Below are 57671 nucleotides of genomic sequence, written 5' to 3'. Positions count from 1 at the left end.
ATGGTCCAATAACGAACGGCATCGGCTGGCTAATCGCCTTGCTTCCGTCGAAGACCTGCAGCGTTCCGGTTGGTTGCGTCGGGCCTGATACCCCGAGATAAGCAGTAAGGCCATTTCCCGTCTGTACAGACGTTGCACTCAATCCTTTGGCGACAATGACCGATACAGGGCTGGAGGTGCCAGGGTTGAAGCTGTTATCGCCAAGATATTGCAACGTGATGGCGTGAGTACCCACCGGCACAGCCCCTGACGAGAGATAAACGCCCGCATCGGGCGTCAGCGTGGTCGATTCAAGGTTCGTGCTTCCGTCCAGCAGCACATTGACGGTTCCCGTCGGCGTACCTTGCCCCGAAAGTCCGGCAACAGAGCCCTTGAAGAACAAAGTACTGCCAAAAAAGTTCGAGGTGGGAGTAGTGGGTACAATAGCCCCCGTATTGGGATCAGTGATGTCGACCGCGAGCACGGTCGTGCTGGCTTCGGGGGTGATGTTCAGGCTCGTGCCAGCCGATGTGCTGGAAGCATACGCACCGTCTCCGGCATAGCGAGCAGTGAGAGTATAAGAGCCACCGGGAAGATCTTTCACCTGTCCAGTCCACGTTCCATCCGAGCCCAGGGTGTATTGGTCGTTCGCACCATACTTGTCGGTGAGCAGCACGAAATCTCCGCTCGGGGTGCCCGAGCCAGAGGTCACGGCCACAGCCAGAGGGACAGCCGTGCCATGCTTGGCTGTAGTCGTCGTTGCGGTCAACTGGGTAGTCGTAGCTGTCCCGCCTGCACCGGCCTTCCATCCCGCCACCAGGTTCGCGATATTGACACTGCCCAACCCCGTTGCCAGATCGTAGCCCACACCCGCGGTAAAGTCCGCCGTATCGGTGCCATATCCCGGCAACCCCGGCGCGCCGTTATTGCCCCCGGTGATGTCGTTGAAGATGCAGGTTGCGGGTGCCGTCGGGTCGGTGCGGGCGCTGGAGGAACAGGAAGCCTTCTGCTGTGCGCCAAGGTTGTACAAAGTAGGGTTCACTAGACCCTGGAATGCGCCATTCTGCTGCTCGACCAGGGCCAGGATCGACGCCATCACCGGAGAAGAAGCAGACGTTCCGCCCACCAGGGACTCTCCCGTGATCGAAGTGCTTGTACCGGTCTGCGTATACGTACAGCTTCCCAGAAAGCAGATAATATAGGGATCATCGACGTCGGAAGCATTGAGCGCAACGTCCGGAATATCGCGAACACCATCCGCAGGAACTCCCGTACCGGACTGCCAGGAAGGCTTCGGATACCCGGCCGTGCACGTCACATTGCCGTCATTGTCGACCGTACCGGTTGCGCAGCTACTGCGGCCACCTCCACCAGCCGTGCTTTCGTAGGACGTCTGTCCATAGGCACAGTTCCCCGAGCCGATGCCAACAGGCAACGTAGGATCGCAACTCTGGTTCCACGCCGCCTCGGGAATGTATCCGAGTGCCGACACGAATCCCGTACCGTTGTTCGAGTCCCAGTACTGGAAGGAAAGATCGCCCTCGGCGAACTGCGTTCCACCCACAGCCAGGTCGTACGGCGTGGACGCGATTCCACTGACCGAATCCCCATAAATGTCAGGCGAGTTTTGGGCGTCGGAATCGCACATTCCAGCACCACCATCCCCCGAAGATGCGAGAGCCGTGATGCCCTCAGCCGCTGCCTGCTCCCAGAGCGTGCTCCAGAACAAGTTGCCATACGGCCCCTCATCCATCTCGCATTCACCATAGCTGACGGTCATAATCGGAGACACCACATTTTCGACGGCATAGGCTGCGGCAAGCACGACGCCATCCGTCGTATCCGTGGTGCTGGCGATCACAAAATTAATGGTCGCCTTGGGAGCAATGGCACCAGCCCATTCCAGGTCCAGGCTCGATTCGAATTCGTCGCCTAGATTGGCCAATCCAGGATCAGGTCCGCTCACAATCATGTTGGGGTCGTTGACCGGCAGAGCAAAGAGCTGGCGGAAGGTCTGGAGATCGCTCAGCACGATGTCCGAACGCCCAATCACGGCAATCGACACCCCGGTGCCGTCGACTCCGGCCGGCAGCGTCGTCGCGCCATAGATCTTGCTTACGTCGCTAGGCGACAAGGCGTACTCATAGTCACCAAGGTTATCGGTAAAGGTCGTGTCCCCTTTTGCCTTTACAAACTTCCCGGCAGCGTTCTTGACGACGTTTTGCGGGGTAGTGTGCAGCGACTTCGAGGTGAAGTTATTGAGCGAGAGAATGCCGGACACAACTGGCGCAAGTGCTGCCGGAATCGAGATCGTCGTCGCATTCGCGATGTGATTTTCGGTACCGGTTGCAGTCTTGACTTGATACTGGTGCATCGAAGTACCGAAGGTCGACTCGACGCTGGAGACACCGCCGGAAAATTCAATCCGTTGGCCGCTGCGGCTCACCGCAACCTGCGAGAACCCATGCCCCTGCAGCCACGCTGTCACCTTGGCCACATCGCTTGGGGCAGGAGCAAAGCGCGCCGAGAAGGCTTCAGGAGTCAGCCATTGGTGATATTGAGGCAATCCCTTCTTCTGCTGGGCTGCTACCAAAGTGTCCAGGTCCTTTTGCTGGGCCTCGGAATGCTTCAGCACAAGGACCATGCGGCTCATCTGCTGGGACGGGGACAACACCCCCAGGTCGCTCGCTCGCTTCACTGCCGGGATTACGGAGTTGGGTAAGGTAACGCGTTGCGAATCGTCAATCCGCTGCGTAAGCACCGCGGGAACAGGTGCAATGACCGAAGCAGCGGGTGCCACCGGTTGTTGAGCCACAGAGGAGGTTCCCAGCAGAAGACAGAGAGCAGCACTCCAGGCAATACGAGGAAGTCGAACGAACATAAAGCCTCCAGAAGATAGTGAAGCGGCAAAATTCAAATAGCTAGATCGAGACAACGAGCGGCGAACACGGCCTCAGTGCATCGGACAGCAGATAGACCGACACCCGCCAACCCCACCCCATCGACGACACGGTCATGCGCTGACGACGACTCCGAGAGACACCGGAGCACCGTGGCGGCAACAGAGGAGACACCTGCCTGCGCTTTGAAGAGAGCGAATTTATCGCCTCTCCAAACCCAAATGTGAAGGACATATGAAGAATGTAAGGGGAGTCGTGAAAACTCGTTTATCGGAGAAATATACTTTTAACATCACGCTGTAAGCCGCTCCTTATGAACTACTTGAGAAACAACAGGCCAAGCCGAGACATCTTTTTTAGCCCACTGGTGTAGAGTTTCGACATGGGGGGACAGTCTGATGGGAAGTTTATTTTCAGCTCGTTTGAGTTTCGAGTTTCGACTGGAGAACTCTTTCGGCGAGGCCACAAGCTCCGGCTACCCGATCAAAATGCCCGCCTGCTGACAGTTCTGCTGAAACACCCCGGCACAGTCCTGGGACGACATGATCTGCGCTCGGTCATGTGGCCGGACGGCGAGCACCTCAATCACGATCACGCCATCACCAACAGCATTAATCAGCTTCGAGCGATCCTGCGCGACAACTCCCGCTCCCCTTCTTACATAGAGACCATCCCAAAACGCGGCTATCGCTTCATCGCCGAAGTGCGCTTTGAACCGACGAGCCAGCCGGCGGCTCCCCTTGAAGAGCCAGGCTCAGCCGTCACGCCCGCTCAGTTTCAGCCAGCCTCGTCGCCCGAAGCTCTTCCTCTTCTCACTGTCGAGGTACCAGACCTGCCCCCAGACTTGGTTGACACCCAAGCCATACAGGACTCTCAGGGAAGGCGGCCGTTTCTCTGGTACGGAGTCATCGCCATTCTTGTGGCCGGTATGCTCTTCGGCGCAGAGCGTCTATGGGTATCCCAGGCTCACCCCCCGCCCCAGCTAAAGCAGATCACCCTGGGCATCGCACCAATCGAGGCCTCGGGTGACGAAGCTCAGTCGATCGCCGAACCGTTTCGCCTGGAACTGGTGGATGCCGCTTCGCAGTTGCCGGGCGTGGTGGTGCGAGCCGCTCACTCCTTTGGGTCTACGGCCATCAACCACGCCGCCATTCCGTCCCTCACGCAGGGACTTCAGTTGGACACCCTGCTACTCGGCAGGATCGCCACCAGCGCTCCCAATCACTTCGACTTCACCTTCGAATTGGTGCGAGGAAGTGATGCGGTCCATCTCGCGACCTTTCACTACAGCGGCACGAAGGAGCAGCTCGGCACCATTCGCAGCCAGATTCAGCGGGATCTCTTCCTGCGGCTCAGCGACTCCCCCCATAGCCGTCTGAATCCCATCCACAGTACAGAGAACACCCAGGCCTACAGCGAGTACCTGCAAGGACGCCAGGAACTACTCCATCCAACAGATGAAGCCATCGGAAGAGCGATTCAGAACTTTCGCCACGCTACAAACCAGGACGCCTCCTTCGTGCAGGCCTTCTCAGGACTCGGAAGCGCCTATCTGCTGCGGGCCGAACACAGCAGCCTTGACCGCGATGCGAGTTACGCAGCGGCCCGTGCCGCTTCCCTGACCGCCATCCATCTGGACCCTCGCACGGCGGAAGCTCATGCCACCCTGGGATTCCTGTATTTTCGACACGACTGGAACGCTGTAGCGGCAGAAACCGAACTCAAGCAGGCTATCGATCAGGAATCAGGGCAGGCCTTGCATCGGATTATGTATGCCCTGGTGTTGGGCAATACGGGCCGATTCCGCGAGGCTCTTGAAGAGCTGGATAAAGCCCAGGCCGCCGACCCGCTCTGGCCACCGATTTACCTTACCGAGATCTATCTCTACAGCGCTGCCCGGGACAACGCACGTGCTCTGGAGGCTGCCCAGAGGCTGCAAAAGCTCATGCCGGACTGGCCTCTGGCCTGCGACCAAAACGCCTGGGCCTTCTGGTACGCCGGGCGTCATGAAGAGGCCATTCGTGAGTGGATTCACATGGCGACCCTGGAGCACGATGCGCTGCGCCTCAAACTCGAACAGGATGGTCTGAAGGCCCTTTCAGACGGTGGAACCATCGCCTATGCCCGCTTGAAGCTTGCCTCCCTCCAAAGCGAGCAATCTTCGGCCCATCCCAATGACTTTCAACCCGCTGAGTGGCAACTCAACGCCGGAGAGCCGCAGCAAGCTCTTAAGTCGATGGAGAGCATGGTCCACGCCCACGATCCGGAAGCGCTTCAGTTTGCGGCCAGTCCTGCCTACTTTTCGCTGCACGGCGATCCGGCCTTCAATGCTCTGTTGACCCAGATCGGTCTCCCCTTACCCGCTAAGACTTCTACGCCATAGAAGCATAGCGTGCCCCTTCATTTACTCCCTCCAACTAAGACTAAGCACTCCAGGAAGAGTTCGCAGCCTCTCGATAGCTGGCGGCGTTTCGGGAACTCGTGAAGCCTTGGCTACCCACTTCAGCTCACAGTTCAGGACCACCATTGCGGTAGCAGGCTCATAGAGCGGGCTCCAATGAACGATGCCGAAATCGGTCAATAATTGACTCCGAAGGGCCGTCTCACTCGGAGCCTCTCCGGACAAGGTGAGGCTTAGCGACCCGTGATACTCATGGGCAATATTCTTCTCGATCCGCTTCAACGCCCAGAGAACCAGGAACGTGACCAGCGATCCCGCGATGCCAAGATAGAGATTGCCTCCACCAAAGAGCAGACCGAGGACCGTAACCAGCCAGATGGTCGCTGCCGTAGTCACTCCACTGACATTCCCCTCGTGCTTGATGATCACACCTGCACCGATAAAGCCGATACCGGAAAGAATGCCCAGCGGAAGCCGCATGAGATCCATAACGACGAAAGAGCTTGATGGTTTCCCCGCAAGAGGAAGCAGCAGGTTTACCTGCAACATGGCCAGGGTGGCGGCCAGACACACGATCATCGTGGTTCGAATTCCGGCAGGATGACCATTCTCATCGCGATTTAGACCGATCACAAAACTGGCAAGCAACGCCAGAACAAGGCGAAGAGCGATCTGTTCCCATGTGAGATGAAGTGGCATATCGGTCTCCTAAAAAACAGGCGAACTAACATGTTCGTTCGATCGAATCTGCTGGCTCTTCAGTTCCCTGCCTAACGATTCCAGGTCGCGCTCCGCATGGGATTGCCGCAGATACAAATCGAGCTCCTGGTAGCGGCGGGAGATCTCTTCATCGAAGGCGAGCGGGTGCGGGCCATAGGCCCGCGGCAGCCGGCGAAGGACCTCGGTGCAGGCCTGCTCCACGAGATGTCGAACGATGAGTGCCCGGCTATGAGCCTCACCGACATCGCAGGGCTTCGCGTCGATCTCTCTGCCCGCCAGATCAAGATAGGACCTAAGTCCCCAGATAGAGGCGTTCATCGCTCCCAGGTGCGCCAGAGTATGGGGGTCATCCCGTGACTGCTGCATGGCGTAGTCCACGAGCCCCGCAGCGCCTCCAGCCCAACACGCTGCAGGACCACAGGCCCCATGCCAGAATCCCGGACGAGAGAGATACCACCCATCCTTCCCAACGACTTCATCCGGCAGGATGGAGATCTCTTTGAAAGTAGCCGTCGCAGTCCCCGTTTGCTGGAAAGCATTCGACTTCCAACCCGAGGTATTGAATTCAAAGCCCTCCACCTCCCTGCGAAGATCGACATCCACGAGAAATCGCTCTGGCTTCGAAACAGTGACAAGAGCGCGATCCACCAGCCCCGCTCCACTACAAAACATCTTTGTTCCCACAAGAGAATAACGACCGCTTCGTGGAATGAGACTCAGTTCTTGCCCTGGCTTCTCGGACGCCCACACGCCATAGATCGCACCCGGCTCAGGCTTGCGTCCGGCCTCCGCCAGAATGGAGATAGCATCCCAATGGGCCTCGGCCAAACGAGCCAGGGACAGGTCCTCCCGCCCAATCTCCATCAACTGCCTGTGACGCCCAGGAGTGTCACCCGCACCCGGCAATGGCATAGCGATCTCTGTAAGGGAGCGGAGTCTTTGGAGCAGAGCCTCGCTGGTCATGCCGCCACCTCATCATGCGCTGCAAGCGCCTGGGCAAATCCATAAGGCGCGCGCCCGACCTTTCTGCCGCTGGTCAGAACTTTCATCCGGCCGACCGAAGCCCGCCTGGACCCCGCAATCCGCAGTCGATTCCACAGATCATGATCTTCGGCGGTTTCAAGATGCCGCCATCCGCCCACTCTTAGATACGCATCTGCGCGCACTCCGAGATTCGCGCCGTGAACGTGGGGATGCGTGCCATCGGAAAAGATTCGGTAGCTCGCTCGGAACAGGTCATCCACACCTGCACGATGCTCCTGGAAGGTGTCGACATCGACGGTGCCCGCAAAGGCCTCTACGTTAGCTGCCGCCAGTTCCCATTGATCCCTCAGCCACGTCTCAGGAACGCTGCAGTCAGCATCGGTATTGGCCAGCCAGCAGCAGTTTCGCGGACCGCGATAACGCTTAAGAGCTACGGCAGCGGCCAGCGCTCGGGCTTTCCCCACCGCGCCTGCATCGGTGCGGATGGCGACTCCGCGACCACGCAGCACGCATTCCGCGATCTCAAAGGTCCTATCGGTGGAGCTATCCACGGCAACGACTACATCCCAGCTCACAGACAGCGGCAACAAGGAACATGCCGCAAAGATGGATCGAAGACACCGAGGCAATAGCTCCTCTTCATTGCGCGCAGGAATCAACACACTCATATGTTGGAGAGCACTGCTCATATCCGTTTCCACCTATCCAACCGAAACCCGGCGTGATGTTCCGCATGCTCATGAACAAGCCCCTGAAGAGACCCCAGAATCTCATGCACGCGCTCACCACTTAGCAGATGATCTTCTGAGACTCCGAGCCAGTGCGTTGCGACCAGAACACCGGAGATACTCATCTGGGAAAGAATGTTCTTAGCCAGTCTCTCTAACTCTTCTTCGTCGAAGTAATAACCAATCTCGCTGAGCACTACAAGATCGAAGGAACCTATCGGAATAAGGTCCGGTAACGCTCCACACTCAATATCGACATTCAACAAGCCACGACAGCGCTCTCGTGCATATCGAACGGCTGTCGGCGAAATATCCATAGCATCGACATATTGACAGACCGATGCCAGCCGCTCTGTCAGCAGACCGATAGAACAACCCGGCTCGAAGCCATGCCGATAGCGCCGATGATTCAGCGAACGAAAGATCGCGTCATACCGGCATTGCTCGTAGCTACTGGATGCAAACGACCAGGGGTCGGCATTCTTCAGATATTTCTGCTCAAAAAAATCCCGGCTTGTTGTCTCTATATTCATCCGATGCTGAAAACCTCAAAGGAACGCCTCGCGGGAGCTAACAACGACTCAGGCAAGATAGGGTCGCCCGATTCGCGAGCTAACTGAGACCGGTGGCAGAGAAGCGCCTCGCTCTTGGCGAGCAGCGACTCATCGCTCAAGGAAAAGGAGCGGAGAGACATCTCCTGCAGTAGCTCTGTCGTTCCCCTATGCCATGTCCAGAAAAAATAGGAGGTAAGACTCGCACCGGTCCGTCTTGCCACCTCTTCGGCAGCGCGGCCACAAGCCTCATGGTCCGGGTGAAAGTCCCCTCGCCAGGGAGCAACGATAGAAGTAGAGCGAGAGACCAGTGGCATTAACTGCTCTACCAGCAGTCGCTCCTGAGAAGCGACACCGCTATCCGACAACTTGAGGCGAACGATATTGTCAGCACCAACTCCAAGTCGATTTAGAGCTTCTCTCTGCTCGCCGGAACGCAGGTCTCCCAGTCCGGGGAAATCTGGGTACGCATTTTCACCGTCAGTTACTGCGGCAACGATTACCTCAAGGCCTTTCGCACGATGCGCGGCAATCAATCCCCCAACGGCTAATGTCTCGTCATCGGGGTGAGGCGCGATAACTAAAAGAGATGCCGCAGGTGGTTGCCAGGATGCCAAGGCATCCAGACAGTTGATCCACTCATGTTCTTCTACTATCGGGACAATCATAGTGAGCCAAGCATTGAGATGCTTAATCTCTCAAAAACGTGCAAGCGCTCACCAAAAGAAGGACGAATAGTTCTCAGAAACAAGCAGAAGGGCAGGCTTTGCATTCTTTCTCAAAATATTCAGCTGCCGCACGCGCAAAAAGCATCATAGAGGTACAGGGAGAACATTTATGCTCATCATTTTGCTCATCTTGCTTTTGGTTTTTGGTTTTGGCGGCTATCGCATGGGACCTGGTCTGGGTTACTACGGAGGTGGTGGCATCAGTTTGATTCTGTTGATTGTCATCATTCTGCTCCTGCTAAAAGTTTTCTAGGAAGACACGTAGGAGGCAACGCAAAATGCCGTCCTATCAGCGGGCGGCATTTTTGCGTTGGAACATCTTTAGTTAGTCGACGTGGCTGTTATTACGATATTTGCCACGACATTGTGGGTAATGACTCCGTCCGTTGCAGTGATCACGGCCTTGTAGGCCCCGGCCGGAACAAGAGTTGGGCTGGGTGGAGCAGTAGTAACCGGCGGGCTGCTGCCGCCGCTGCAACCACCCATCACGCCCAGGAGTGTCACCGATAGAACAAAGCCAAGCGCCACCGTCCATTTGCGCTTCCGTGATGGAACCCCAAACAGGAGAAGGCAGGCAAAGGCTGCGATTCCACTACCTCCAGCGAACCATCTTCTCGTTGCTGGTTGTGCCAATTGAGACGTAGTCGCAGGAGGAATCGAGGTTACCAATTGAACAGAGGCTGTGGCTTGTCCCGTGGTAGCAACGGCCACCGTACCCGGCACAGTGCAGAGCGGTACAACCGTGCCACTGCCGGTAACAGCACAGGTCAGAGTTACTTTCCCACTGAACTGATTATTGGAACTCAGCGTTAGATTTACGGATGCAGGAGAACCAGCAGCTACCGTAACCGTTGGATTGTTATTGAGGATCGAAAAGTCCCCCTGCAGGTTATTGAACATCAGCACAGGACTGCTTGAAGTGTTGTAGACCTTATCGCCGAGATAGATCACATAGAGCTGATTCGAGCCGGCGGAAGAGTTCGCAGCGGTAAAGGTGATGGTCGCCGTCGAGGTGCCACCACTCCCCGGAACAAGCGTCACTTGAGGGCTGTTGCCGGAGCTGAAGAGCTGGCCATCTGAGACGAAGTACACTCCGCCGGTAGGCGCGACAGAAGAACCGGTTACCTTCGCTGTCAGCGTAATCAAGGTCCCAGGGACGATGGTTGTAAGGTCTACAGGATCGCTGGTGACCACCGTGGTTGTGGGCAACAAGGTGGAGGCGCCGGTGACCGTAACTGTTTGAGGAGATGCCGTCGAACTGCTCCAGTTACTGTCTCCCGCGTAACTTACTCCCAGGCTGAAGGTGCCGGCAGCCAGGTTGGTAAACGTTCCAGTAGCAAACCCTACGCCATTCGATGTCGCCGAAAGCGGCACGGTCCGGGTAAGACTTCCCAGCGTGAACGTCACGTTGCCTGTGGGAGATAACCCACTATTTTGCCCGGTTACCTGGGCCTGGACCACTAACGTACCACCAGCAGAAAAAGAGGTGGAGTTAGCAACCGTGCCAATCTGAGTAAGTCCCTTGGTTACGGTGAAGGTCAGTGGACCTTTAGGATTGCTGGTGGTCGTTGCGTTGTAACTGGGATCGCCGGAGTAGCTGAAGGTAAGACTATGCTGCCCCAGGGTCCACGTTCCCGAGGAAAGAACAGTCGCACCATTCGCGTTGAGAGGCAGTGTTGCAATCGCGGTGCCGTTGTCCTGCACTGTAACCGTCCCGGTGGCGATGCCATTCACGCTGCCGGCGCTGCCACCAATCTGCAGATCAATGCCCACGATGGTGCCATAGGTTACCGACGGTCCAAGCGGGGTCTGCGAACCATAGGGACTCGTCTGGTTCTGAAATGCACCCGCCAGAATGATGCTGCTCTCCGGCTTCACCGTAATGGAAACAGGCGCGGACTGACTGGCTGCGAAGGTCGCATCTCCGCTGTAACTAGCGTGCATGTTGTAAGTACCGCCGGGCAGGAAGCTGACGCTGGAAGCGCCGGCCCCCGTACTGTCGAGCGTCATGGCAAGCTGTCCGCGATTAGAAGGAAGGGGTGTATCTGCCACAACGGCAACGGCTCCCGTAGGAACTCCTGAACCTGAATTCGCGACGACGTTCGCGAGTAAGTTCACCGTCTGGCCGTGGGTGATGGTTGTGGGTGTCGCCTGGAACGCAACACTGGTGGAGCTCAGGCTAACGCTATTCCAGTTTGAGACCAGCGCGTTGGCATCCACACTGCCGAGCCCCGAGGCAAGATCATAGCCCACTGTCGCCGGCCACTCCTGTAGAGAAGCTCCCGTGCCGGTCTTGTCTTTTGAACATTGCAAGCCGCCCTGCACACTGCACGGTACGTTGTTGGAACCCAACGTAACATCGTGAAAAATCGACGGCATCTTCGCAGCCAGTGGATAAAGAACCGCGTCGGCCTGCCCCTGGGGTCCATACTTCTGATTGATGAGCGCCATGATGCCTGCAAAGGCAGGAGTAGAGGCCGAGGTTCCACCTACCGAGGTATAGGAGACAGAGTTCGTATTCGGGTCAGTATTGACACAATCTCCGGTAGCGGCACAGATGGCATAGAAGCTATTATTTGCGGCAAAAGCGGCAAATAGTGAGACGTCCGGAATATCGCGCACTTTGTCGTCGGGAACGCCAGGGCCTGCCTGCCACGCGGGTTTCGGATAGCCTCCGAGCCCAAGGCACAGCCCCTGCGAGGTAAGAGCATTCGTTCCGGCCAGAGGCCCGCCAGCAACCGCACAGGTACTCTGTCCACCACTACCCCCCACAATGGAAACACCAGTGGTCGGATTAATATTCAAGCCATAAGAGCTGTTATTCCAGGGCTGTTCAGGAAGCGGATGAAGGAGTGAGCCGAGGCTTGCATCGTTCGTTGCGCTCCAGTCCTGCGCGCTGCTTGCTCCGCCGGTAGCGTAATCGCTGTAGTAGAAGTCGGTGCCGCCCACCGCGATGTTCCATGGAGTAGAAGCCAGTCCATTGATCTGCAAACCGTCTGCAGCATCGAACGGATCGTTCTGATTATCGCAACCGGCGGAGCTGTTATCGCCAGAGGAGACCATCACCGTTTGCCCCTGGGCAGCAGCCTGTTCCCACAAAGAATTGATGTACGCCAGATAACCCGCACCCTCTTCGGCTTCGCATGTGCCGAAGCTCAAACTAAGGACCGTAGCCGTGTCGTCCTCCACGGCGCGCAGCATGGCAAGATCAAGGCCATCGTTGTAGTCGGTACTGGCAGCGATATACAGGTTGACGGTGGCTTGCGGGGCCACAGCTCCAGCCATCTCCACGTCCAGATAAGCTTCGGTCAGGGCAGGAGCATAAAGCCCAGGATCGTTACCATCGATGATGATGTGAGGAAGATTGGGAGCAGCGGAATTCGTATCCAGGGCAAAGAGCTTTCGATAAGCCTGGACGATTCCCAAATCGATGTTGGACTCATTGATGATGCCGATGGTCTGACCGGCACCATTCGTACCGGCGCTGTAGAGCGGAGTGACGTTGTACTGAGTCGCGAAATCCTTCGGACCAACGGCGTAATAGACTCCACCCGCGCCGTCGGGAGTCGTCCACTGTGGAATCACTTTATGCGAGGTCGCATCGTACTTGGCTCGGCCCAGCGTCTGCGCTTGCGACTTGGCGTGAAAGTCATTCAAGGACCCAACCCCCGCGATCACCGGCGCGAGCGCAGAGGGAATCTGTGGATTGGTAGCATTCGCATGATGCACTTCTCCGTTGACGCTGTAGGTATGAAGCGACGTGTGGAAGGCGTTCGCGACCTGTCCGGTAGTTCCGGAGAACTCGATGGCCGTTCGACCTGCACCAACCTTATCGATACTGAAACCATGAGACTGCAGCCAGGACTCAACCTGTGCGAGGTCTGAGTCAGCCGGCCCATACTTCTGCCCGAACTGCGCCGGGGTAAGCCACTTGTGATAGTTCGGGCTTCCCTTTGTCTGAACGTCCGCAAGGAACTGATGCAGAGCATTCTCCTGCGCGTCTGGACGCTTCAGAGTCAGGGTCAACCGGCCTGTCGGAGTAGAGTCCGGAACCGCGCCCTGATCGTAGATCGCTTTCGCGAGAGGATGGACGTTGTTCTGCAGCGCAACGACTTCAGCGTCGTTCACTCTTTGCTTGATCTGAGGAGCAGCCTGCGCACTGGCAGCATTCACTGAAAAGGCCAGCAGCGCAGCGGGCAATACGGACTTGAGAGAGGACGGCATACGGAAGTTCAGTTTCATCGGAAGCTCCTGAAAAGTGGTGCAGGACAAGGCGAGCGGCTCGGCTTAGAGACCTCGCATCCTCGTACGTTTCTGTAGCGCTTTATTGCACGACGATCGTCAGGTTGAGAGCGGCGGACTGACTGCCATCCGTCGCCGTCACGATGACTGTGCTTGTACCGGAGGGAGTCGCATCGTTTACGGGAGCGCTGGTCCCACTACCGCCGGAACAAGCCGTCATCAGCCCGCCCATACAGAACAGCACCGCCAACATCAGCATCTTGCGCCACCGGAGATATCCTTTCCTTCTGCCGAAGAGGCCTGCGACCGCAAAGAGTCCAGGCAGCGTCAGCGCATACATCAGGCGCGTGCCCATTCCATTTGCAGGCTGAACGAGGCTCGCACTGCCGCCGCCGGTCGTAGTGATCTGGAGAGCAGACGTACTCGAACTGCTCAAAGCGCCAAAGCTGCAGGCGGCTCCCTTGGGCAGACCGGAGCAGGCGAACGAGACAGAAGCGTCAGGAAAGTTGAGGACCTTCAACATCGTCGATCCATTCCCACCTGCGCTGGGGATCATCACGGTGTCGGGTGTCGCCACAATTGCCGCAAGAGTAGGAGCCGTTACGGTCAGCGTGGTTGTCGCTACGTTTCCGGCGGTGTAGTTGATGTCACCGGAGTACGTGGCAGTGATTCCATAGGAGCCGGTCGCTGTAGGCGCCTGGCCTGGCAGCGTCGCCGTGCCATTCGACAGTTGAACCGGCGCACCCAGAGCACTTCCGCTGGCAGCGAACTGCACAGTGCCCGTCGGCGTGGGCACATTGGCGAGGCCGGTTACGGTCGCCGTCAGCGATGTGCTCTTCCCCAGCACAATGCTGGAGGGGCTTGCATTGACAGCCACCGTGGGAGGCACCAGCGGAGCCGGAACGACAACGATGCTGAGAGCAGCGGTCGCCGTCAAAGGAGTGCTCTCCGAGTCCTTCACCTGCACGGTGAAAGAGCTCGTCCCGCTCTGCGTCGGAGTTCCGGAGATAACACCAGTGCTGGCCGACAGCACTAGTCCGGACGGCAGGCTGCCGGCGGTAATGCTCCAGATATAGGGCGACGTTCCTCCGAGCAAACCAATGGTCTGCGCATAGGCGGCCCTGACCATGCCGCCTGGCAGGTTGGTCGTCGTAATCTGCGGAGGAATCGTTCCGACGACGATCGTAGCCGTAGCCGTCTCACTGCCACTGCAGGTAAACGAATAGGTCAGAATGCCCAGGGCAAGCGTAGGCTTCACCGTCGCACTACCCGTCGTCGCGACTGAGCCAGTCCAGGAGTTGTCGGAGCTATAAGCGAAGCAGGCCTTAGCATTGGTGGAGAATGCGTTCGTGACCGACCACGTGAGGGTAAGAGAGTCGCCGGGATTTACATTCGCCGTGCTCGGGGTAAGGGTAATCGCAGGAGGCAGCGTGGTCAGAATCTGGTAGATGTTTCCCTGATAATGGGGTCCACCAGACGAAGCCACGCCATAGAGATTGCCGTCTGTCGATTCAAAGGGCTGCGTCTGAATATTGAAACCATCTGCCGCGTTCGAGCCAAAGTCGTACACATCGGCTTTCGTGCCGGTGGGGCTGATCTGCATCACCTGTCCGGAGCTATGAGATCCACCTTCAGAACCGGCAATGTAGAAGTTGCCGTCACCTCCAAGGAAGGGCCGTCCGTGGAGCGGATTGTTTCCGTCACCAACCTGGAAGTCATAGATGCTATGAAGCGTCGAGTTCACACCGTTCGGCACGATCTGGTAGAAGATACCGGTCCCATTTCCCTGCGTACCGCACTCGAAGGTAAAGCCGTAGAGGTTCCCATCCGGCCCCTGAACCGGAGAGCTGGTTGGCCAGCAGCCATCTTCGATGCCCTGTCCACCGTCATCGAAGTTGTGGAAGACATGGAAGTTCGAACCGTCTGGAGCGATAACGAAGGCCGTGCCATAGCCATAGCCCAAAGGGCTGCCGGAGACATAGGGACCGCCGAACTCAGCTGTGCCGTAAAGATTTCCATCGGAAGCCAGAACGAGGCCTCCAACGGGACTATTGCCATCCGCCCCGGTAAACGAGTGGAGCGTTGTAAAGGTCTGGGTCAGGTAGTTGTAGGACCAGATGCTGCCTAGATTGTTGCCCGTCGGGTCGTCGACGTTGGCTGTGCCATAGATCGTTCCCTTCCCATCGTCGACTAACTCTCCAAAACCGGCCGTCCCCCCATATTGGAAGGAGTGGACGGTACTCAGCACGCCTGTTTTGAGGTTGTACTGGTAGATCGTGCCGCCAGTCTGAAAGGTCCCGTAGGCTCCGTAGTAGTTGGTCACGCCATAGAGATTTCCATCGCTGGCTTCGATTGGGCTGTTGTAGGGGGCCTTGCCGTCGTTGCCACCGGTAAAACTGTAAAGCACCGTGTACTTGCCGGACGGGCTGAGTTGGTAGAGTGTGCCATCTCCATAAGTACCTCCTCCGTAGGTGCCGCCGTAGAAGTTGCCATCGCTGGCCTGCATGAGGGCGGTAGAGGGATCCGCAGCATCGGTGCTGCTCGCCCCGAACTGGTAGAGGATGTTGTCGCTCGCAGGCAAGGACGCGGCATTGGTCTCGGCCCTGGCGGGAGTTCCCTGTGCCTTGGCGGCGGCTTTTGTCTGCCCTGCACTCTGGGCCCGCGCCGGAGAAAAGCTCAACGCCAATAGGCACAGCACGGGAAGAATGTGAAAAGACTTGAGAGGATTCATATGTGCCACATCAACTTGTCTGGCACGAAACGGTCAAGTAAATTGATTGTTAACTATTTGCCAACAAATAATTCCGGGCTTTTGGCCCGAAACGACGCAAAGGCGGCTCTCTATCTCAGCAGGCTCGGACCCTAGCCCTCGACCTCCTATTACTGCCTACCTGTTCGATTCCTTCGAGTTGCAGGCAAATAACGGAGTCCTGCTGCAGAACGGCGAACGGGTTAAGCTGCAGGAACAGCCTCTCCAGATCCTGCTGAGGCTGCTGGAAACGCCCGGAGAGCTGGTCTCGCGCGAAAAGCTTTGGGCCCAGCTATGGCCCGAGAAGACCCCCGAAGAGTCCGATCGCAGTCTGCGGGTCGCCGCGACAAAGCTCCGGCAGGCTCTCGGAGACAACTCGACAGCGCCACGTTATATCGAAACGGTGACCCGGCGCGGCTACCAGTTCATCGGAAAGGTAACCCCCATTGGGACTCCGGCACCAGCCGAAGAGCCCTCGCAAAACCTGCCAGACGAACAGATTCAAGAGCAGACGCCGCAGCCCCGCTACCGGCCAGCCTTGCTCGTCCTCTTGCTGGGATTGATCGCGCTGGCGGCCACAGGGTTGTGGCTCTACCGCTGGCATCGAGCAAAGCCCCTGCTCTCGATCAATGATTCGGACATGATCGTTGTAGGCGGAGTCATCAACTCCACGGGCGATCACTACTTTGATGGAGTGCTTTCTTCCGCACTACAGGCCAAGCTGGAGGAATCCCCCTACCTGAACCTCGTTCCGGCAGAGAAGTTCCGCCGCCTGGTGCCCGATTCGGATGTAGCCAGCCAGCAGGACGAATTGCGAGCCTGTGTCTCGTTGCACGCCCAGGCACTCCTGCGCGGAGAGATCCTCGCCCAATCGCCGGACTATCTATTAAAGGTTACGGTCTTTCAATGCTCTAACGGACACGCCCTCGCTACCCAGACAGACCGGGCAAAGACCCGGGATGACGTTCTCCAGGCTCTAAATCTGGCCAGCGAGCAGATGCGCCGCACCCTGAATGAGCCGGAAAGCTCGCTGCAGAGGTTCAATGTCCCGCTGGTCCAGGCAACCACAGGCTCTCTGGGAGCGCTCAAGGCCTTTACGCAGGGCGAGAAAAAGCATCTCCTCGGCCTGGAGTCCGACTCCACAGAAGACTACAAGCTGGCCATCGCCCTGGACCCCGAGTTCGCGCTCGCCTATGCCCGCCTGGGCAGCGTCTACTACAACCTGGAAGAGTACAAGGTCAGCCAGCAGTTCTCGCAGAAAGCGTTCGATCTGCGCGAGCACGCCACGGAACGCGAGCGTTTCTATATTGTGTCGCGCTATTACTCAGGGACCGGCGAGATCGAGCCGGAGATCCAGACCCTGCAGTTGTGGCGCAAGATCTATCCGCGTGACCCGATTGCTGCGAATAATCTGGCGGACATGTATCTCCTTCTAGGGGAGCCCGAAAAGGCGCTTGGGCTGGCAGAAACAGCAGTCCAGCTCAATCCTGAGATGGATCATGCCTATACGAACCTTGCCTCCGCCGATCTGCGCACCGGCAAGTACGCTGCGCTCAATCAACTTTGCAACCATCCCATCCCAGGAAAGACCGATTCGGTCGAGTTCCGTGTCGCCTGTTTTCAGGGAGCCTTCGCGCAAAACGATCCCGCCGGCATGCAAGCGCAGTTGGAGAAGGCGAAGAACGACCCGGCGGAGAGCGAGATGCTCGCCAGCGCGGCGTGGGCGGCGCTGTATCGCGGCCAGATGTCGCAGGCGAACCATCTCTTTTCGGAGGCCGAACAGAATGCGCGGGCCAATCATCTCGGAGAGTTTGCCGCCGAGGTTAGCCTGGACCAGGCTGCGCTGGAAGCCGATCTCGGCTTTCCCCATCAATCTCAGGCGCTCGCTCGCAATGCCTCGCACCAGTTTCCTGAAAGTCCTACCGTGCAGGCGTATGCCGCGCTCGCCCTGGCAAGATCCGGAGATACCAGCGACGCCCTGACAGCAGCAACCCACGCAGCAGCGCAGGCTCCCTCCGACACCGTCCTCAACTTTGCGGTCCTGGCTTCCGTTCGCGCCGCCATGCAGGTACATAAAGGCGATCCGGCGGCGGCCATTCGGGAACTTGAGGAGACACGGCCCTTCGATTTCTGCAGCTTTATGGACCTAAGCCCCGCGTACTACAGAGGAGAGGCTTATCTCCAGACCAGGCAGTTCGATAAAGCCGCTGAGGAGTTCAAGCGGGTCATTGGTCAGCAAGCCAGCTTTCCCGAGTCTCCCTACCTTGTCCTGTCGCAGCTTGAACTGGGAAGAACGTTTCAGTTGCGAGAGGATCGCGTTCATGCCGATCTCGCCTATCGTGCCGTTGCGGATACATGGAAAGGGGCCGATCGAGGCTTTCCACCCTTGCAACAGTTGCACGCCTATCAGCGTGAGATGGCGAAGCAGTAGGTTGTTGCTGCTGCTTTTCTGGTTGTCCTTCCGAGCGAAGCCGAGGAACCTGCTTCCTCCCGTTTTTCGCTCGCTCCCCACAGCAGCATTGCCACAGCAAGCAGGCAGCAGGTTCCCTACGGGAATGACAACTAGAAAAGCAACAGCAACAGAAAAACAACTTACTTTGACTCTTCGATCTTGCAGGTAGCCGGAGCGTTGACAGGATTGCAGCGTGCGTCGACATCCCCCGGAAGAGTAACGACGTAGTGGCCGTCCCAGCGAGCGGGCTCATTGATGGGATAGTCGGTGCTGAGCATCTGGGCTCCGCTGGCTATCATGGCATCTCGCGTGGCGGTGTCGTTTGTTCTCGCTTCCTTCGTGTCGGAGTCGGTGCGGGCGCGAATGAGATACCCCTGGCGCACAAGAGCGGAGATATCCGCTGCAGGACCGTCGTTGCGTTCGATAAAGGCCGCGTCAGGCTGGCCGGGGTCAGCATTGGTAAAGATCACGCGACCGCGCAAAGCAGGATGCCCGGCAAGATAGACAGGCCCCACAGCTTTCTGGTCCATGAGGAAGACAATCTTCCCGCGCGCCTTCGCAAGCGTAGGCCATTTACCTGCGAGAACAGCCTCATTCAGCGTCTTGTGGTGGCCGCGGACGTCATCTGGAGTGATGAGTTCGTTGGCCGGAAACACGGAGCGGATCTCAGCATCGAGAGCGTCGAAGGTCTCCGTCGTGAAGGATTCTGGCATCGTGAGGTGCAGATTGCCCTCGGGTTTTCCCTGCTTGGTTTCGACAAGGATGAAGAGTGGAATGTGTCCCGGATGAGCATGAGACCACTCGCGAATCTCTTTCAGGCAGGCAGTGAAAGGCTGGCAGGTGCTGCGATAGTCGACATCCTGAACGTGCATGACCTTGAAGCCGGGCTTGTTCATCACTCCGTTGGGATCAAAGTCGGGATCGGCAGGAAGATGGGCAGAGGCTACCATCTTTGGGCCTGAGGGATGCGCATAGAGACCACCCTTGGTATCCGCATAGACATCGAGTTCGATCTGGCGAACGCCGCTATCGAACTGCTGCGTCAGAGGCTGGTGCTGGTAATCGAGCCCTTTGAAGGCCTCCGCATACTTGTCCTGCCAGAGCTTGCTTTCATTGGCGGCAATGCCCGCGTGATAGCTGTTGTGCGTGCCGATTACCTGAATCTGGTTGAGCTTGATCGCCTTGTCACCTGACTGAGCATGGGCAGTCCCCAGAGATGCAGCCAGCGCGACGGCGGAGAGAATACGGCAGGAGTTCGAAAGCATAGGTACATCCTTCATTCGTATCGATAGAGCTTGCATGACAAACATAAGGTTCAGTGTCGATAGGAGAGTTGCTCCTATCGACACTGAACCATGAGATAGCAGCTATGACTGTTATCAGGCAATCTTGTAGGGCTTGCTGTAATGCGTGTCCCACTCCACGAGGCTCTCATTCATAAATCGCCAGGTGCCACGCTTGGTGTCTACTTCCATCAGCATGTAGGCATTGGGATCATAGCGAGTAGCTGCCATGATGTAATGCCGTGGCCCGTACAGACGGGAGAAGTCGACCCACTTATGCTGGTGGCCGGAGACGACCAGTTGAATCGTGTCCTCGTACTTGCGCAGAAGAGGATGAAGACCGTAGTCGGCAAACTCGACCGGAACATCCTGAATCAGCGGGTAGTGAATAAAGACGAAGGTAGGCTTGTGCTGCTGAAGCTGCGCCTCAAACCAGTGGAGCTGCTCTTCCCCGAGTGATCCGACGTTGGGATTGAAGTCCGAAGACGTATGGTCCTGGGTGCTGCCAAGGAAGTTATTCAGGTGAATGAATTTGTAGCCCTTGTAGTCCAGTACGGAGTAAGGCTTCGCCTTGAACTTCGCCTCGAAGAGGCGGTGGCTCATCTCCCGCGAGACATGGCGCACATCGTAGTCGTGGTTGCCAAAGCCCAGGTGCACCGGCATCTTGAAGCCATCGGTAATCACCTTGGCATTGTCGAGGCGGGTGGTGTTCTTGAAGTAGAAGTCGTAGTCGGTAGAAGGATAGTTATGGAAGTAATCACCGATCAGGAAGACCTGCTCAATCGCTGGATTGAGCGAGTTGATCAGATCGCGTGCAGAGATCAGGCGAGGAGTCGTAACAAGAATGCTCTCGTTGTCTTCCACGCCGTTCTCGCTACCTTTGACATAGAAGTCGTCGATGATGTGGGTATCGGCAACCAGAGCGAAGTAGAACTTGTCAGGCGAAGCTCCGGCTCGGGCCTGCTCAGCCCAGAGTTTCTGGGTGAGCAGGCTGCCGAGCGATGCGGCGCCAAGGGCAGTAAATTGTCTGCGATCCATGGTGAGACGTCCCTTTGGGTTAGAAGATGATCTTGCCAGCGAATTGCAGGATGCGTGCCGGGAAGACCGTAGATGAGGTAGCGAGGCCGAAGGCGCTGTTGCCGAAGGTCTCGTTAGCCGGTCCCTCGTAGTTGACCTTGTTCAGGACGTTGAAGGCCTCGGTGCGGAAGTCGAACTTGACGTTCTCGCGGGGGAAGACATCGAACTGCTTATGCAGGCCGAGGTCGAGTTGGTAGAAGGGATCCAGGCGTGCGCTGTTGCGACCCGCGTTGCCGTAGGGCTGGTTGAAGGCCGGCAGGCTGAAGGACGCGGGATTCAATAGCGAGTACGAGGTGCTCGTCTTCACGCGCTTGCTCTTGGGAAGGACTGCCGGGCCGGTCTGGTTGGGGCGTTGAGTGAGGATCGAGCTGACCGATTGCACACCCGTTGGAGAGTAGGAGATGTTGAACGGCTGACCGCTGTTCATGTCGTTGATGGCGGTAACCTGCCAGCCGCCGAGAACCTGCTGGACGACAGCCGGAGCGTTGCCCCCGAAGGTGCGGCCCTTGCCGTAGGGCAGGTCGTAGACAATGGAGAGCGTGTCGTTGAGAGGCTGGTTGTAGCCGGAAGGACCACGATCGTTACGCGGGTTGGCGAGGTTGATGCGCGCGCTGTCACCGTTGTTGGCCTCGAGGTTTCCGCCGGAGTTATCGATCGCCTGCGAGTAGGTGAAGGAGTTCAACAGGTAGAGGCCATGCCCGGAGCGATGCTCGAGCTTGGTCTGCAGGGCGTTGTAGGTGAGGAAGCCAGCGGGGATCGTCTCCTCAATGGTGTAGAAGGACTGGATGGGACGGCGAGCGGCGAGGTTTCCGCAACCAGAGGTGATGGTGGTGGAGCAGGTGGCCGAAGGGGTTGCGGGGTTAGCCTGGTTCAGATCAGCGAGTGTCTGGATCTTGACGCCATGCTCACCGACGTAGGCGACCTCGAGGGTGGTGGAAGGACCGAGTTCACGCTGTACGGTCAGGTGGTAGCTCTGCACGTAGCCGGTGGGTAGGTTCGGGGGAAGGTAACGGACTTCGGTGTTCCTGTAGCTGGCGGCCGTGACGTTTGCAGGGCTGGACATTCCAGTGGTGTAACCCTGAGCGCTGGTCCGGAAGCAGGGGGTGGGGTTGGCCGAGTTGTAGGCAAGAGCTGCCTGAGCGGCGGTGCAAGGGGCGAGCGGAGCAGAAGAGCCTGAGGTAGCCAGGTTGCCGAACTCCGGCGCCTGGGTGAGGACCGTGTCGACGACGAAGGGAGCGTTATAGACGAGTACGTTCTCTCCGCCTTGGCGATTGAACTGAAGGAAGCCGATGCCATAGCCAGCGCGGACAACGGTTTTGGAATCGATCTGGTAAGCAAGTCCAAGACGCGGAGCGAAGTCGAGTTTGGGCATGTGAACGAGAGCACGGTTGTAGATGGAACCCTTGGAGGCGTTCACCATCGAAACGGTGCCGGGATCGAAGTTGGAGAGGTGGTTGCTTGACTCCCACTGCGGAGTGACGAGCTCATAGCGCAGACCGGCGTTGATGGTCAGCTTCGAGGAGAAACGGATGTCGTCCTGGAAGTAGAAGAAGTGGAAGCGCTGGTTGATGTAGGCGAGGGTGTTGTTGTCTAGCTGGTAGGTGTCGCGAGCGCCGAAGAGGAAGTCTGAGAGTGCGACGCCTTCCTTGCTACCGGTGTCGAAGCCGCTTGGCGATGATGTTGTTCCGGTGATGACGCCGGGGTGTGCGGCGGAGACATATCCATTGGCGCTGAAGTACTCGTTGTAGGTGTCTTCGCCGTAGGCCGGGTTGAAGTCGGAGTCCGTGGTGAAGTCGGCGACGTACTCGTAGCCTGCCTTATAGGTGCTGCGACCCTTGATCCAGGTGTAGTTGATCTTCGGATTGTAGGTGTAGGGATCCTGGAACTGGGGGTTGGAGCTAAGGCTTCCGAATTGTGAGAAGTTTTGGACTGACTGCGCGTTGAGGCTGGTGACCGCTGGGCCGCTGGTCGGCAGGCCAGCGATACCGCTCTCGAGGCTGGGGAGGCTGTGGCCGTAAGGGCTCTTACCGCCATCGGTGCGGGTGAAGGCAAAACGCGCATCCAAAATGGAGTTCGGGGTGAAGGCGTGCGTCACACCACCCGCCACCTGCTGGTTGAAGATATAGACGAAGCCGTTCGAGTTACCACCAGCTGGGCCCTGGATGTTGGGCGGGCTGAAAATGTTGCCCTGGTGCTCGCTGTAGCGGGCGAACATGGTCGTCTTCGGGCTGATGGTGTAGTCAACGCGGATATCGCCCTTATCGTCGTTGAGGGTATCGGCGGGCAGCGAGATGTAGTTATTGGACACGATGCCGGAGAGGTTAGGCGCAGGCAGCGCGGCGAGGACGCCCTTGGCGAAGCTGGAGACGGTTGGGTCGCTGAAGGGGACGACGCCGTTGGTGTAGACCTGGCCGGTGATCGGGTTTTTGATCTGGACGGGAGTGTTGGCGGCGATGCCGAGGGTGGAACTTGCGGTCGTCAGGAAGGTATAACCGCCGTTGGCGATGGCTTGGGCGCTGGTGCCGTTCTGGTCAGCGTCGGGCACGGTGGCGGTGTTGATCGCGTGAACGACCTGGCGGGTACCTTCGTAGTCGCCGAAGAAGAAGAGCTTATCCTTGAAGATGGGTCCGCCGAAGGTTCCACCGAACTGGTTGCGCTGTAGAGTCGGCTTCTGGCTCTTGCCTGTGAGGGGATTGATAGGAGCACTGAACGGCCCGATGGCGTTTAGCGCGGTGTTGCGGATGTAGTCATATGCGGCGCCGTGGAAGTGGTTGGTACCGCTCTTGATCGACACGTTGATGACGGCGCCGGGAGCGCGGCCGAACTCGGCTGAGTAGTTATCGGTCTGGACCTTGAACTCGTCGATGGCATCTGGGGAGGGCGGGAGGGCTTGGTTGGAGAAGCCCTGGTTGGAGGTTCCGTAGGAGTTGTTGTCGAGACCGTCGAGCAGGAAGTTATTCTGCTCGCTGCGCATGCCGTTCACGTTGAAGCTGGCATCACGGCTGGAGTCGGTGCCGTTTTCGAGGAGGCTGCGGCGAACGCCGGGGACCAGGGCGGCAAGGTCGGCGTACGCGCGGCCGTTGAGCGGGAGGTTCTGGACCTCGCGGGTGCCGATGACCTGTCCACGTTCGCTCGAGTCAGTCTCGAGCAGCGCGGCAGCGGAATCGACGGTAACGGTCTCGCTGGTGGAGCCGATGGTAAGGGCCAGGTCAACGCGTTGGCGGGCGTTAACGGTAACGGTGAAGGGCTGTGTCGTGCTGACATCAAAACCATTCGCTTGCGCGGTGACCAGATATTGGCCGATCTTGACGTCGACAAATTCGTAAGAGCCCTGAGCGCTGGTCTGTGCCTTGACCACGGCCTTGGTCTCCTGATTGATAAGGGAGACGCTTGCACCGGGGACAACAGCACCTGAGCCGTCACGCACATATCCCAGCACAGAAGCAGTTTCAAACTGCGCAAACATCCGTGCGGAGCTCAATACAAGACAAGCCATTACTACTAATAAAAAAAGACGCTTCACCGTTCTCTCCAAATCATTGCGTGTCTGTGTTTCAATTACGTGAATAGGCTTCTGAAAGAGTCCCTGGAAACGGCCCACGCAGAAAATACAGATGGCCCGATCATGGCCTGACCAGCACAATTCCAAAAGGGTGTTTCACGTGGAAAACGGCTTATGCCCTGTGCATACACCCCGCTTCACCCCTCCGTAATTCAAGAAGAAAATATGTGCTGAATTTTAGCGCATTCACAAACATTTCATATTTGAACGCTATGCTTCCTCTATGCCCGATGATCGTGAATGGTCCTACGGAAAGAGGTCGGGTACCCCTCGTGTCATGGGGAAGGTAGCTTCCGGTTCATCTGGCGATACAGCAGTACTGGTTGAGGAGCCTCACCCCAACGATCCGAGAAATCTTTCGGAACGACCGGAGTGGAAACTAGCCTGCCGGGTCGCGGCCAGTAAAGGATTATCGAAATCCGATCTGCTTCCGAAGTTTCTCCAATATGTCTGCGAGCAGCAGCTTCTGGGAAACGCGCATGAGATTACAGAGCAGCGTATCGGCACGCAGATCTTCAATCGTGCCCCTGATTACAATCCCGGCGAAGACAATATCGTCCGCAGCTATGCACGGCTATTGCGGAAGCGGCTCGATGAATACTTTGAAGGCGAAGGCCGCGACGAACCCATGCGGATCGTCATTCCTCGCGGTGGTTATGTGCCGGTCTTTCAGCAAGAGCCCGCGATCGAGTCACAAGCACCCCCTTCTTCTCTCGGCGCCTCTCTCGCACCGATACAGCTTTCCGCCAAGCTCTCAGACGCAGCAGAGATCCCGAAGCCTGTCGCTGCGTCTCGCAGAGTTTCTACAAGATTCGCGCTCGCTATCGGGTTGGTTGTCGGCGTTCTTCTGACCTGGACTGTACGGTTCGTAGTCCACAAAATGCAGGACACAAAGGTACTTGGACCAGCGCATTCGATCTGGGCCCAACTCTTCCAACCGAATCGGAACATGCTCATCGTTCCTTCGGATAGTGGACTCGGAGTATTGCAGAACATCACGGGACACCTCGTCACCCTGGAAGAGTACGCAAGCGGAACCTATCTCACCGATACGAAGCTTGTGCCCATGCTTAGCGTTGGCAACATGAATGACCTGCGCCAGCAGCGCTATACCAGCGTCGTCTCTTTGAACATTACGAACACGTTGACTCAGCTCCCCGAATTTACACCAGGCCGGACACAGATTCGTTACGCGCGAAGCATCACAGCGGAAGACCTGAAGCGTTCCAATGTCATCCTGCTCGGCTCGGTCCATACAAATCCCTGGGTCGCTCTCTTTGAGAAAAACCTTAACTTCAAATTCGAATACACGTCCGAAGTCGACCAGTCGTATGTGCTGAACGATCATCCCCTTGGCACGGAGCAGCAAAGGTACTCGAACGGCATAGGCGGAACCACCAACCGAACCTATGGTGCCATCGACTATCTGCCCAGCCTCGATGGAAAGGGCCACGTGCTGATCATCCAGGGACTCAACATGGCCGCCACCCAGGCTGCTGCGGACATCCTGTCCAATCCTGCAGAGATGAAGCCGGTTTTGAAACAGGCCCTTCTGCCGGATGGCTCCCTGAAGTCCTTCGAGTTCCTGGTCGAGACCAGCAGCATCGGCGCGAACGATCCTGGCGGCCACATCATCGCGACTCGCTTCTATCAGTAGCCATTGAGTGGTACGAGTGTGGTGAGTCTTTAGTTCATTGAAGCGCCAGCGTTGCCCCATAGCGAGAAGCGTGACGCTTCAGCGTCGCGGAGACGGAGATAGCAGCTTTTGTCTTTGTCTTTGCTTCTGAGATAGGTCCGGGCTTTAGCCCGGACATTCAGAACAAGCTATGAATGGGGCTTCAGCCCCTGGGATAGGCTTTCCTCTCCGCAGGCAGAGATGCCAAGGGATAAAAAGGCTTGTCCCAGGAGCTGAAGCCCCCTCCGTATTCGCCCCGTAATACCCGGGCTAAAGGCCGGGCCTATCTCGGAGACAACAGCAAAAGCGTACTCGTCGATTCGTCAGACATTACCTAAAGCCCTCTCTTTATGTACCCTGACTTACCCTCGAATCGACGCCTGAATTAAGGGGGTCGAGGCCACGGAACTCTTGATCTCAGGGTTCGTGGCGATGAGTTCGACCAACGCTCGCGTCAGCTTTTCATCCGTCTCAGAGGCATGCCGGATCAATACCGGAAAGCGTGCCCAGAGTTGGAACGTGCCGCCATTGAACTGCAACCGGGATTCGATCGCAGGAGGAGCAATCGATGTCTGCATCCAGTTCTCGACCACTCGATGCTGCAGCTCAATGCTGGAGCGGTAGCCGTCATAAACTGCATGCAATTCTTTCAACATGGCTTCGCAGACCAACTTGTAATTAGCCGCGTCCGTGAACTTCACAATTAGTTCATGCCAGGCATACTCAGTACCCGGTATCTGCTTATAAAGAGGCGTGCCTGCCTGGAAGAGAACGGCATTCGAAAAGACAGCGACACGTCCCGTCGGATTCAACTCCGTCCCGCTACCGGCCAGTTCCATCATGTAAAAGCGAACCAGCCCCACATCGATCACGTCTCCGGTCACCGACGAGATCGTAATGCGATCGCCTACCTTCACTCCATAGCGCCCAATGATGAAGAAGTATGCGGCGACAGAGAGCAGAATCGTTTGAAGACCAACAGCAATACCGGCGGTGATGAAACCCGCAAACGTTGCGAGTGAATTGAACTGGGTCACAAACCCAAACAAAATGACGATGACGGAAAGAAAGCCGACAACAACCCTGCGCACAATCAAAAATTGACGGCGACGGCGGATATCCCGAATGTACTTATTGGTCGCCCGGCTCCATATCTCTCCGCCCCCCAGAATGATAGCCAGTGCAATAGCAATCACCAGGATCCGAAGAAGCAGGGTGTGCAGAATGCTGAAGTACTCTTCATCGACAGAGGACCGCCAGGCGGAGAGGTTCGCACTGCTCTGCTCCAGGACGATAATCTCCTGGCTCAGAGGAACAGCCGCCGCCGATAAGACCTTGAACTGGGTGGTAATGGACGTGATATTGGGTTGGCCGGCTGCAGGTGGCGTGGCTGCAGGTGGCGTGGTTGGAGGCGCTGCTGGCGGAGCTGGAGTCGAGGCAGCTTGATCGCCAGAGTCCTCCGCCTGTTGAGAGAACAATTGCCCCTGCTTAATCAGATTGCGAAGAATGTTCGAAACAGGAGTACGCAAGTCAAGAGCCTGCTTCTTCAAATTCGCATTCTCTTGGACCAGGTTATCGAGGGCACGCCGCGTCTCAAACAGCTCGAACAGGACGGCTCCCTGGCTGGTAACGCCCGAAGACTTGGCTGCATCGAGCGTAGTGATCTGGGGCGCAGCCGTCTTATTCTTGCTCTGCAGCTCTGGAACCGAACTCTGCAGCCGATCGATATCAGCCGCTATCCCCGAACTATTTTGAGCATCCGTGATGCTAACAATCTTCTGCAGCGCGTCCTTCATGGCGGTAGCCAGATCGAGAGCGCCCTGGGCCTGCTTCCGCTGAGCCTGCAATCCTGGAAGGGTCTTCGCATTGGCAGAGTCGATCTGCTTGTCCAAAGCGGCTTCCCGGGCCTGCAGATCGCTTATCTGCTTTTCGACATTAGCCTCGGTCGACTGCATCCGCTGCTGCTCACTCGTCCCCGGCTCGCTGGGGGCAGCTCCCGGTGCGGCTCCCGGTGCAGTCCCCTGATGGGCCTGATACCCGGCCATCAAAGTGGCTTCCGCCTTCGCCGATTGGAAGGCATACCCAGCCACCTGCGACGAAAGAGCGACAGCCTGGTCGCGATAGACGATATCGTTAGGCTCGCCAGCCTTTTGGATGGGCTGCATGGAAGCCCGGTAAAACTGGATAACCGTGTTCAGATGGGCCAGAATATCGCGGCTTCTCGCAGCCGGATCGAAGCTGGCACTCGCAGCCTGTTGACCATGAGCGGCATACTGCGTAACGGCCGAACCTGCCAGCAGGGTGGCAGCAAAAACACTTAGCAGAACAACTTTTCTGGATGGCCGGGCACTTCGCTTTTGCATTCGTGTGGCGCGCTTCCTCTTCGAATTAACCTGAAACATGTCACCTCATGTCGCCTCTTTGACGACATATGTGAGATGCGAAAATCACAGCCCTGATTGTGTCATTCACTCCAGCGTTCCACAGAGTTTTCTCATTTTTAATAACCCAAAGCCTTTCAGCCAGAGCGAGGCCTCTTTCTCAAGCAAACAGACATTATAATGTTATGATGTCATTATGATTGATTCGACAACAGACGCACATCACCCTCTTTATGCGCGTATCGAATCGGTTCTTGCGTCAGATATAGCCGCAGGAGCTCTGCTCCCGGGCAGCCAGCTTCCGACCGAAGATAGCCTGATCGCGCGATTCGAAGTGAGCCGCATCACCGTCCGTAAGGCGATTCAGAACCTGGTGAGCCGAGGCCTGATCGAGATTCGCCGAGGAAAAGGAACCTTCGTCGTTCAGCCCAAAATCACGCAGGAGTTGACCGAACTGAGCGGCTTCGTCGAAGACATGCAGGCAGCAGGACGAAACCCTACCGCTCGCGTGGTAGATCAACAGACTGTAGCTGCCACCGAAGCTGTCGCCAGGCATCTCGCTCTGATCACAGGCACGCTGGTTGTCAGAATTCAGCGAGTGCGCCTGGCCGATGGCGTGGCCATGTCGTTCGACGAGACCTACCTGCCGCTGGAGATAGGCAAGAAGATCATCACCAACGACCTGGAAGTCGAGCCGATCTTCTCGCTGCTTGAGGCGAAGTACGATATTCCCCTCATAGAGGCGGAGTACAGGCTCGAGGCCATTGCGGCCGAGCCCCACGTAGCCCAGGCCCTCCAAGTGGCTGGCGGCAGCCCGATCTTCATGATCGAGCGCACCTCCTACACCACGGGAGGCCAGCCCATCGACTACGAGAGGCTGCACTATCGAGGCGACCTGATCCGGTTTGTCACGCGGTTGGCCCGTAATCCATCCAAATGAACTCTTCTGCTACCCCACAAAGACCCTCGTTCAGAGAGGCTTTCGGCTTCTGGTCCAGGCTGGGATGGATCAGCTTTGGCGGCACCGCCGCGCATATCGCCATCATGCATGGCTACCTTGTAGAGAAAAAGAAGTGGATCAGCAACGGCAGATTCCTCCATGCCCTGAGCCACTGCATGATCTTGCCCGGACCTGAAGCGCAGCAACTGGCAATCTATATCGGCTGGAAGCTTCATGGGAAGAAGGGTGGTCTCGCGGCAGGCACTCTCTTTGTCCTGCCCTCCATGTTCGTGCTGCTGGCACTGAGCCTGATCTATGTTCTATTCGGCAATCTTCCGTGGATTGCGGCCATGTTCAACGGACTAAAACCAGCCGTCATCGCACTGGTCCTTCTTGCGCTGCTCAAAATAGCAGGCAGGGCTTTGCGCGGCCCCGTGCATTACGTCGTAGCAGCCGCTGCCTTTATCGGCATGTTCTTCTTCAACGTGTCGCTGCCGCTGATTATGCTGGGAGCTGTAGTTCTGGGCGTCCTGCTCGGCCACCTGCGCCCTTCCCTCTTTCACCATCAAAACTCACTGGAGACGGACGAAGACGAACACGAGTATTTCATCAATAAATATTCGAAGAGTAGCGAAACAGAATTCAATAGCAAGTCTCTCGTCAAACTAGTCGGAACGGCCTTGTTGTTATGGCTGGCTCCCTTCGCGTTGTTCTATTTCTTTGTCGACGACTTTCACTTCTGGAAAGGGCTGGCTTTCTTTTTCACGAAGACGGCCTTCGTAACGATTGGCGGGTCCTACACCGTCATTCCCTACGTGGCGCAGATCAGCGTGGTGAAGCTGCACTGGCTGAGCAAACTCCAGATGATGGATGGCTTTGCTCTGGCTGAAACGACACCAGGACCATTGATTATCGTGGTAGCCTTTGTCGGCTTTATGGCTGGCTACAATCACTTCCACGGGTCTCTATGGATGGGAACCCTAGGGCTGTTAGCCACTACGTTCTATACCTTTCTTCCCTGCTTTCTCTTTGTCTTTGCAGGTGCGCCGATCGTAGAACGCACACAGGGCAAGCCCGCGGTGGAGGGCGTTCTAAGCCTCATCACCGCTGTTGTGGTGGGCGCCATTCTCGACCTGACCCTGTTTCTCGGAAAGGGTGTTGTCTTTCCCTCGGGAACCATGGCAGTAAGAAGCATCGACATCGTCTCCGTAGCCTGGATCATTACGTCCCTATTGCTACTAAAGAAGTTCAGGATGAACGTGGTCTACCTGATTCTCTTGAGCGTTGCCTTCGGAGCGGGACGGTATCTGATCATGCTGCACATGCGATGAACGAGCGACTTCAAAATGAACATCTTTGATAGAGGCTATTCAGGTACGGAAGTAGATTAAAGCCGCGTCCAAAGTCCTGTCTTTGCCTTTCTTTTTGTCATTCCGAGCGTAGCGAGCGAATCTGCTGTCTCCCGTTTTTCGCTAGCATTGCCACAAACGTTATGCGTTCAAGCAGATCCCAGTTTCAACTCACGCGTTTCGCGGTGATACGAACGAAGAACGGGAGACAGCAGATTCGCTCGCTACGCTCGGAATGACAACAAGAAAAGCAAAGGCAACTGCACCGACCATCCATCGGCAAATCGGGCTTTCCCGCCCTAAAATGCAAACTTCGCCGCAAGCTGAACCAACCGTGGAGCGGACGCACTCACAATTTTCCCGAAGTTGGGATCTTCCACCTGTCCATCCACTGAGGCTGGCCCGAAGAATTGAGTGTGATTGAACACGTTGAACGCCTCCAGGCGAAGGTCCAGGGATTTCGAACCCTGGATCCGAATACTCTTCTGCAAACTAGTATCGAAGTTGTTGATACCCGGTCCATAGAAGTTCCGGCGCTTCGCATTTCCAAGCTGACCCAGGATCTCTTCAGGAAAGAGTGCCGTATTGAAGGCAGGCCGGCCATTGCGTCCGTTCGTATTGATCTGCAACGGTCCGGGCAAATACTGCGGCGTATCGAGCAGAAAGTTATTCGCTCCATTCCCGAGAGTTCCCAGCAAGGAATTGTCCGAGTTGTCGGAGAGAGTGACAGGCAAGCCGCTGGCGAAGCGGGTCGTACCGGACAGCGTCCAACCCGTCGTCCATCGATTTACGCGATGCAGAAATTCGTCAAAGGGAAGATACAGGCTATAGGTCGCGACAAAGTCGTGCTTAAGATCGTAGGCAGAAATAGCGCGGGAGTGACGGGGATCGATAGGATCGAGCTGCTCTCCAAGGTTCGATCCCTGGTCTATCGATTTGGCATAGGTATAGCTGAGCAAAAAGGATGAACCGCCCCGCTGATACTTCAGCATAGTCTCCAGAGCATTGTAGTTAGAGTTCGCAGCGGATTTATCGGCGGTGTTTTCACCATAATTCGATCCTTGCCCCACGCGCGTGCCCTGAATCACCTGACCGCTGGCGGTAGTGTAGGTCGTGTCTTCTCCGAAGGGGCCACAGCCGACACTCTGAAGACTCAAACAGAGCGCAGGGTTGCCGGGATTGACGGAGACGAGACTCAGAAGATGGTGCCCCTGGTTGCCAACGTAGCTCGCTGTGAGAATTAGATTGTGTGTAATCTGCCGCTGCAAAGAAAGCATGAAGTTATTGATATAGGGCACACGATTGCGATAGTAGAAAAATGGGTCCGCCGCTATAGGAGTGAAGTTCGACCAGTCGACATTGTTGTCGGGATTGGAGGCGGACACGTTGTGCGGTGGGAATGGGAACGGAAAGCGCTGGCCGTTATTGACGCCTGATGCAGCCGTGATAAACGGCGACTCAAGCAATGGCGGTCCAGGGCTGAGATAGTTGAAGCCGAAAGGTGGAACTGCATACATGATGCCGGCAGATAGCCCAGGGAAAGCCGTATAGAAGATGCCGTAACTCGCGCGAATACTGCTCTTGCCTGACTCACCAAAGAGCAGACGGCCAAGCCCCTTTTCAAAGTGCGGCGCGTAGGCCAGACCGATGCGTGGAGCAAAGTTCTTATAGCTCGTCGGAGCAATCGTCTGTGGCACACCAGGATCTCCCGCAACGACGAAGCCCAGAGGCGCTCCGGGATACAGCACAGATTGCTCCCCGGGAATATAAGTCTGAAGCTGATGGTTCTTCTCCGACCAGGGCTCGATGATGTCCCAGCGAACACCCGCATTGAGCGTAAGGTCACTGCGCACGCGCCAGCTATCCTGCGCATAAAAACCGAGATAGTGATTGCGCAGGTAAAAGGGCTGGCCGGAGGACTGCGTGTAGTTACTCGGAGTGCCGATCAAAAAATCGGCATACGGATCACCAGTCTCCGTCCCATTGATATTGAAGGTCCCATTGAAGGTCGCGTTCGGATGTTCATTGACCTGGTCAACATGGAACTGTCCTCCAACTTTGACGGTGTGAGTTCCGAAGACGCGCGAGAAGCCATCGCTCAGGTAATACGTATTGTTGACCTGGGTCTCATTCGTAATAGGAACACCCAGGACAAAGGTCGGGAAGGTAATATTCTCAACGCCCTCGAACTGCGGGGCCTGAACATAGATACCCGAACTACCGGCCCCGGTCGTAAACCCCTGCGAGGCAAGCGAGACACCAAGGCCGCCCTTTGGCTGTCCGATCACATTCGCGTAACGAAGGTACCCAACATTGAAGTCGTTCACCGCATTCGCTCCGATCACCTTGGTGTCTGAGATCGAAAGAAGCTGTGCGCGGCCCAGGGTGAGAGCGTCGAAGCCAGGAATGGAAGCTCCTCCCTGCTGGCCAGGATACGGATTATCCAGTGTGTAGTCGTCGATAAAGTAATATCCCGAAATCCTGCCCAGGAGAGTATCCGCATCGAGCCGCACGGAACCCTTGTCATCGCGGTTCACCTCAGCGAAGGCTGAGGTCGAAAACTGACCGGAACCAACGTTCGGAGAGGGGATGTATTGAAGTAAATTCTTCCCGGGTGCCGACCATGCAGCCGGAGGAATCCTCAGGCCCGGGAAGACACATTGGGCCGTGCTGGTACAGGTGTTCGAGTAAGTACCTGGGTTCTGGTCTGGATGGTTCGGATCGACCGGCATCGATTCGCCTGCCGTGAAGCTGTAGGGTTCTCCGGCACTCACGGGATACCCGAGCTTTGGTGCAAGGACCTGAGACGCGAGATAAGGACCGCTGACCACCGTTGGAACCGTAACCTGTGCACCATTCACGGTGGCCGTCGTTGTAAAGGTGGACCCGTCATCAGAGAAATCGCCACTCCGTTCAGCCAGAGTAGGAACCGAAATATTTCCCGTAGAGATGCCCTGTGTTGTACGCGTGCCCTGGTAGTCCGCGAAGAAGAATAGTTTGGTGTGTTTTACAGGACCACCCAGCGTTCCACCGTACTGGTTCTGTTTGAAGGCCGGGCGAGTGGGATCAAAGTAGCCTCGAGCGTCGAGGGCCGTGTTGCGAAAAAACTCAAAGGCCTTTCCGTGAAACTGGCCGCTGCCGGACTTGGTGACAACAGTGATCATGCCACCGTTGTAATTTCCGTACTCTGGATCGAAGTTATTGGTCAGCACACGGAACTGCTCGATGGAATCCAGATCAGGAACAATGGACGTTCCCCCGTTCATGTGCTCCTGTACATCCACGCCATTGACCATGAAGCCATTGGAAGACTCGCGTTGGCCATTGATCGAAACATTGCCGGGATTCTCATCCCCCGAGGGAGAGATGCCGCCTGTCACTCCAGCCATGATTACGGCGTTGGGAAGCAGCGTGGATACAGGCGCAACGCCAGGCTGAATCGAAAGCAGGTCGGTGTAACTCCTGCCGTTGAGTGGTAGTGCTGTCATCTCCGCACCCGAGACAACTTCCCCCAGATGCGTCGAGCTGGTATCGAACTGCGCACTCGTCTCGCCGCTTACCGTTACCGCATCGGACGTACCACCAACGGCAAGCGCGACATCGGCGCGAAGACTGGCATCCGTATCGACGACCAGGCCTGTCAGCTTCTTCGTGGCAAAGCCGGTTCCGGTAACCGTAAGGTCGTATCTTCCCACCGGAAGGTTGAGGAAGGAATAGGCTCCCTGCGCATTCGAGACTGCTCGATAGGTCGTTTGCTGCGCCTGGCTGACCAGCACCAGTTTGGCTGCGGGAATAGCAGCTCCCGTAGCATCCGTAACCGTGCCGGTAATACTTCCACCTACAGCCGCAAATATCCGCAGACTGGTGAAGATCAAAATAGCGAGGAGAAAGATAGTTTGTTTTGTCTTACAACCAACGAACAACAAAATCGAATCGAGCAAACTGCACCTCAATCCGTGGCAAAGAGGCACAAAGCTCAAATGAAATGAGCGATCGCTTCCCGTTTCCACGCGGAAAAGAATCAAATTGATTCCAGGTAGGTCTCCTGACTATCAGGCGAAGCTTCTGTTACGAAGCTCCCGACTCTTCACCTTCCCCGATCGCACCGAGTGGCCTATGAAAAGTCGTTTTCCTGATTACAGTGGCGGGACCGTGCCGGACTTACACCGGACTTCCCTTTTATGCCCTTGCGGGCACCTGGAACGTTTTGCCAGACTAACACACAGCCTCTGAGAGGACCTATGAGTTTCCTGAAGAGCGAGAGAGAGCACATCCAGTGGAACGCGCCGTCCAAAGCCTCCCGTTAAATCGCAGGTCAGTCACCGAGAGCGGCGAGATTTCAAGCCGCCAGAAGGACTCCGGCGGAGCTTGCAAGCTATAGAGAATTGCCGCACGAATCACGGCGGGATGAGTCACGGCTAAGGTGTGCCCGGCACCGGTCTGCGCTTCCATCCAATGCCCCACACGGGCAATCAACTGCACGAAGGACTCACCGCCGTGAGGCGCGGCACTTACATCGGTAAGCCAGGCCGCTAACCCTATCGGATCGCTCGCCTGTATCTCGTCGATCTGTTTGCCACTCCACTCTCCGTAGCTGACATCGGCAAGCCCACCTTCTACAGATGCTTCAAGGCCCAGGGCTGTCGCCGTCTGTCGCGTGCGCTGCTCAGGGCCTGCGCAGATCTGCTGTGTGCGCGGAGCCGTCCAGCCCAGGGCAGCAATCTTCTCCGGCTCGCCTTCGACAAGAGCTTCGTCCAGCGGGAAGGAAGCGCGTTTCAGGGCAAGAGTGGCGGCGTGGCTGATCAAGGTGATTCGGGCAGGTAGAGTTTGCGGTTCGGAGGGTTGCATCGCAAATCATTCTACGTGGGAGAGGGCTTCGGCTATCAGGACCTGTCACCCGATTGCGCGCAGCGCGTTCCCCGACGCTTTAGCGTCGCAGTTTGCACTTCGCGCAATCGCATGACCTACCCCACTCCTTGACACTCCCCCTCGCCTTCACTAGGCTCAGATTCAGTTGAGCTTGCGTTATCCCTCAACCAGTTCAGGAGACTTCCACATGTCACAATCTGTCGCAGGTTCCATTGCATCCCCGGTATCTATCCCCGTTGTTCCGTTGCGGGAGCTGTTGCCCTGGGCGCTCTTCGGCGGTCTGCTGATGCTGCTCCTGATCTACTTTGTCGGCGCGGAACAGGGAGCCACCTCTCTCATTCATGGTCGTGCTGTCCATGAGTTCGTGCACGATGGACGCCATCTCCTCGGCTTTCCCTGCCACTAAACCCGATGGCCCGTACGCTGCTTCTTCGTGGAATGCTGGTCGGCCTCGTAGCCGGGTTGATCGTCTTTGCGTTCGCGCGCTGGATCGGCGAGCCTCAGGTCGACAGGGCTATCGCCTTTGAAACCAGCATGGACCAGGCCAAAGGCGAAGCTCCCGAGCCGGAGATGGTCAGCCGCAAAATTCAAAGCGGCCTGGGATTGCTGACCGGGGCTGTGGTCTACAGCACCGCGCTCGGCGGCATCTTCGGAATCGTGTTCGCCTTTGCGCGGGGCCGTCTCAGCGCGGCCAGGCCCAGAGCGCTCTCCGCGTTGATCGCGGGCCTGGGATTCATCGCCATCGTTCTGGTTCCGTCGCTCAAGTACCCTGCAAATCCTCCGTCAGTTGGAAATCCGGAGACGATCGGCGTTCGTACCGGGGCCTATTTTCTGCTCATCGCCATCTCCCTGATGTCCCTGATTCTGGCGATCAAGGCCGGACGGCGCTTGAAGAAGCCCTTCGGCCCCTGGAACGCGTCGCTGCTCGCGGCCCTTTTGTTCGTACTGCTGACGGGAATCAGCGCTCATTTCATGCCTGTCATCGACGAAGTCCCCGCAGGCTTTCCGGCCTCTCTGCTCTGGAAGTTCCGCATCGCATCGTGGGAGACGCAGGTCGTGCTGTGGAGCGTGCTGGGCCTGCTCTTCGGAGCTCTGACCGAGCGGCAGGAAGCCGCGGCTCAACAAAGCGGGCGAGCTTTCCCTACCTCGGACGAGATGCGTTACTCCTGACAAAATCGTGACGTCCCGCGTGGGATTACGCGTGATACTAATGGTGTTGACCTACGGTGCCCACATGGGCTTAAAAGGGAAGTCCGGAGCAAAACCGGCGCGGTCCCGCCACTGTAAACAAAGATGAGCCGCTAGCGGTACCACTCGGCAAAAGACCGGGGAAGGATAGCGGCAGACACCTAGATGTCGTCTTTGAGCCAGGAGACCTGCCAGGGTTCGAACTGCAACTTTCTGCGGAGACAGAAACCCTGCGCCTGAGCTTACGTTCCATCGAAGACAACCCGTACCCCTCCCCGCTGACCCTGCGCAGCTTCGCGACCGGTGTCGCGCGTGCAGCGATGCCTCCGTGCCCTTTCCTCAGCGGCCCGCATCTCGTCCAGCCAACCCGTCAAAGCAGCCCTTCGGAGCAGATGTAGCCATGCCGACCTACCGCCAACGCGTCATCCGTGCCGATGGGCGCGCCTTCAACATCACGCAGCACCGCGCGCACCTGACCTACTGCTACACCGGCTGCTGCTGCGGCATCACCGAGCGCGGCTATGCCGCGGTGCCGGTCGACGTCTACACAGAGGAGTGGCTCAAGCGCAAGATCCGCAACGACGTCCACCTGACCAAGGGCGGGTGCATCGGGCCCTGCGCCCTGGCGAACGTCGCCAGTCTCGTCTTCGACGGCAAGAGCATCTGGTTCCACTCGGTCAACAGCGAGTGGCAGGTACGCCAGATCTACGAGTACATCGACTCGATGCTGAAGGCGGATCGCTTCCTGCAGCCGCCCTCCGAGCTGAGCGAATACGTATTCAACTACTACGACTGGGACGTTCGCCTGCCCAGCCCGGCAGAGGGGCTAACCCAGCTTGAGATCGTGCAACCGAATGGCGCGATCATGCTGCTCTCGCACGCGGACACCGATCTGCTGACGCTCATCAAGGCCTCGGAGACGCTGCCGGAAGAGCTGCGCGTCAGTGGCTTTTCCCTGAACGCGCTCCGCACCGAAGACCAGATGAACGTGCTGATCCTCGGCGAGATGAGCAAGGCAAAGGTTATCGTCGTGCGCTGCCATGGGCCGCTCAGCGGCATCCCCGGCTTCGACCGACTGAAGGCAGCCTGCATCGAGCGTGGGCAGTCGCTGGTGCTGGTGAGCGGCACAGGCGATAACGCCTCGGAGTTTTCCGAGACGATCAACGTGCCCGCCGATGTGATGCAGACAGCCTCGGGCTACCTCGATCTCGGAGGCGTCTCCAACTTCGGCGAGTTGTTCCGCTTCCTCTCCGACCGCCTGATGCTTACCGGCTTCGGCTACACCGCTCCAAGCCCAATGCCGGAGCACGGAATCTACCTGCCGGAGATGGACGCCGCGACCTTTGAAGACTGGCAGCGCCAGGCCGATCCCGCCCAGCCGACCGCAGCGGTGCTCTTCTATCGCGCGCATCGCATGAGCGGAAACACCAGCTTCATCGACGCGATCGCCGAAGCGCTAAAGAGCAAGGGCATGAATGCGCTCTGCATCTTCACCTCAAGCCTCAAGTCGAAGGAGAACGGACGCCCCGCAGCCTTCCGCCTGATCGAAGGCAAAGCAGACGTTCTGATCTCGACGTTGTCGTTTGCACTGGGAGAGGTGAACACCGGCGCTGTAACGATTGCAGGCGAGGCCGTGGGCTCTCTCGAACAGCTCGGCATTCCCGTGCTGCAGGCCATCGCGAGCGGCATGCAGTACGGAGCGTGGGAAGGCTCGCGTCGCGGAATCAATGCCCTCGACACCGCCGTGAACGTCGCCATTCCCGAGTTCGATGGCCGCATCATCACCGTGCCGGTCTCATTCAAAGAACGCAGTGCCGCCGGTACAGACAACCTCTACGTCGCCCACCCGGACAGAGTGGACCGCGTTGCCGGAATTGCTGCACGTCTTGCGGCTCTGCGCCGCAAGTCCAATCGCGAACGCCGCATCGCCTTCGTGCTGACCAACTCCGCGGCGAAGGCCTCGCAGGTTGGCGGTGCCGTGGGCCTCGATACACCGGCGAGCCTTCTGACCACTCTCCACGCCATGCGTGCGCGCCGTTACAACATCTCTGCCCTGCCAGAAACCTCGGATGAGTTGATGCAGAGTCTGCTGCAGCATGGCACCTACGACGACAACTATCCGCTCGACCCCGCGCAAGCCAAGCGCTTCTCCCGAGCCGTTTACCGGAAGATCTTTGCCGCATTTCCCGAGCGGCCGAACCGCAGGATGCAGGACTTCTGGGGTCAGCCCCAGGACCGGGGCTTCAGCGTTCTGCCTGCCAAAAAGACAGACAAGAAACTGCTCCCCACCATCGGTGGCAAGGTCGTCTCCATCGAGCAGGAAGAGCCGTGGGGAGATGAGCACGACTACCTCTTCGCCGCGATGGATCTCGGCAATGCGCTCATCGCTCTACAGCCTCCGCGCGGCTATGGCATCGACCCCGACACGATCTATCACACGCCCGATCTGCCGCCGACGCACCACTACACGGCCTTCTACCGCTGGCTGGGAACGCCGCAATCCGAGGGCGGCTGGGGCGCGGACGCTATTGTCCACATGGGCAAGCACGGCACGCTTGAGTGGCTTCCCGGCAAGGGCATAGGCCTCTCAGGCGAGTGCTACCCCGACCTGCTGCTGGGCGATCTTCCGCTCGTCTACCCGTTCATCCTCAACGACCCCGGCGAGGGCAGCCAGTCCAAGCGGCGGGCCCACGCCATCGTCGTCGACCATCTCACACCGCCGATGACCAATGCCGAAACCTATGGTCCCCTGGCAGAGCTGAACCAGCTCGTGAACGAGTACTACGCCGTAGAAAAGCTGGACCCCAAGAAGCTGCCGTACCTGCAACAGCAGATCTGGGAGCTGGTGGAGCGCACCAACCTCAAGACCGATCTCGACACCAAGACGATGCTCACGCGCGAACGCGGCGACCACACTCATGAGTGGGACGACGCGCTGACGCCGGAGGGTGTTCCAACGACGCTGGCTTCGATGACCGGCAACGAGGTTGCGCATCTCATCGAAGACCTCGACGGTTATCTCTGCGAGCTGGGCATGGCCCAGATCCGCGACGGCCTCCATATCCTGGGACAGATGCCCCCGCTCCCCGAGATGCTTCGCTCGCTCACGCGGTTGGCGAACATCAGCACACCCAGCCTGCAGGCGAGCCTCGCGACGGCGTTCTCCTTCGACCTTGCGAGCCTTCTCGACAAGCCAGGAGAACGGCTGGAAGAGCCGCAAGAGATCCTCGACCAGACCTGCTACACACGAGCTGACGTGCTGGAACTGCTCGACCGTGCCTCGCTCGATCTCTTCACCATGCTGGAGACCCTCGGCTTTCGCACGGAAAAGATCGCCGATGTCCAGCGCGCCGTGCTCGGCCTCCAATCAGAGGACATTACGCAATCCCTTATCTTCGCCTGCGAGGAACTTGTGCCGAACCTCGAACAGACCGGCGACGAGATCGAGCACCTTCTCGACGCCCTCGAAGGCAAATACATTCCCGCCGGACCGGCCGGCGCACCGACACGCGGCATGGCCCACGTTCTGCCGACAGGCCGTAACTTCTACGCCGTCGATCCGCGTGCCTTGCCGTCACAGGCCGCATGGCGGGTGGGGCAGCAACTTGCGCGCGAAGCCATCGAACGCTTCCGCAAAGAGGAAGGCAAATACCCCGAGATGATGGGCCTGAGCGTCTGGGGAACCTCGCAGATGCGCACCCACGGCGACGATCTCGCCGAAGCCTTTGCGCTGCTCGGCGTGCAGCCCGTTTGGAACGCGCAGTCCCGCAGACTGGAAGGCGTTGCTGTCATTCCGCTCGAACAACTGGGTCGCCCCCGCGTGGACGTTACGCTGCGTATCAGCGGCTTCTTCCGCGATGCCTTTCCCCATCTGATCGATATGTTCGACCAGGCCATCTCCCTTGTCGTCGAGCTGGACGAACCGCTCGAACAGAACTTCCCACGCAAGCACTACCTCGCCGATCTCGAGGCGCACAAAGATCTTCCCGAGCATGAGGCGGAAGCCCAGGCTCGCTATCGCATCTTCGGCTCGAAGCCGGGCTCCTATGGCGCCGGCATTCTCCCGCTGATCGAAACCGGCAATTGGCATGGCGACGAGGACTTTGCACGCGCCTTCCTCGCCTGGGGCGGCTACGCCTACGGCAAGGGCACGGACGGCGTCGATGCCCAGCCTGTGTTTGCGGAACGCCTGAAGTCGATCCAGGTCGCGCTGCACAACCAGGACAATCGCGAGCACGACATCTTCGACTCCGACGACTACTTTCAGTTCCACGGCGGCATGATCGCCTCCATCCGCGCGCTCACAGGCGTGCAACCCAAGGCCTACTTCGGCGACAGCTCTCGCCCCGAGAATGCACAGGTCCGCGACCTCAAAGAAGAAGCGCTGCGCGTCTACCGCTCCCGCGTCATCAACCCCAAGTGGATCGAGAGCATCAAGCGGCACGGCTACAAGGGCGGTCTGGAACTCTCGGCCACGGTGGACTACATCTTCGGCTTCGACTCCACAGCACACATCGCTCCGGACTTTGTCTACGAGGGCCTCGCCGAGCACTATGCCCTGTCCCAGGAGATGCGCGACTTCCTAGGCGCCTCCAATCCGTGGGCATTGAACGCCATCGCCGAACGGCTGCTCGAAGCAGCCCGGCGCGAGCTCTGGGAGAACCCCGCACCAGAGACCTTGAACGCCCTGCGCGAAGTCTTGCTGGAGAGCGAGACGCTGTTAGAGGCCCAGGGCGAACGGAGGCGCGAGATCGCCCAATGAAGCCGTCCATCTATCCGTTCTCCGCCATCGCCGGACAGCACGAGATGAAGCTGGCCCTGCTGCTCGCAGCCGTGGACTGGCGCATCAGCGTGCTCCTGCGAGGAGACAAAGGCGCCGGCAAGACCACCACGGCGCGCGCGCTTGCCGCTCTCCTGCCCCAGCCCAGTCCCTTCATCAATCTGCCGATCGGGGCGACTGAAGACCGTCTGCTCGGCGGCCTGCACCTGGAGCGCGCGCTCAAAGGCGACCCCGCGCTAAAGCCCGGTCTGTTGTCCGAAGCGCACGGCGGCGTCCTCTACGTGGACGAGGTCAACCTTCTCCCGGCCCATCTGGGCGACACCCTGCTCGACACTGCCTCCAGCGGAGTCAACGTGATCGAGCGCGAAGGCTTCAGCGCCTCGCACGCAGCCGAGTTCGTCCTGCTCGGCAGCATGAACCCGGAAGAAGGCCTGCTGCGTCCCCAACTGCTCGACCGCTTTGCGCTCGCGGTCAACATCACTGCGCCTCTGGAGCCAGCCGAACGGCAAACCGTCGTCGAGCGCCGGATCGCCTTCGACCGCGATCCGGCCGGCTTCCTCGCCGATTGGGCGGAGATAGAACAGCAGCTTCGCGAGCAGATCCTCAGCGCGCGCGCGCAGCTCTCCGGCGTTCTGTGCTCGCGAGAGATTCCCGCGCAGATCAGTGCCGCCGTCTGCGAAAGAGGCGTGCGCTCCCTGCGCGCCGATCTCGCGGCGGTTCGAGCCTCCATCGCCTACGCCGCCCTCACCGGCGATGTCTCGGTACAGCCCCACCATGTAGCCGCCGTACTGCCGCTGGTGCTGGCTCATCGCGCCCAGGAGCGAGGCCGTCCCCCGGCACCCCAACCGCCAGCACCCCAGACACCGCCAGACGCTCCTTCCGAGGCCTCCGACAAAGACCAGGCGCAGAACGCAGGTGAGGCCCAGGAACGAATCTTCGCTCCCAGGGAGATCAAAACGCCCAAGGTGCAAGCGAAGTTTGAGGACGCCGCGACACGCGGCAGCAGCGCTCCGGCACTGGCGAACCAGCCGGGGCCGGTGGTCGGAACACGCCGGTCTGAAACTCCCGTGGAGCTCGACCTTCGCGCTACCTTGAACCACGCCGTAATGGAGACCGGAAGCCTCCAACCGCGCCTGCAGGATCTCCACGAACGAGTGCGGCAGCCGACAACAGGCACCCGATATCTCTTCGTCATCGATTCAAGCGGCTCTCACGCAGCGCAGGAGAGAATGCGCCTGGTCAAAGGCGCGGCTTCCAGCCTGCTGACACGTTCTTTCAAGAATGGCGACGAGGCTGCCATCATCGTCTTTCGCGGCACGGCAGCGCAGGTGGTGCTTGAGCCGACGCGGACACTCCCCGAAGCCATCACCGCCTTCGAGTACCTACCCACGGGCGGCAGAACCCCTTTGGCCCATGCCCTCGATCTCGCACAAAACTACCTGACACCGGCAACGGTCCTGGTGCTTCTCACCGATGGGCGAGCAAATGTCTCTCTGGGTGAGGGCGACCCCTGGCAGGAGGCATTGGAGATTGCGAGCCGGATCAAGACCACCGCCCTCGTAGTCGATACCGAAAACTCCGCCGAACGGCTGGGACGCCCCCGCCAGTTGGCAGAGGTCATGGCGGCAGAGTATGTGGGGCTGGAGAATCTCGAATCCAGTGATGACATGGTTCTGGCCCTGCAACAATTCCGGGGATGATCTATTGCTGTTGTTTTTCTGGTTGTCATTCCGAGCGTAGCGAGCGAATCTGCTTCCTCCCGCTTTTTGCTCGCACCAGAACAGATGTCATCGTCCAGAACATAACTTTTGCTGCCTATACTTCTCTGGCGCTACAAACGGAGAACGGGAGGAAGCAGATTCGCTCGCTGCGCTCGGAATGACAACCAGAAAAGCAACGGCAACGACAAAGACATCCAATTCTCCGCCATACCACACTCCCTACGATTGACCCACCTCCTCCGCGAGCGGTATAACTCGGATATCTGGTGTTCGGGAAGACGGTGCAAATCCGTCACTACCGCGTAACTGTAAGCGCTAAGAGTTTGGCATATAAGGTCACTGGGATCAGAGTCCTGGGAAGGCCGCTCAAGCTCCACGAGGCGCAAGTCAGGAGACCGGCCAGAGACGGGCTTAATTCAACTTCGCTGGGAGAGTTGAAGAGCATATCCACGGCCTTCCAGGCATCGTGGCGGCTGCCTATTTATCATCTCCCGCTCAGTGTCCGGCGATCTCAGACTGGATGCCAGGAGCGATGTATGCAGCATCAACCCGTCTCCGTAACCCTCGTGCTCGGCGGCGTTCGCAGCGGCAAAAGCCGGTATGCGCAACAAATCGGCGAACGTGCCGAGCGAGTTACGTTCGTAGCCACCGCGGAACGCCGCGACGATGCCGAGATGCACGCCAAGATCGAGCGTCATCGCGCCGAACGGCCCTCGTCCTGGGCCACCATCGAAGAGCCGCTCCACCTGTCCAAGACGATTCGCGAAGCAGGTAAGAATTGCGACGTCCTTCTCATCGACTGCCTCACGCTCTTCGCAGCGAACCTCCTCGAGGCCTGCGGTGACGACTCCGAACAGCTCCAGGCACATATCGCAGACCTCTGTCTCGCACTCAGCACAGCACCCTGCGCCGTCGTTCTCGTATCCAACGAGGTGGGGAGCGGCGTCGTTCCGGCCTACGAACTTGGCCGCCGTTTTCGCGACCTCGTCGGCGAGATCAATCAGCGTGTTGCCGCGACAGCGGACACGGTGCTTTTCATGATCGCGGGGCTTCCCCTCGCACTCAAAGGCTCCGTCCCCGCGAAGGTGCAATCGTGAAGGGATTTCTCATCACCGGAACCGCAAGCGGGGTGGGCAAAACCACCGTCACGCTTGCGATCCTCGCCGCCATGCGTCGCCGCGGGCTAATCGTTCAGCCCTTCAAAGGCGGCCCCGACTTTCTCGATACAGGCCACCATACGCGCATCGCCGGGCGCACCGCGCGCAACCTCGACACGTGGATGCTCTCACGCGAAGCGAACGAAGAAGTTCTCCGCCAAAACGCGGAGGGCGCCGATGCCGTCGTTGTAGAAGGCATGATGGGCCTGTTCGATGGCAAGGACGGCGCCACCGAAACCGGGAGCAGCGCAGAGATCGCCAAACTGCTGAAGCTGCCCGTCGTCCTGGTGCTGGATGCCAGCAAGAGTGCCAGGAGCATCGCTGCCGTCGTCCTGGGCTTCGAGCACTTCGACCGCGAGCTTCCGCTGGCAGGCATTATTCTCAACCGCGTCGCCAGCGAGCGCCACTTCAGGATGCTCGAAACGGCGATCCTCTCCGCCTGCCAGACACCTATCCTCGGCTGGCTGCCGCGCGAGCCCTTGATCTCCATTCCCGAACGGCATCTCGGCCTGCGCACGGCAGAGGAGTCAGAAGACCACGAGCAACAGCTCGACAGGCTGGCCGCCCTCGCGGAAGAGCACCTTAATCTGGACGCGCTCCTCTCGCTTGAATGCGGACTGGATCTCGAACAGGCTCCCTCACTGCGAGAGACACCGAAGACCACCGTACGAATCGGCGTAGCGCGAGACCGCGCATTCTGCTTCTACTACGAGGACAACCTCGATCTCCTGCGCCAGCACGGTGCAGAGATTGTGCCGTTCAGCCCCTTGCTGGATGCATCGCTTCCCTCTGACCTCGATGCTCTCTACCTGGGCGGCGGTTATCCGGAGCTCTATGCGCAGCAACTCAGCGCAAACACCTCGATGCTCTCATCGATTCGAAACTTCGCCGCCTCTGATCGTCCTGTCTATGCCGAGTGCGGCGGCATGATCTATCTCTCGCAGCGGCTCACAGCAGCCGACGGCACAGCGCACAACATGGCGAGCGTGCTCCCCCTCGCGATGGAGATGACGAGCAAGCTCGTTCGATTCGGCTACGTCACCGTTGAACTCACGCAGGATTGTCTGCTCGGCACACGCGGGACAGTTCTGCGAGGCCATAGCTTCCACTACTCTCGCGTCACCAACGCACCCACAATATCCACCAGCTATTGCGTGCAGTACTCCCTCTCCGGACAGCAGGAGGAGGAAGGCTACAGTCTCGGGAATGTTCTCGCGAGCTACGTCCATCTGCACTTTCGCACGGCGCCAGCAGTGGCACAGCACCTGGTGGAACAGATCCGGCATTCGGCAACAGAAGCTATCGCCCAGGAGACCCGATGAATTCCCTCACGCAACAACTCGATTCGATCACGCACGGCATCGAGCTCCCCAGCGAACTCTGGCGACAAAAAGCACGAGCGCATCTTGACACCCTTACGAAGCCCCTCGGCAGCCTGGGACGGCTGGAAGATCTTGCAGCCCAGATCGTCGCCATTCGCGAAGAAAAGTTCTCTGAGCCCATCAGCAAAGGCGTCTACGTCTTCGCCGCGGACCACGGGATCACCGCAGAGGGCGTGAGCGCCTACCCCCGCGAAGTCACGCACCAGATGGTGCTGAACTTCCTCGCCCAGGGAGCTGCGGTCAACGTGCTGGCGCGACTGCATCACGCAGAACTTCGCATCGTCGATGTCGGCGTTGACACCGAATTCAACGATATCCCCGGACTGCTCCACCACAAGGTTGCAAGAGGCACGCGTAACATGCTGCACGAGGCAGCAATGACAGACGAGCAACTGGCGCAGGCCCTCGCCGTCGGCGCGGAGATCGCCGCCAACGCCGTTGCCGCCGGGCAGACGATGATTGCCATCGGCGAGATGGGCATCGGCAATACGACCTCGGCCAGTGCCATCACCTGCGCCCTCACAGGCTCTGCAGCCGCTGAAGCTACGGGCCGAGGCACAGGCCTCAATCCTGAAGCTCATACCCGCAAGGTCAACGTCGTGCAGGCCGTCGTGGAGAAGCACTTCGGCGGTTCCGCTGCGAATGCTTCGCCGCTTGAAGTGCTGCGTTGCGTCGGCGGTCTGGAGATCGCCGCGATGGCCGGTATGGTTCTCGCGGCCGCACAGCACAAGCTCGTCATCGTCATTGATGGATTCATCTCCACCGCAGCCGCAGCCATTGCCGTTGCCATCGCTCCCAACACCCAGGGCTATCTCATCGCGGGACACCAGTCCGAAGAACCAGGACACAGGCTCCTGCTGCAGCACCTGAACCTTGTGCCCGTTCTGAGCCTCCACATGCGTCTCGGCGAAGGTACCGGCGCAGTGCTCGCCATGCCCATCCTCGAATCGGCCGTCGCGCTCTACACGCAGATGGCGACCTTCACCTCGGCAGGCGTGAGCGGAGCCGCGTAATGAGCCCGGCCGCCTATATCCGCAGGACAGGATCGGAGTTTCTCTCCGCCCTCCAGTTCCTCACACGTATTCCCGTCCCATCGCAACCCTACGAGGTCGACGCCCTCTCACGAGCTGTCAAGTTCTTCCCGCTCGTAGGCATTGTGGTCGGCGGTATAGCCGCACTGTTGCATCTTCTGCTCGCCCCGCATCTTCCCAGGCTTGTCGCTGCCTTCCTCGTTGTTCTATGCCTCGTCCTCGTAACAGGCTGCCTGCATGAGGACGGCCTGGCCGATACCGCCGATGGCTTCGGCGGCGGAAACGACCGCGAACAGATTCTGCGCATCCTGCGCGATAGCCGCATCGGCAGCTACGGAGGCATCGCGCTCGGGCTAAGCCTTCTTGGCCGCATCGTGCTGATCGCCTCTCTCCCCCTGGCACAGGTTGCCACCTATCTCATCGTGGCCCACATGCTCTGCCGCTGGACGACGCTTCCCCTCAGCTACTTCCTCCCTTCAGCCCGCACACAAACCGAAGGACAGGAGTTCAATGGACAGGGCGCGCGCATCGCACGCCTCACTTCAACCGGTACCCTCATCGGCGGCACCCTCTTCAGCTTTGCCGTCGCAGCCTGTCTGCTCAGAACGGGCGCGGTCGCTCCGATCCTTGTCTCTATCGCACTGACGGCGCTCACCGGCCTCTACTACAAACGCCGCATCGGCGGTGTTACCGGCGACTGCTTCGGAGCCACCAATCAGCTCGCTGAAATCGGCGTCTATCTCTGCGGAGCGTGGACCCTGTGAACGGCCTCCTCTTCATTCGTCACGCCCGAACCGACCTGGCGGGAACCTTCTGCGGACACTCCGACCCGCCACTCAACACCACTGGCCAACAACAGGTCGCAGACCTGATCGCGCGCCTCACAGCCGAACACTTCGATGCGATCTTTTGCAGCGACCTGCGTCGTGCCGTGGACACAGCAGAACCGCTCGCGCAAGCCTTCAAGGCACCGCTCACCCCCAAACAGGGCCTGCGCGAGATTCACTTCGGCGACTGGGAGGGCCTGACCTGGGCCGAGATCGAACAGCGCGATGCAGACTACGCGCGCCGCTGGAGCGAGACCTTTCCTGCTTTAACCGCACCCGGTGGTGAATCTTTCGCAGACTTCGAGCGCAGAGTCATGACTGAAATTACTCCTCTCCGCAGTCTTGCCGAAAGCCAGCGAATCGCCGTGGTCACGCACGGCGGTGTCATGCGCACCGTCCTGCGCTCTCTGCACGGTTGCAGCGAGCAGGAAGCATGGGAGAAAACGAACTCGTACTGTTGCACGTTCTCCTATCCAATCAACCTGGAGAGCCTATGAGCCACAAGCAGGTCCATGTTCGAGAGCTTGCCGCCTGGGGACTCGATGACTACGAGTTTCGCGCCGGCACCTTCGACCGCACGAAGCCATCGCAAGCCGAGCATCTGGTTGCACAGCGTACGCCCTTTCAGCAGTCAACCGTCGTGCTCGCACAAGAGAGCGCGCAGCTGATGGATGCGCTTCTGGAGCACGCCACAAGACCGGACCTGCTCGACGAGATGACAGGCCTCACCTGGTCTCTGGGTGTCGTCGATTTGCGATCTCTTCTCGCCTTTCAGCGCAGGCTCTCCTTCAACCCTGAATTTCCGCATCCCCCAGCGCCCGCGGCAAAAAACTGGACGGCCCTGCTCGACTTTTCTTTCGGTCCTGCAAAGCCCGTTCTCTTCGACCGGCTGCAAGACACTGCGGCCCACACCCTGGTCCTGCAATCGACAAACCCGAACCTGCACCTTCGGACCACGATCGACGCAGCTTTTCCGCTCAGCGTCCACGCAGGCGGCCCCTTCTTTGAGGTCGCGTCTTATCGTGACCGCTGGTTTCTGCGCGATGGCTATCATCGCGCCTACACTCTTCTACAGGCTGGTGTCTTCGAGGTGCCCGCAGTGATCGTCCGCGCCAACACGATCGAAGAGCTTGGCCCAACCAAGCCCTGGTTCTTTTCAGAAGAGCTCCTCTTCTCGGAAACACCGCCCCTCGTTCTGGATTTTCTCAACGACGAACTGGTCCTCGAATACAACCGCCCGGCCCTCATCAAGACACTGCGCATCACGATGGAAGAGACCCTTAGCCCGCAACATCAGGAGATCAATCATGAGCATTGCAACTAAACGCGGCGACGGCGGACAGACCGGCCTGGCCGGCGGCATCCGCGTCTCCAAGGCAGACCTTCGCGTCGAGTCCTACGGCTCGGTCGACGAGCTGAATACGGTCCTCGGATTCGCCCGCAGCATCTGCCAAAACAAGGAGATCGCTACCTGGACCGAAGACATCCAGCGAACGCTCTTTCGCGTCGGCTCTGCCCTCGCCACACCACCCGAGAGCAAGAAGCAGCCGCCGGTCGTCTCCGAAGAGGACATCGACAAGCTCACCAACCTCGTCCACCAGATTGAAGCGACCGAGGGCATCCTCTCCGACTGGTCGCTGCCCGGAGCCCATACCGAATCCGCGGCGTACGAGATGGCCCGCACCGTGTGCCGCCGCGCGGAACGCGCAGCCGTCCGCTTCATCGATAGCGGAGGCGTTGTGCAGCCCACGATCCTTCCCTATCTCAACCGGCTCTCCGATGTCATCTGGCTCTTCGGCCGTCTCATCGAGTTCAACGCGGGCGTCGAGTCGCGTCTTCGTCCCGAGTCCAAAGGCGGTCCTAAATGGTCGAGAGCCTGGTAAACCCCGAAGACCTGGCCTTCAGCGAATCCGAGCGGGCAGCAGTCTATCGCACGATCGCCGCGCGGCGTGATGTCCGCCGCGGCTTCGTCGTCGATCGTCCATTGCCCGATGAATTGCTCCAACGGCTGCTGGCCGCAGCGCACAGTGCCCCCTCGGTCGGGCTCATGCAGCCTTCACGCTTCATCGTGATTCGTGATCTTGCCACCCGCAAAGAGGTGCACAACATCTTCGAAGAAGCGAACCTCCAGGCGGCTGCCACCTACTCCGGAGCGCAAGGCGAACAGTACTCGGCCCTCAAGCTCGAAGGCATTCTTGAAGCGCCACAAAACCTCTGCGTGGTGTGCGATACGCAAGCCGCGCGCGGCCACAGGTTGGGCCGTCACACCATGCCCGAGACCGCGGCCTACTCGACCGTATGCGCCATCCAGAACCTCTGGCTGGCTGCGCGCGCCGAAGGAGTCGGTGTCGGCTGGGTCAGCATTCTCGATCCCGTGCGGCTCCGCGCAGTGCTGCATATCCCGGAACACATTCTTCCCGTCGCGTACCTCTGCCTGGGCTACGTCGATCAGTTTGCCTCGGCCCCTGACCTCGAACGCTTTGGATGGGAGAAGCGCGTGCCCCTTGCCACCGCCGTATGCTACGACCGCTACACGGAGGACACTGCCTCGTGAGAGCCCGCGCCATCATGGTGCTCGGAACCAGTTCGCACGTCGGCAAGTCTTTGCTGACGGCAGCGCTATGCCGCATCTTCGCGCAGGAGGGATATCGAGTCGCGCCCTTCAAGTCGCAGAACATGTCGCTCAACTCCGCCGTCACACCAGAGGGCTTCGAGATCGGCCGCGCCCAGGCGCTCCAGGCCGAAGCCGCAGGCATTCTCCCCTCGGTCCACATGAATCCCATCCTCCTGAAGCCCATGGGAAACATGACCTCGCAGATCGTGGTGCGAGGAAAGATCTGGGGCAAGCTCACGGCGTCCGACTACCATCTGCGCCGCGTGGAAGAGTTGTTGCCGGTCGTGCGTGAGAGCTATGAGATCCTCGCCGCGCAGAACGATGTCATCATCCTCGAAGGCGCAGGCTCGCCGGCTGAGATCAATCTCAAACAACACGACATCGTGAACATGCGCATGGCCGAACTCGCCGATGCCGCCTGCCTGCTGGTCGGCGATATCGATCGTGGCGGAGTCTTCGCCTCGCTCTTTGGCACCGTTGCCCTGCTTGAACCCCACGAGCAGGATCGCATTCATGGCTTCCTGATCAACAAATTTCGCGGCGACGTCTCACTTCTCGAACCCGGCGTCCGCATGATCGAAGAACGCCTCAAGAAGCCATGCCTCGGAGTTGTGCCCTATCTTCCTCAACTCACGATCGACGAAGAAGACAGCCTCGGGCTTCCCGCTCCCGTCTCCGAACATAGCGAGCCATGGTCTTCTACCAGCGATCCGGCAAGGCCACTGCGAATCGCCGTGATCGCACTGCCTTCTTTCTCCAACTTCACGGACTTCGACGCCCTGCGCGCAGAGTCCTCGGTATCGCTGCGATTCTGTCGCACGGCGGGACAGCTGACTCACGCCGACATCGTCATTCTTCCCGGCAGCAAACAGACGGCGGACGATCTATTGTGGATGCGCTCCGAAGGCCTGGCACCCCTGCTCGCAGATCATGCCCGCACCGGACTCGTTGTAGGCATCTGCGGCGGGATGCAGATGCTTGGCGAAGAGATCGCCGACCCACAAGGCATGGAACGCGAGGGAGTGATCCTCGGGCTGGGGCTGCTGCCGATCCACACGACGATGCAGCCACAAAAGGTCACAAGAATCAGCTCCGGCCAACTCATCGCTACCTCGCTCTTCAGCCAGCCCACGCCGCCTCTGCCCATCAGCGGGTACGAGATTCACATCGGAGAGACCCGCTACCTCGAAGGCGCAAAACCGTTTGCGCAGCTTGAGACTGAATCGACTGCGGACAGCCTTCTCGACGGTTGCACCGCACACGAAGGACGCATCTTCGGAAGCTACCTCCACGGCCTCTTCGACGACGACAACTTCCGCCACATCTTTCTCGCGGCTGCCCGGGCCTTCTATGGCTTGGCACGGGACATGTCTCTCAATCACTGGAAGCAGCAGCGCGAAGAGTCGTTGAATCGCCTTGCCGATACGGTGCGCGCCTCGCTCGACATGGAACAGATCTTCGCCTGCGCAGGCCTCTCCTACAGCGCACAAAACAGCAAGGAGACGCAGTCTTGAATCGGAGCACCCTTCTTCCCTCTGCTTATCTACTCGATCAGATCGCCGGCGATCCCGAGGAGCTTCCGCACCCAGTCCGCCTCATCGGCCTCGCAATCTCGCGTGGTGAGTCAGCGCTCCGCCATCCTGACCAAACCGTCGCATCCGAGCTCTTCTCAGGCGTAGCTCTCACCGTCGCCGTCGTTGGATCAACGTATTGGCTTACCGCAGGTCTGCTCCAGTTCACGCGCCGCTACTGTAGTTCTCTCGGAGACGCGACAGAGCTCCTGCTGGGCTGGACCTGTCTCGCGGCGCGCAATCTCGAACAGGAAGCTAGAGCCGTCACCGACGCACTACAGAACGACGATCTGCCTCTCGCACGCAAACGCCTTGCGCGGATCGTCGGCCGCGACACCGAACAGCTTGATGCACAGGAAATCAGCCGTGCAGTCATCGAGACTGTCGCCGAAAGTGCATCCGATGGAATCATGGCGCCGCTGTTCTACATGGCGCTTGGCGGTGTTCCCCTCGCGATGGCCTACAAGGCGATCAACACGCTCGACTCCATGATCGGCCACGCCGACAGCCGCTACTTCTACTTCGGCAAAGCTGCTGCCCGCCTCGACGACGCGGCAAACTACATTCCCGCACGCCTGACTGCTCTCAGCCTCGTCGCGGCATCGCATCTCGTCGCACCCTCTGACGCACAAGCCGCATGGCAGACCTGGCAGCGCGATGGCAGTAAACACAAGAGTCCCAACGCAGGCCAACCGGAGAGTGCAATGGCCGGAGCTCTGCATGTGTCGCTCGGTGGAGACAACACGTATTCGGGTGAACTTATCCCAGCGCAGCGCATGGGGCAGGAGTTCCCTTCCGCCAGGCCCTCCAAAGCAGTCCAGGCCGTTCGTCTCGTATCCATAGCGTCACTTGTTGGATTAACCCTGGGTGTTCTGCTAACTGCGCTCGCTCAGCCAAGGAAGCGAAGCTGATATGTCCTACCCTCTGCATGGCGGTCAACTCCGGCAGATTGCCGAACGATTCGGCATCGCTCCGTCGCAACTTCTGGACTTCAGCGCCAACATCAATCCCGCAGGCCCACCGCCTGCCGTGCTGACGACACTGCGCGCGAGTCTCGACGACCTATCGACGCTGACGGAGTATCCCGATCTGCAGGAGCTCGAACTCAAACAGTCGATCGCGCGCTATGCAGGCGTCGCCCCTGAAAACATCGCGGTCGCCAACGGCTTCGTCCCCCTGCTCGAAGCAGCCCTACGAACGCTAAAGATTCGTCGCTGCCTGCTTCCGGTCCCCGGTTTCGTCGAATATCGAAGAACACTTGAGCGTGCAGGCGTTGAAGTCTGCCTCCATGAGCTAAGCACTCAATCGAAATTCAGCTATGATCCCGCGGCATTGACCGCCGGACAGCACGACGCCATCCTCCTTGCGAATCCCCAGAACCCTTCGGGCGTCTGTCACAACGCTGAAACGCTGCATGATCTAGTCACGAGGGCTGCTGCAACAAACACCTACGTATTCCTCGACGAAGCATTCATCGACTACATCTCTGAGCACTCGCTCACAACAGCGGTCGATCGCTTCGCGAATCTGATCGTCTTTCGTTCCGTCACGAAGTTCCATGGCATTCCGGGCCTGCGAGTGGCCTACGCGGTTAGCCATCGTGCACTGGTGTCATCCCTCAACGAGAGCCTGCCGCCCTGGCCCATCACCACTCTCGCCTCTCGTGCTGTGAGCGCGGCTCTGGACGACCAGGCCTATGCTGTTCGTTCGAGGGCTGAAAACATTGAGCGCAGAAGCACACTGCAAAACGATCTAGAACGGCTTGGGCTTCTCGTCTATCCCTCGGCTGCGAACTTCCTTCTATTTCGACTGCCCTCGACCATCGATCCGGATCATTTCTGGCAGCACATGATCGTTGTTCACCAGATCGTCCTGCGCGCCTGCGCGAACTACGAGACTCTTCCTGCCGGACACTTCCGCGTTGGCGTTCGAACGCAGGAAGAGAATGCTCGTCTCTCGACGGCGATATCGAAATCGTTATCGCACTTCGCCGGAACCCGGTAGATCCCTCACAGGAGGCTCCGCGACCACCTCCGGCGGAATCACGCCGGCTGCCTTCAACTGCTTCTCGATCACTGCCGCCTGAATCTCGCTGTTGATCTCCGCGCCCAGCAGCAGCATGAGCCCGGTGATGTAGAACCACGTCAACAGGATGATGACAGCTCCCAGTGATCCGTACGTGAGGGTGAAGCTGTCGAAGAAGTGCAGATACACTCGCAGTCCCAGCGAGGCCAGCACCCAGCCCGAGATTCCGATGGCAGCTCCGGGAGTGATCCAGTGCCAGCGCTTGGCCTTCAGATCGGGAGCGAAGTAATAGATCGTGCTGAACTGCAACAACAGCAGACCACTGGCCGCAACCCACTGGATGAGATGAACGACAATGGCCGCAGTCGTTGCCAACGCATGATGCCAGATGCGCACATAGACCAGCTTCGCAATCAGGTCCCCGCCCAGCAGCACCCCCAGGTTCGCCGTCACCATCACCGACAGCAGCATCGTAACGAGGATCGCCGCGCCGCGCGCCTTCCAGTAGGGCCGCGACTCGCGCACCTTGTACACCGTGTTCATGCCATCCTGGATCGCAGCGAACCCCACCGACGCCGACCACAAGGCGGCTACCAATCCCAACGTGATCTTGCCGCCTGTTGCCGCAGCAGCCGTTTGGTTGAAGGTCTCGATGACGATGTTGTACGCCGACCCCGGCACCACCAGCGCGAGATAGTGCAACAAGCTGTCGTAGATGCGCGATGCCTGCCGCGCTGCCAGTCCCAGGATCGAGCTCGCGCAAACCAGCGTTGGAAACAGCGCAAAGAGGAAGTAATATCCCATCTCGGCCGCCCGGGAGAGCAGGTTGTCGCTCATCATCGCCTGGAAGGTACGCTTCCACACGAGCTTCGGACTTGCACCTTCAAAGTCCCACAGGCTGCGCAGCGGTGACTGCGCCACCTGATCCCAGATCCTCTGCGCCAGCGGATCGGTCGCCGTAAGTGTATGGTCTGTGACGCGCACTCGAGTTCTCCCAGCGTCCCTCCAATCAGATGCGCTGAAAGCCTTTGACGTCCAAAGTGTCCGCAGTTTTATCGCAAGCGCAAGCAAGACCCATCACCCAACCAATGAGATAGCCTAGCTTGAGAGGAAGACCGGGACATGCACTCCAGCGAATTTCGGAAGGTCGCAATGACAGGAATGCTGATGACGCTGCTAACCTCTTGTTCCAGGACACCTTCTTCGCCTGCCGCAAAAGTCGCGGCTCAACCTGCCGTCCAACCATCGGCAGGCTCCCAAACCATGAATACATCGACCGCAACCGGACACGTGAAGCTTCGGCTCCTGCCTGCAATTAGTGAGGACGTAGATTCCTTTCCGCGCGTTGTTCCTAACGAGAACGTATCGTCCCCTATGGCGGCGACGCTCAACTCAAAATTCGATCGCCTCGATTCAGATACACGCAAAGCACTTCACGAATGCAGGGCCGCTGAAAGAAAGATGCACCCGGACCAGGGCGACTCTGTCTACGAACACAAGCTGTCGATTTCCATGCGCGGTCCCCGTTATCTGAGCGTATTAACCGTAGACGCCTATGATTGCGGAGGGGCGCATCCCGAAAACAACGATGAAGCGCTGGTTTATGACGTCACCACAGGAGCGGCCATCGATTGGCTCACCATGCTCCCCGGCTCCAGGGTCGGGTACAAGGCAGAAGATGCTTCGTATTCATCCTCAGTGATCTGGCCCCCACTGCAACAGCTCGCACTCGAACAGGCCGACGACGACTGCAAAGATGTTTATCGCGAAAAAGATCTCTCGTTTATCCTTTGGCCCGATGCCGATCAGGGGGCCATCGTGGCGGAGGCAACCGGTCTCTCCCACATAAGCTCTGCACTCTGCGGAGAGCAGGTCGTGCTGGATATTCCTGCCGCACAACGCCTTGGAATTTCTCCAGCCCTCTTGTCTTTGCTAGCCACGGCCCACGCCGCCACACAGACCCCGGCGGCTAAAAACCACTGATTAGACAGATAACCGCGTAGAACAGGCTTTCAGATAGGCGCATGCAAGAAAGATAAGCTCCTGCAGCAAAGGCTCGAATTGCTTCTCTGGAGAAGTTGATTCCAGCAGCCTACGACTGACCCCAACCATCGCCCCCTGAAGCATCGAAGCCGCGAGCTGTGGATCGGTCGTCAACGGATCGGAGGAGCTTGCCAGCATGCCTGCAATCGCTTTATTGGACCGAATGCCTGACTGTTGCACGATCTTCGCTCCATCCACATCGGAGCTCACGGAGTAGAGAGCGACACTCGTCTTCACATCCTTCATCTTGGCCCGAAGGAAAGCGGTGATGAGAACGGTAGCCATCTGCGCAAGCGTTTGGCCCTCCTGCTCTCGGCAGGTACGAACGATAATGTTATGGACTTCGTCCAGATGACGCTTCAACGCAGCCTGTAAGAGAGCACTCTTATTGGGAAAGTACTGATACAAGGTTCCAACGGACACTCCCGCTCGCTGCGCTACTCTTGTCGTGGTCAGCCGCTCCTTTCCTACGCTGAGCAAAACCTGAATAGTCGCTTCGAGAATCGCGTCCACGCTGGCGACTGAACGCACCTGAACCGGCGTTTTTCGGGGAGATAAGGGGGATTTCAAGCTTTGCGGCAAATGCGAACTCCTAACCTGAAGCTTTCTTCATCTAACCACAGGTAAGACCACTAACAGTCAAGAGGAAAACAGAATGACGAATTCTAGAGATCTCAATGCCAGCTTCACGCTTCCAGGTACTTCGATGGCCGTGGACCGAATGGGTTATGGAGCCATGCAACTCGCCGGGCCGCAGGTCTGGGGACCGCCGCGCGATATCGATGTGGCCATCTCTGTTCTGCGCGAGGCCCTCGAGCTTGGAGTCAATCATATCGACACCAGCGACTTCTACGGGCCCCACGTCGTGAACCAGATCATCAAGCAGGCGCTGCATCCTTATCGGGATGGTCTTGTCCTCGTTACCAAGGTCGGCGCCCGGCGGGGTGAGGATAAGTCCTGGATCCATGCGCTCTCGCGGCAGGAGTTGATCGATGGCGTCCACGATAATCTCCGCAACCTCGGTGTCGACAGACTGGATGTCGTCAATCTTCGGGTGGGAGGACTCGCGGCCCCCACGGAGGGATCGATTGCTGAGCCGTTGACGGTCCTTGCCGAACTCAAACAACAGGGCCTTATTCGCCATCTTGGCCTCAGCAATGTCTCTCCAGCGCAACTCAAAGAGGCCGAGACGATCACCGAGATCGTCTGCGTGCAGAACTTCTACAACGTGGCCAACCGGAGTGACGACAGCTTTATCGAGGACCTCGCCGTACGAGGCATCGCTTACGTGCCGTTCTTTCCGCTGGGAGGATTTACGCCCCTACAGTCGGGAGTGCTCGATGCCGCGGCAGCATCCTTGCAGGCTACTCCGATGCAGGTTGCGCTCGCGTGGCTTCTGCAGCGCTCGCCCAATATCCTGCTGATTCCCGGGACTTCTTCCGTCGAGCATCTTCGCGAGAATATGGCGGCGGAGAAGCTGCAATTGCCATATGAGTTGATTGCGAAGCTTGATTCGATTGCTGGAGCTGCCGGTCAGTAGTTCGGTACGGACGCAGCCACCGCAATCCCTTTGATTGCGGTGGCTGCACGTAAGAAGGCGATTTAGTCGTTTCGGCTACGCCTTCACTCCAGCCTTCGGCAGAGAGGTATGAACCTGGAGTTCGGCCTTTTGTGGCATGGCTGAAGCCATGCCCTTGTATCTTGCGATGTGAGGCGTAACGATGGGTTACGTTTTGGCGGAGAGGCCGTCATGCCCTGAGGC

At 58.5% G+C, this 57671-nt stretch carries 39 protein-coding genes and 3 riboswitches (1 of these 42 running past the window's edge); of the genes, 23 read left to right on the top strand and 16 right to left on the bottom strand.

All coding sequences use genetic code 11. The features are described from left to right. Window positions 1-2860 carry the 5' portion of an Ig-like domain repeat protein gene (locus tag HDF15_RS13610; RefSeq protein ID WP_184256400.1) on the bottom strand. It extends 1562 nt beyond the left edge of the window, so the window shows 2860 of its 4422 coding nt (coding positions 1-2860); it begins with the start codon at window positions 2858-2860; the stop codon falls past the left edge of the window. Window positions 2861-3261: 401 nt separating this feature from the next. Between HDF15_RS13610 and HDF15_RS13605 the strand changes: the two genes are divergently transcribed. Continuing rightward, entirely contained in the window at window positions 3262-5262 is a 2001-nt protein-coding gene (locus HDF15_RS13605) for a winged helix-turn-helix domain-containing protein (RefSeq protein WP_184256398.1), read from the top strand. A gap of 21 nt (window positions 5263-5283) precedes the next feature. On the opposite strand, the gene HDF15_RS13600 is transcribed toward HDF15_RS13605, so the two are convergent. The 5 genes from HDF15_RS13600 to HDF15_RS13580 are packed head-to-tail and all read right to left on the bottom strand — an operon-like array spanning window position 5284 to window position 8880. Next, complete coding sequence (locus tag HDF15_RS13600; protein WP_184256396.1) at window positions 5284-5979, bottom strand: MgtC/SapB family protein; 696 nt, start codon at window positions 5977-5979, stop codon at window positions 5284-5286. A 9-nt stretch (window positions 5980-5988) separates the two neighbouring features. After that, the gene (locus HDF15_RS13595) at window positions 5989-6963 is read right to left on the bottom strand and encodes a hypothetical protein (RefSeq protein ID WP_184256394.1); all 975 of its coding nucleotides are present in this window, start codon (window positions 6961-6963) and stop codon (window positions 5989-5991) included. Next, window positions 6960-7673 (bottom strand): glycosyltransferase family 2 protein, encoded by a 714-nt coding sequence (locus tag HDF15_RS13590; protein WP_184256392.1) that lies wholly within the window; start codon window positions 7671-7673, stop codon window positions 6960-6962. Before HDF15_RS13590 ends, HDF15_RS13595 begins: the two co-directional genes overlap by 4 nt. Then, the gene (locus tag HDF15_RS13585) at window positions 7670-8245 is read right to left on the bottom strand and encodes an SAM-dependent methyltransferase (RefSeq protein ID WP_184256390.1); all 576 of its coding nucleotides are present in this window, start codon (window positions 8243-8245) and stop codon (window positions 7670-7672) included. The genes HDF15_RS13590 and HDF15_RS13585 overlap by 4 nt, the downstream gene beginning before the upstream one ends. Then, window positions 8242-8880: a PIG-L deacetylase family protein gene (locus tag HDF15_RS13580; protein WP_184256388.1), complete on the bottom strand. Its 639-nt coding sequence runs from the start codon at window positions 8878-8880 to the stop codon at window positions 8242-8244. The genes HDF15_RS13585 and HDF15_RS13580 overlap by 4 nt, the downstream gene beginning before the upstream one ends. A 220-nt stretch (window positions 8881-9100) precedes the next feature. Here HDF15_RS13580 and HDF15_RS13575 point away from each other — a divergent pair, with 220 nt between their 5' ends. Beyond that, entirely contained in the window at window positions 9101-9244 is a 144-nt protein-coding gene (locus HDF15_RS13575) for a DUF3309 family protein (RefSeq protein WP_014266250.1), read from the top strand. A 68-nt stretch (window positions 9245-9312) separates the two neighbouring features. On the opposite strand, the gene HDF15_RS13570 is transcribed toward HDF15_RS13575, so the two are convergent. Both HDF15_RS13570 and HDF15_RS13565 read right to left on the bottom strand, forming a co-directional pair. Then, a complete protein-coding gene (locus HDF15_RS13570) occupies window positions 9313-13233 on the bottom strand; it encodes an Ig-like domain repeat protein (protein ID WP_184256386.1) in 3921 nt (1306 codons plus the stop codon). Window positions 13234-13315: 82 nt separating this feature from the next. Then, window positions 13316-15964 carry a choice-of-anchor tandem repeat GloVer-containing protein gene (locus tag HDF15_RS13565; RefSeq protein WP_184256384.1) on the bottom strand — a complete coding sequence of 883 codons (2649 nt, stop codon included), beginning with the start codon at window positions 15962-15964 and terminating at the stop codon, window positions 13316-13318. Between the two features lie 178 nt (window positions 15965-16142). Between HDF15_RS13565 and HDF15_RS13560 the strand changes: the two genes are divergently transcribed. Further along, window positions 16143-18413: a winged helix-turn-helix domain-containing protein gene (locus tag HDF15_RS13560; RefSeq protein WP_260331065.1), complete on the top strand. Its 2271-nt coding sequence runs from the start codon at window positions 16143-16145 to the stop codon at window positions 18411-18413. 161 nt (window positions 18414-18574) lie between these two features. On the opposite strand, the gene HDF15_RS13555 is transcribed toward HDF15_RS13560, so the two are convergent. The 3 genes from HDF15_RS13555 to HDF15_RS13545 all read right to left on the bottom strand — a co-directional run bounded on the left by HDF15_RS13555 (window position 18575) and on the right by HDF15_RS13545 (window position 24317). Beyond that, complete coding sequence (locus tag HDF15_RS13555) at window positions 18575-19699, bottom strand: phosphatidylinositol-specific phospholipase C1-like protein (RefSeq protein WP_184256382.1); 1125 nt, start codon at window positions 19697-19699, stop codon at window positions 18575-18577. A gap of 114 nt (window positions 19700-19813) precedes the next feature. Further along, complete coding sequence (locus HDF15_RS13550; RefSeq protein WP_184256380.1) at window positions 19814-20755, bottom strand: metallophosphoesterase; 942 nt, start codon at window positions 20753-20755, stop codon at window positions 19814-19816. A gap of 19 nt (window positions 20756-20774) precedes the next feature. Further along, a complete protein-coding gene (locus HDF15_RS13545; protein WP_311733102.1) occupies window positions 20775-24317 on the bottom strand; it encodes a TonB-dependent receptor in 3543 nt (1180 codons plus the stop codon). A gap of 316 nt (window positions 24318-24633) precedes the next feature. Between HDF15_RS13545 and HDF15_RS13540 the strand changes: the two genes are divergently transcribed. After that, complete coding sequence (locus HDF15_RS13540) at window positions 24634-26013, top strand: hypothetical protein (RefSeq protein WP_260331062.1); 1380 nt, start codon at window positions 24634-24636, stop codon at window positions 26011-26013. Between the two features lie 380 nt (window positions 26014-26393). Here HDF15_RS13540 and HDF15_RS13535 read toward each other — a convergent pair whose 3' ends face one another. Beyond that, window positions 26394-28394, bottom strand: coding sequence for a mechanosensitive ion channel family protein (locus HDF15_RS13535; protein WP_260331061.1), 2001 nt, complete (start codon window positions 28392-28394; stop codon window positions 26394-26396). Between the two features lie 214 nt (window positions 28395-28608). On the opposite strand from HDF15_RS13535, the gene HDF15_RS13530 reads away from it, so the two are divergent. Together HDF15_RS13530 and chrA are read left to right on the top strand one after the other, a co-directional pair. After that, window positions 28609-29352 (top strand): GntR family transcriptional regulator, encoded by a 744-nt coding sequence (locus HDF15_RS13530; RefSeq protein ID WP_184256372.1) that lies wholly within the window; start codon window positions 28609-28611, stop codon window positions 29350-29352. Next, the gene (gene chrA, locus HDF15_RS13525; RefSeq protein WP_184256370.1) at window positions 29349-30683 is read left to right on the top strand and encodes a chromate efflux transporter; all 1335 of its coding nucleotides are present in this window, start codon (window positions 29349-29351) and stop codon (window positions 30681-30683) included. Before HDF15_RS13530 ends, chrA begins: the two co-directional genes overlap by 4 nt. 317 nt (window positions 30684-31000) lie before the next feature. On the opposite strand, the gene HDF15_RS13520 is transcribed toward chrA, so the two are convergent. Together HDF15_RS13520 and HDF15_RS13515 are read right to left on the bottom strand one after the other, a co-directional pair. Further along, window positions 31001-34642, bottom strand: coding sequence for a TonB-dependent receptor (locus tag HDF15_RS13520; RefSeq protein WP_260331060.1), 3642 nt, complete (start codon window positions 34640-34642; stop codon window positions 31001-31003). 76 nt (window positions 34643-34718) lie between these two features. Further along, a riboswitch (cobalamin riboswitch) is annotated at window positions 34719-34917 on the bottom strand. A 23-nt stretch (window positions 34918-34940) separates the two neighbouring features. Continuing rightward, entirely contained in the window at window positions 34941-35549 is a 609-nt protein-coding gene (locus tag HDF15_RS13515) for a histidine phosphatase family protein (protein WP_184256368.1), read from the bottom strand. A gap of 208 nt (window positions 35550-35757) precedes the next feature. Between HDF15_RS13515 and HDF15_RS13510 the strand changes: the two genes are divergently transcribed. From HDF15_RS13510 to HDF15_RS13440, 15 genes are all read left to right on the top strand, one after another. Then, entirely contained in the window at window positions 35758-35976 is a 219-nt protein-coding gene (locus HDF15_RS13510; RefSeq protein WP_014266264.1) for a CbtB-domain containing protein, read from the top strand. A gap of 5 nt (window positions 35977-35981) precedes the next feature. Further along, entirely contained in the window at window positions 35982-36740 is a 759-nt protein-coding gene (locus tag HDF15_RS13505) for a CbtA family protein (RefSeq protein ID WP_184256366.1), read from the top strand. 37 nt (window positions 36741-36777) lie between these two features. Then, window positions 36778-36969, top strand: a riboswitch (cobalamin riboswitch). A gap of 189 nt (window positions 36970-37158) precedes the next feature. Beyond that, entirely contained in the window at window positions 37159-41520 is a 4362-nt protein-coding gene (gene cobN, locus HDF15_RS13500; protein WP_184256364.1) for a cobaltochelatase subunit CobN, read from the top strand. Further along, the gene (locus tag HDF15_RS13495) at window positions 41517-43238 is read left to right on the top strand and encodes an ATP-binding protein (RefSeq protein WP_184256362.1); all 1722 of its coding nucleotides are present in this window, start codon (window positions 41517-41519) and stop codon (window positions 43236-43238) included. The genes cobN and HDF15_RS13495 overlap by 4 nt, the downstream gene beginning before the upstream one ends. Window positions 43239-43506: 268 nt before the next feature. Next, window positions 43507-43678: riboswitch (cobalamin riboswitch) on the top strand. A gap of 117 nt (window positions 43679-43795) precedes the next feature. After that, window positions 43796-44356 (top strand): bifunctional adenosylcobinamide kinase/adenosylcobinamide-phosphate guanylyltransferase, encoded by a 561-nt coding sequence (cobU, locus tag HDF15_RS13490; protein ID WP_184256360.1) that lies wholly within the window; start codon window positions 43796-43798, stop codon window positions 44354-44356. Continuing rightward, window positions 44353-45738 carry a cobyrinate a,c-diamide synthase gene (locus HDF15_RS13485; RefSeq protein WP_184256358.1) on the top strand — a complete coding sequence of 462 codons (1386 nt, stop codon included), beginning with the start codon at window positions 44353-44355 and terminating at the stop codon, window positions 45736-45738. The genes cobU and HDF15_RS13485 overlap by 4 nt, the downstream gene beginning before the upstream one ends. After that, window positions 45735-46811, top strand: a complete 1077-nt coding sequence (cobT, locus tag HDF15_RS13480) for a nicotinate-nucleotide--dimethylbenzimidazole phosphoribosyltransferase (RefSeq protein WP_184256356.1) — start codon at window positions 45735-45737, stop codon at window positions 46809-46811. The genes HDF15_RS13485 and cobT overlap by 4 nt, the downstream gene beginning before the upstream one ends. Next, complete coding sequence (cobS, locus tag HDF15_RS13475) at window positions 46811-47593, top strand: adenosylcobinamide-GDP ribazoletransferase (RefSeq protein ID WP_184256354.1); 783 nt, start codon at window positions 46811-46813, stop codon at window positions 47591-47593. Before cobT ends, cobS begins: the two co-directional genes overlap by 1 nt. After that, the gene (locus tag HDF15_RS13470) at window positions 47590-48153 is read left to right on the top strand and encodes a histidine phosphatase family protein (RefSeq protein ID WP_184256352.1); all 564 of its coding nucleotides are present in this window, start codon (window positions 47590-47592) and stop codon (window positions 48151-48153) included. The genes cobS and HDF15_RS13470 overlap by 4 nt, the downstream gene beginning before the upstream one ends. Continuing rightward, window positions 48150-48980, top strand: a complete 831-nt coding sequence (locus tag HDF15_RS13465; RefSeq protein ID WP_184256350.1) for a hypothetical protein — start codon at window positions 48150-48152, stop codon at window positions 48978-48980. The genes HDF15_RS13470 and HDF15_RS13465 overlap by 4 nt, the downstream gene beginning before the upstream one ends. Further along, a complete protein-coding gene (locus HDF15_RS13460) occupies window positions 48964-49539 on the top strand; it encodes a cob(I)yrinic acid a,c-diamide adenosyltransferase (protein ID WP_184256348.1) in 576 nt (191 codons plus the stop codon). The genes HDF15_RS13465 and HDF15_RS13460 overlap by 17 nt, the downstream gene beginning before the upstream one ends. Beyond that, window positions 49521-50210 (top strand): 5,6-dimethylbenzimidazole synthase, encoded by a 690-nt coding sequence (gene bluB / locus HDF15_RS13455; protein WP_184256346.1) that lies wholly within the window; start codon window positions 49521-49523, stop codon window positions 50208-50210. The genes HDF15_RS13460 and bluB overlap by 19 nt, the downstream gene beginning before the upstream one ends. Then, the gene (locus HDF15_RS13450) at window positions 50207-51784 is read left to right on the top strand and encodes a cobyric acid synthase (RefSeq protein WP_184256344.1); all 1578 of its coding nucleotides are present in this window, start codon (window positions 50207-50209) and stop codon (window positions 51782-51784) included. Before bluB ends, HDF15_RS13450 begins: the two co-directional genes overlap by 4 nt. Next, the gene (cbiB, locus tag HDF15_RS13445) at window positions 51781-52752 is read left to right on the top strand and encodes an adenosylcobinamide-phosphate synthase CbiB (RefSeq protein WP_184256341.1); all 972 of its coding nucleotides are present in this window, start codon (window positions 51781-51783) and stop codon (window positions 52750-52752) included. The genes HDF15_RS13450 and cbiB overlap by 4 nt, the downstream gene beginning before the upstream one ends. A 1-nt stretch (window position 52753) precedes the next feature. Further along, entirely contained in the window at window positions 52754-53845 is a 1092-nt protein-coding gene (locus tag HDF15_RS13440; protein ID WP_184256339.1) for a histidinol-phosphate transaminase, read from the top strand. On the opposite strand, the gene HDF15_RS13435 is transcribed toward HDF15_RS13440, so the two are convergent. Continuing rightward, a complete protein-coding gene (locus HDF15_RS13435) occupies window positions 53819-54850 on the bottom strand; it encodes a YihY/virulence factor BrkB family protein (RefSeq protein WP_184256337.1) in 1032 nt (343 codons plus the stop codon). The genes HDF15_RS13440 and HDF15_RS13435 overlap by 27 nt on opposite strands. Before the next feature lie 390 nt (window positions 54851-55240). On the opposite strand from HDF15_RS13435, the gene HDF15_RS13430 reads away from it, so the two are divergent. After that, complete coding sequence (locus HDF15_RS13430) at window positions 55241-55849, top strand: hypothetical protein (RefSeq protein WP_184256335.1); 609 nt, start codon at window positions 55241-55243, stop codon at window positions 55847-55849. Here the strand turns inward: HDF15_RS13430 and HDF15_RS13425 are convergent, their stop codons facing one another. Continuing rightward, the gene (locus HDF15_RS13425; RefSeq protein WP_184256333.1) at window positions 55850-56491 is read right to left on the bottom strand and encodes a TetR/AcrR family transcriptional regulator; all 642 of its coding nucleotides are present in this window, start codon (window positions 56489-56491) and stop codon (window positions 55850-55852) included. A 73-nt stretch (window positions 56492-56564) separates the two neighbouring features. Between HDF15_RS13425 and HDF15_RS13420 the strand changes: the two genes are divergently transcribed. Next, entirely contained in the window at window positions 56565-57449 is an 885-nt protein-coding gene (locus HDF15_RS13420) for an aldo/keto reductase family oxidoreductase (protein WP_184256331.1), read from the top strand. The last annotated feature ends 222 nt before the right edge of the window (window positions 57450-57671 follow it).

This window comes from Granulicella mallensis (assembly GCF_014203225.1).
In the GTDB taxonomy this organism is placed as follows: domain Bacteria; phylum Acidobacteriota; class Terriglobia; order Terriglobales; family Acidobacteriaceae; genus Granulicella; species Granulicella mallensis_A.
Note: the sequence above shows the minus strand (reverse complement) of the source record. Positions and strands in the feature narration are given on the sequence as shown.

Coding starts and splice junctions, on each gene's coding strand:
- HDF15_RS13605 (WP_184256398.1), top strand. CDS start 3,262: ATGGGGGGACAGTCTGATGGGAAGTTTATTTTCAGCTCGTTTGAGTTT.
- HDF15_RS13600 (WP_184256396.1), bottom strand. CDS start 5,979: ATGCCACTTCATCTCACATGGGAACAGATCGCTCTTCGCCTTGTTCTG.
- HDF15_RS13595 (WP_184256394.1), bottom strand. CDS start 6,963: ATGACCAGCGAGGCTCTGCTCCAAAGACTCCGCTCCCTTACAGAGATC.
- HDF15_RS13590 (WP_184256392.1), bottom strand. CDS start 7,673: ATGAGCAGTGCTCTCCAACATATGAGTGTGTTGATTCCTGCGCGCAAT.
- HDF15_RS13585 (WP_184256390.1), bottom strand. CDS start 8,245: ATGAATATAGAGACAACAAGCCGGGATTTTTTTGAGCAGAAATATCTG.
- HDF15_RS13575 (WP_014266250.1), top strand. CDS start 9,101: ATGCTCATCATTTTGCTCATCTTGCTTTTGGTTTTTGGTTTTGGCGGC.
- HDF15_RS13570 (WP_184256386.1), bottom strand. CDS start 13,233: ATGAAACTGAACTTCCGTATGCCGTCCTCTCTCAAGTCCGTATTGCCC.
- HDF15_RS13565 (WP_184256384.1), bottom strand. CDS start 15,964: ATGAATCCTCTCAAGTCTTTTCACATTCTTCCCGTGCTGTGCCTATTG.
- HDF15_RS13555 (WP_184256382.1), bottom strand. CDS start 19,699: ATGCTTTCGAACTCCTGCCGTATTCTCTCCGCCGTCGCGCTGGCTGCA.
- HDF15_RS13550 (WP_184256380.1), bottom strand. CDS start 20,755: ATGGATCGCAGACAATTTACTGCCCTTGGCGCCGCATCGCTCGGCAGC.
- HDF15_RS13540 (WP_260331062.1), top strand. CDS start 24,634: ATGGGGAAGGTAGCTTCCGGTTCATCTGGCGATACAGCAGTACTGGTT.
- HDF15_RS13535 (WP_260331061.1), bottom strand. CDS start 28,394: ATGCAAAAGCGAAGTGCCCGGCCATCCAGAAAAGTTGTTCTGCTAAGT.
- HDF15_RS13530 (WP_184256372.1), top strand. CDS start 28,609: ATGATTGATTCGACAACAGACGCACATCACCCTCTTTATGCGCGTATC.
- chrA (WP_184256370.1), top strand. CDS start 29,349: ATGAACTCTTCTGCTACCCCACAAAGACCCTCGTTCAGAGAGGCTTTC.
- HDF15_RS13515 (WP_184256368.1), bottom strand. CDS start 35,549: ATGCAACCCTCCGAACCGCAAACTCTACCTGCCCGAATCACCTTGATC.
- HDF15_RS13510 (WP_014266264.1), top strand. CDS start 35,758: ATGTCACAATCTGTCGCAGGTTCCATTGCATCCCCGGTATCTATCCCC.
- HDF15_RS13505 (WP_184256366.1), top strand. CDS start 35,982: ATGGCCCGTACGCTGCTTCTTCGTGGAATGCTGGTCGGCCTCGTAGCC.
- cobN (WP_184256364.1), top strand. CDS start 37,159: ATGCCGACCTACCGCCAACGCGTCATCCGTGCCGATGGGCGCGCCTTC.
- HDF15_RS13495 (WP_184256362.1), top strand. CDS start 41,517: ATGAAGCCGTCCATCTATCCGTTCTCCGCCATCGCCGGACAGCACGAG.
- cobU (WP_184256360.1), top strand. CDS start 43,796: ATGCAGCATCAACCCGTCTCCGTAACCCTCGTGCTCGGCGGCGTTCGC.
- cobT (WP_184256356.1), top strand. CDS start 45,735: ATGAATTCCCTCACGCAACAACTCGATTCGATCACGCACGGCATCGAG.
- cobS (WP_184256354.1), top strand. CDS start 46,811: ATGAGCCCGGCCGCCTATATCCGCAGGACAGGATCGGAGTTTCTCTCC.
- HDF15_RS13465 (WP_184256350.1), top strand. CDS start 48,150: ATGAGCCACAAGCAGGTCCATGTTCGAGAGCTTGCCGCCTGGGGACTC.
- HDF15_RS13460 (WP_184256348.1), top strand. CDS start 48,964: ATGAGCATTGCAACTAAACGCGGCGACGGCGGACAGACCGGCCTGGCC.
- bluB (WP_184256346.1), top strand. CDS start 49,521: ATGGTCGAGAGCCTGGTAAACCCCGAAGACCTGGCCTTCAGCGAATCC.
- HDF15_RS13440 (WP_184256339.1), top strand. CDS start 52,754: ATGTCCTACCCTCTGCATGGCGGTCAACTCCGGCAGATTGCCGAACGA.
- HDF15_RS13430 (WP_184256335.1), top strand. CDS start 55,241: ATGGCGGCGACGCTCAACTCAAAATTCGATCGCCTCGATTCAGATACA.
- HDF15_RS13420 (WP_184256331.1), top strand. CDS start 56,565: ATGACGAATTCTAGAGATCTCAATGCCAGCTTCACGCTTCCAGGTACT.